This is a genomic window from Cohnella rhizoplanae (assembly GCF_948329515.1).
Classification (GTDB): domain Bacteria; phylum Bacillota; class Bacilli; order Paenibacillales; family Paenibacillaceae; genus Cohnella; species Cohnella rhizoplanae.
Map to the genome: position 1 here is coordinate 1 of NZ_CAOJCN010000018.1, position 57,671 is coordinate 57,671.

Sequence of the window (57,671 nt, forward strand, 5' to 3'; positions counted from 1 at the left end):
ACTCCTTCATATAATTCAGAAAAATACATTCAAAATACAATACAGTCGGTTATAAATCAATCCTATGAAAATTGGGAAATGATTATTGTAGACGATTGTTCAACGGATGAGACAATCAAAATCATTAAAGAGTATCAACAGATTGATAAACGGATAGTTTTAATAACAAAGTCAGTTAATGAGGGAGCGGCGGTTTCAAGGAATACTGCTATTAATGTAGCGAGGGGGAAGTATCTGGCTTTTCTTGATAGTGATGATATTTGGTACCCAAATAAGCTTGATGAACAAATCACGTTCATGAAAAATAGTAAGGTAACTTTTTCTTATTCTATGTACCGTGTAATGAATGAGAATGGGGAGGATCTCAACAGAGTAATTAAAGTTCCAAATAAGATAGATTATAATTATCTGTTAAAAAACACAATTATCGGTTGTTTAACAGTGATCCTAGATAGAGAATTAATTGGTGAAGTAAAAATGCCCAATATAAGAGCAAAGCAAGATACTGCATTATGGCTTGGAATTTTAAAAAAGGGTCAATACGCTTATGGTTATCAAAAGGAGCTAGCAAGTTATAGGCTCGTTAAAGGATCAATTTCTAGTAATAAATTTAAAGCAATAATGCATATGTGGAACTTGTATAGGAGAATTGAACGTATAGGAGTTGTTAAATCTGCTTGGTATTTAATGAATTATGGAGTTAATGCAATAAAAAAAAGATCTTAGTCATTTGGTTTTGTGGCAAGAAAATCCTTAACGAGCCAAACTGCAAAATTCAATTAAAAAAGAACTCATCAGGGAAGGTAAAAAGAAAAATGTTAAAACTTGCAGTCGCGGGAACAGGATATGTCGGTTTAGTAGCAGGAGTATGCTTTGCTGAAGTCGGCCATCAAGTGGCCTGCGTCGATATAAATTTAGAAAAAGTAGAGTTAATGAAATCCGGTTCCTCCCCAATTTATGAAGCGGGACTTGAAGACCTTATGCAGAAGAATTATGCTGCCGGAAAATTAAATTACACGACTGACTACCAAGCGGCATATAAAGATGCAGATGCAATATTCATAGGCGTAGGGACGCCAGAACAGCCTGACGGCTCAGCCAATCTCTCACATATTGCTACAGTCGCCCGGCAAATTGCCGAGTCAGTAGAAAAGGACTGCCTTGTAGTCGTCAAGTCTACAGTCCCTGTTGGAACGAATGATAAGGTCGAGCAGTTTATTCAGGACTTTCTCGTAAACGATGTTAAGGTAGAAGTGGCTTCTAATCCGGAATTTTTGGCACAAGGCTCAGCTGTTCAAAATACGCTCCACGCGGAACGAATCATTATTGGCACTGAGAGCAAATGGGCGGAAGAGATTCTCATGAAAATCTACGAACCGTTCAATATCCCCATAGTCTCCGTCAATCGACGATCGGCTGAAATGATTAAATACGCTTCTAATGACTTCCTAGCCCTCAAAATCTCCTACATGAATGACATTGCAAATCTGTGTGAACTCGTGGGTGCCGATATTCAGGATGTTGCTAAAGGCATGAGCTTCGATGAACGAATCGGCAGCAAGTTCTTGAACGCGGGGATCGGCTATGGAGGGTCTTGCTTCCCGAAGGATACCAAGGCGCTGGATTTTATAGCCCAGCAAAACGGTTACGAGCTCAAGACGGTTAAAGCGGCGATTGAAGTGAACAAAGAGCAGAAGACGATGTTATACAAAAAAGCGAGTAAAAGATTGATTACTTTTAACGGACTTAAGGTAGCCGTTTTGGGCCTGACTTTTAAGCCGGGGACAGACGATCTAAGGGAAGCAGCCTCGCTTGAGAATGTACCTTTATTGCTAGAGCAGGGGGCTCATATTTTTGCGTTTGATCCTGTAGGTTCACCTAACTTCGCCAAGGTACATCCGGAGGGCGGAAATGGCAGAGGCAGCATCACGTACGTATCCAGTGCGGAGCAAGCTTTATTAGAGGCGAATGTCTGCTTTATATTTACTGAATGGGGTGAAGTTAAAGCCGTTGCCCCTGAACAGTACAAGCAGTGGATGAGAACGCCTCTCGTGTTCGATGGCAGAAACTTGTATAGTGTCGAAGAGATGCAGGAAGCGGGAGTCGAGTATCACTCGATCGGTCGTAGGTCTGCGACTAGAGGAGTTATAAAGGAGCCGCATCATTTTGAGTTACAAAAGTCTTGAGACCAGCAAAACTTATCTAGTCACCGGAGCGGCAGGATTTATCGGGTATTTTTTATCGAGAAGGTTGTTGGAGCTTGGTTGTCGCGTGGTAGGCATCGATAATTTAAATGACTATTATGATCTGGGTTTAAAAAGAGCGCGTCTGGATCTTCTTCAGCCGTTTGAACAGTTTACATTTATTCAAAGCGATATTTCCGACAAAGATAAGCTCATGGATGTCTTTGAGTGCCATAAGCCCCACATCGTCGTGAATCTTGCTGCCCAAGCGGGAGTAAGATATTCCATCGACAATCCCGACATCTATATTCAAAGCAACATCATCGGTTTCTTCAACATACTGGAGGCTTGCAGGCACCATCCAGTAGAACATTTAGTGTATGCATCGTCCAGTTCGGTCTATGGATCCAATCGAAAGGTTCCGTTCGAAGAGACGGACTTCGTCGATCATCCGGTGTCTCTCTATGCGTCGACCAAGAAGTCGAATGAGCTAATGGCTCATACTTATAGTCACCTCTACGACATTCCAACTACGGGACTCCGCTTTTTTACCGTATACGGTCCGATGGGGCGGCCGGATATGGCTTACTTCGGGTTTGCTGATAGATACTTTAACGACGAACCTATTAAAATTTTCAATAACGGCGATTTTGAGAATGATCTTTACCGCGACTTTACATATATTGATGACATTGTAGAGGGAATTGAACGAATTTTAGGAAATCCGCCTCTGGACACCGTTCGACATAAAGTTTATAACATTGGAAACAACCGCCCGGAAAAACTGATGACATTTATAGAGACGATAGAGAATGCACTTGGCGCGGCAGTCGGTAGAACCGTTCGTTTTGAGAAAATTTTTGAACCTTTGAAGCCCGGCGATGTGCCGGCTACGTATGCGTCGACCGACAGATTGCAGCAAGCGGTGGGGTTTAAGCCGAAGACACCCATTGAAGTGGGGCTTCAAAAGTTTGCGGACTGGTATGTGACGTACTATAACAAAATGTAGTCGATGGGTTTAACGAAAGACACGAGGTGATTTTTAGCATGAAAAAGAAAAATAGATTAAAGAAATGGCTGATCGGGATCGGTTGTTTTCTCGTAATCTTACTGGCCGGTGCCTACTTCAGTATCAATTATGCAGCTGATAAGGTCATGGATAAGCTGTCGGACTCCATCCTGGAGAGTGCAAAGTCATCTCCTGGCCCCTCGGTGGTTGAAGGAGGGACATCTTCTCCATCGTCCTCCGAAGCCGCTTCTTCGTCCCCAGAGCCCGCGAAGGATGCCGAACCGGAAAGCAAAGATCAGCCCCCTTCCAGCAGCTCCAGCACTGCAGAACCGAGTGCCACAAGCCCTGCTTCTCCTGATACTGCGGGCGGCGGCAAGAATTCTTCCGAGAATGCCGGCGACGACTCCGAATTTTCTTATAGCGCTGAGGTTTCCGTCGATAAGGCGGAGACAGTCAAGGAAGGCATTACTTTTGCGGAGAAAACGAAGTTAATGACCATTATGCTTAAAAGATTAGATGCAAGCGACATCAAGACTTTGTCCGATCTGGCCGGCGGCGGTCTGAGCGTGGAGAAGAAAAAGGAAGCCAAGAAAATTATTCTTGAAAAGCTAAGCGAAAAGGAATATGACGAGTTGATCAAAATTGCCCAAAAGTACGGACTAAGTGAAGGCAAGAGCTATGAAGACTCTAAGAAGGAAAAAGGAATGCAGCAATGATGAATTTATTGCGACTTCGCGTTTCTTTGGTTTTAGGCGTAGTGGGTCTGACACTCGTCATCTTAGCTTCAGGATGCTCGAAGGGGAATGGCGAGGAGAATTTGAATCCTACTGCATCGCCATCCCCCGCTGCAACTTCGTCACTGCCGGCCAGCCCTAAGTCCAGCAGCGGCGAACCTAGCATTGTTCCCGCTCCTTCCCTTGCTCCAACCGATGGTGCGCCGGTGACAGCAGCGCCGACCGCTACTTCCGATGCAACCCCTCTGCCAAGCAAGGATGTTGAGCCGGAGCCTAGCGAAGAGCCGAAGACTCCGGTCATCTCGCCTGAACCCTCTCCTGCGGATACGCAGAAGATCGAGGCGATCGAGAACAAGTACGAGTTTAAGTTCTCCTCAATCCGCTCCTCCTGCCAAGCCAAGGTCAGCAACTTAACCGGAGAAGTGACGTCTTATATTGCAGGGGCCAAGTCGGGGGATGGCGAGGTATCGATCTCGGATCTGCAAAAGAAGTTCCTGGGCAAGGTCGCTGCGGCTGAAGGAAGCTGCGATCAGCTGTTTAACAGCACGCTGGCGCAAGCTGAGCAGGCTTATAAGGATGCCGGGGTCGTAGATACGAAGATCGCTGCGTGGAAGAGCGAGTATAATAGCGGTAAAGCACAGGCGAGGCTGGCAGCGATGTCGAAGATTCTGGCCGCTTGGCAGGCTGAGTAGCCAAAGGAGATGAGCAGTGACATGAAATGCAAGAGAACTATCATATCCGCCGCGTTGCTCGGCGCGACGTTGTTGTCGGTTCCGGTAGCGGCATCTGCCGCCACGACGACGATCGCGGTGGAATCGAAGCCGATCGCGATGGAGTTCGACGGCAAGAAGCTGGGTCTGCCGTCGGGGCAAGTGGCGTTCATGTATCAGTCTAAGGTGTACATACCGCTCCGCTTCGCATCCTATGCGCTGCAGAAGGAAGTGGGATACGACGCCAAGACTAAGACGGTATCGGTGGCCGAACCGACGTCCGCACAGAAGGTCGCATTGAAGGAGTATATGGCGAACGCAGCTGCTTCGGCGGGGAGAACGTCACAGGCTGTCACTAAGGTGAAGCTTGTGCCAACGGCCGTGAAGTTGGTATTCGATGGCGTGGAGAAAAAGCTGCCGACGGGGCAGCAGGCTTTTAACGTGAACGGCTCGATCTATGTGCCGGTCCGGTTTATCTCGGAGGCGGTCGGGACGACGGTGCTATGGGATGCGAAGACGGGGACGGTCGCGGGCGAGTCCAAGGCTTATCGCGAAGCGCAGGCGAATGGCGGTGCATCCGGCGGCACGAACGGAAGCGCGGGATCGACCGGGGGATCATCCAGCGGTGGCTCGCCGGGCAGCACAGGGAGCGGCAGCGGCGGCGGATCGACAGGCGGCGGCGTGACGGCCCCGAGCTATGAGTCCATCACTTCGAGCGCCTATAGCAAGCTGGACGCGCTGCGGACGAGCTGCAAGAGCAACCTGACGAACATCGGATTGAGCTATCTCTCGGCCACGACTGACGAGCAAAAAGCTACGCTGGTCACCCAAGCGAACGGCGCTATCAGCTCCTGCAAGGCGCAGTTCGAATCCATTCTCTCGGACACCGAGAGCCAGCTTAAGGCGAACGGGTATAGCACGGACGTGCTGAACGAGTACCGGACAACCTTCAACGCAGAGATGGATGCCGGGCAAGCGTTGGTCGACCAATATATGAAGTAAGGAACGACGAGCTATTTCCGCTCCGGGCGCAATCCCGGCTCTGGAGATAGCTTGTCTCGCAAGGAGGACTACTCTATCGCTACGCTCAAAAAGCTGCTGTACGCCTTGCCGTTGGTGCTATGGTTGCTGCTAATCTTCGACTTTTCGTCGCAGCCGTACTCAAAGCAGAGCATTATTCCGTTTATGCGAGAGCACATTGAGGAGCACCAGCTGCAGCAGGTCGTGCCGGACGTAACGATCCGCTACAACCATAGCGTCATCCATGCGAAGGAAAATCCGTACAAGTTCGTCGAGTTCTTGTTCCGCAAGGGCGCGCATCTGTTCATGTACTTCATGCTCGGCTTGCAGGCGCATCTCTTGTTGGTACCTTGGGTCCGCAGATTACTGCTACGCGTGCCGTGTGCGCTGTTGATCGTGGCCGCGTTCGCCAGTCTGGACGAGTGGAATCAGTCGTTCACCGGGGACCGGACGCCGACGCCGCTGGATGTGATGGTGGATCTGAGCGGAGCCGCGATCGGGCAGATCGCCTTGCTCCTTGTCGTCGGTGTCTATCGAGGCGTGAAGTACCGCAAAAGGATATAGAACATCCCATCGTAAAATGATCCCTCCGACTTCGCCGGCAGGGATCATTTTTATTTTCCATAGCGTCGAAATTTATATAAATCTCTTATCGCATGTAACTTTTTGTAGTTTACGGAGTCTACTAATAGAGGGGAATATCGGGAGTCGGTAGGATCATCCGTCCAACCGGCCCTCGCGCCAATCTATTACAACATGGGAGCGTATTGCATCTAATGTCTGAATCGAAGTTTAACATTCTGAGAGCCGCTAGAGTCGTATGTATACCAATGTTGGCGGGCACGCTTGTCGTCGCGTCGTTCGCCGGGACCGGCGGGTTCGCGCCGCTGGGTTCGCTGCAGCCTGGCGTGGCGTATGCCGCGACGGCCGCCGTTACTTACAAACTGGTCAAGTCGGACGAGGCGATCGTGACGTCGGGCGTGAAGCAGGTCAACTATAGGTGGGTGCCGTCTGACGCGAAGAAGAGCACGGATCTCGTGCACGTACTCCAGATCGACCTGTCGAATCCGTACGTGCAGATGAACGCGATGAGCGGTAAAGGCGGCAGCGTGACGACCGGTCAATCGGTCGGGGCGATGACGAAGGCAACCGGCGCGGTAGCGGGAGTCAACGGAGACGTGTTCAATACCGGGGCGGCGAGCGAGGGAGCGCCGCTCGGCGCCGAGCTGCGTTCGGGGCTGCTGCTGGTCGCGCCGACGAAGCTGCAGGGGATGTTCGCGTTCGCGCTGACGAAGGACAAGACGCCGATCATCGACCGGTTCGCGTTCACGGGTAGCGTGCAGGCGGCGGACGGGACGCAATTCGCGCTGTCGGGTCTCAACAATTCCTCCTACACGACTTACCCGGACAAGACGGCGAGCCATTCGAACGCGCTGTACATCTACACGAACGCATGGACGGCAGCCAGTCGTCCGGCCAACAGCGGCACGACGCCGTTGGAGGCGCTGGTGGTGGACGGCGTTGTGACGGAGATCGGCGACGGGGTGCAGATTCAGACGCCGATCCCGGCGAACGGTTACATACTCCGCGGGCACAAGGGCAAGGAATCGGGCAACTTCATCCTGAACAGCCTGCCGGTCGGCACGCAGGTGACGAGCACGTATAATCTGGTGTCGCAGACGAGCGGCAAGACGTACACCGAGAACGACTTCCAGATGATCGTGAGCGGGCACACGCTGCTGATGGACGGCGGCAAGGCTTCTGCGTTCAGCCGGGACGTGAGCGGCGTCAGCGGTTCGTCCAGCGCCGCCCGCACGGCTGTGGGCTATTCACAGGACGGCAAGACGGCTTATCTCGTGACGGTAGAAAAGTATGGCACCAGCAACGGTGCCACGCTCGCTGAGTTTCAGAAGGTCCTGACGGCGCTCGGCGTGTGGAAGGCGGTCAATCTCGACGGCGGCGGATCGACGACGATGATCACGCGTCCGCTCGGGGAGACGGCGACGACGCTGGCGCACCCGACGACGACAGGAACGACGCAGCGGGCGGTGGCCAACGGGATCGGCGTGTACACGACGGCGCCTGCGGGCGAGACCAAGGGAATCACCGCGAGCGGGTCGAAGACATTGTTCATCGGCCAGCAAGCGACATACTCGCTCAAGGCGTACGACACGTATTACAACCCGATTGACGCGGCCGGCTTGACGCCGTCCTGGAGCGTTAGCGGCGGGCTCGGCAGCTTCGCGGACGGCGTGTTGACCGCGTCCAAGGCGGGCAAGGGAGAGCTGACGGTGAAATCGGGCGCGGCGAGCGACAAGGTGAATCTCGAGGTCGTGGGCGGCGCGCAGATCAACCAGCTGAAGGTGAGCCCGAGCACGACCGTGCTCTCGCCCGGCGCGAAGATTACGGCCAAGCTGACGGCGACGCTGGCGGACGGCCGCACGCTTGAAGTGCCGGCGGACGCGGCGAAGTGGGAGTTCAAGGGCTTCACGGCTGCGGCGAGCGGGGGCGTCATCACGATCGGCGCGGTCGGCGAGCAGACGGAGACCGGCTACGCGATCGCCAGGTACGACGGGTTCTCGACGGCGTTCGCGCTGAGCGCGGGCGCGGAGAAGAGCTTCGAGACGTTCGAGAACGCAACGTACCCGGTGACATTCGACAAGCTCCCGGCAGAGACCTCCGGCACGGCCGCGATCGTGACGGGGCTGCCGGGCCGCGAGACGTCCAAGGCGCTGCAGCTGACCTATGACTTCTCGGTCGGCACCGGTAGCCGGTTCGCCTATGCCTTGCCGAACGGCAGCACTGGCCTGCCTATAACCGGCAGCCCAAGCGCGATTACATTGGACGCCTACGGCGACGGATCCTTTAACTGGCTGCGCGCCGAGATCAAGGGCGCGGACGGCAAGCTCGCATACTTGGATCTCGCCAAGATGGTCGACTGGACCGGTTGGAAGACGATCCGCGTGGATCTGACGGGCAAGGACATCGTTTATCCGGCGACGCTCACCAAGCTATACGTCGTCAATCTGGAGGAAGGCCAGGACGAGCGCGCGCTTACGGGCGCGGTGGCGTTCGACAACCTGTCGCTCCAGTATCCGGCTGCCGTCGGCGGCGATGCGCAGGCTAACATCGTGCTGCAGCTGGGTCAGAAGTCGGCGGCGGTCGACGGCAAGAGCGTGGCCCTCGACATCGCGCCGCTGCTGCTGAACAATACGACGTACCTGCCGCTGCGCTTCGTATCGGACGCGCTCGGCGCGGAGATCGGCTGGGATCAGGCGGCGCAGAAGGCAACCGTCATCGGCGGCGGCAAGCTCGTCGAGCTGTGGGTCGGCAAGCCGGATCTGCTCAACACGGGCGTCCGCGCGACCGCGGCGGCAACGCCGATTCTTCGCAATGGCAGAGTGCTCGTGCCGGTGCGCGTCGTTTCCACGGAGCTTGGCCGCAAGGTCGGTTGGGACCAGAAGACCAAGACGATTACAATTCGCTAATCTTGCGCTGCTAGACCTAGTCGCCCCGTCCACGTCGCGCGCAAATATGATATGATGGGTGCAATACCTTGTCTCCATTTAACCTGCCGATCGTGGCGGGGAGCGCGCGGCGAGACGGTCCGGGGTAGGGCGCGGAGGGGAGTTGCTCGATTGGACTATCGGGTAGAACAGATTGACCGGGTCATTCAGAACGCGATGCGCGTCATGGAAGACAGCAAGATGCAAGTTTTCGAGATTTGCGAGGCGGCGAGACGCGAGCTCGTGTCGCTCGGCAAGGAACTGGAGAACGTCCTGAAGGAAACCTCCTCCACGATCGACAAGGTCGATGCCCTCGAACGGGATTACAAGCTATCGCGCATCCGGCTCACCGAGGTGAGCAGGGATTTCGTACGGTTCACGGAGAGAGACATTAAATCCGCATACGAGAAGGCTACGCAGCTGCAGCTGGACCTCACGATTTATCGGGAGAAAGAGAACTATCTGAAGGCGCGGCGGGACGATCTGCAGAACCGCGTCCGCAACGTGGAGCTCTCCATCGAGCGGGCGGAGATGATCGGCTCCCAGATGAACGTCGTGCTGGATTACTTCTCCGGCGATCTGAATCAGGTGACGCGGATCCTCGAGTCGGCCAAGAACCGCCAGCTCATCGGCCTCAAGATCATCCTGGCCCAGGAAGAAGAGCGCAGGCGCATGGCCCGGGAGATCCATGACGGACCCGCGCAGTCGCTCGCCAACCTGGTTCTCCGGACCGAAATTGCCGAGAGAATGCTGGACACGAAGGATTTGGAGCTTGTCCGCAGCGAATTGGTTGATTTGAAAACGCAGATACGGTCGGGACTGGGGGAGATTCGCAAAATCATATTCAACCTCCGCCCCATGGCGCTTGACGATCTGGGTCTCGTGCCCACGCTCCGCAAATTCGTGCAGGACTTCGAGGAACGCACCTCGATTCGCTCGGTCTTCGAGACGAGCGGACGGGAGAAGCGGATCTCGCCCGCGCTGGAAGCCGCGATGTTCAGGCTTGTCCAGGAGTCGTTCAACAACGCCTTCAAGCACGCCGAGGCGTCGTATATGTCGCTGGATATCGCCTATCTGGAAGAGACGATCCGGATGGTCGTCAAGGACAACGGCAAGGGCTTCCACACGGATCTGGCCGAGGCGCACGCGAAGAAGACCGCCAAGTTCGGACTCATGGGCATGAAGGAGCGCGTGGATCTGCTGATGGGAGAGATCACGATCGATTCGGCCATCGGGCAGGGAACCACGATCACGATTATAGTACCGATTAAAGCTGAGATGCGGAAGGAGTTGGACATTAATGGAGAGTAAGAATTCGAACATCGCCTCGGGCCGCAAGATTCAAGTCCTCCTTGCCGACGACCACCAACTGTTCCGCGAGGGACTGAAGCGGATATTGAATATGGAGCCCGACCTGGAGGTCATCGGCGAGTGCGGGGACGGCATCCAGGTGCTGGAGTTCTGCAACCGGCAAAAGCCTGACGTCGTGCTGCTCGACATCAACATGCCGACAGAGAACGGCGTGATCGCGACCGAGAAGCTGCGCGACATCTTCCCGGAGATCAAGGTCATTATCCTGTCCATCCATGACGACGAGAGCTATGTTTTCGAGACGCTGCGCAAGGGAGCGACGGGCTATCTGCTCAAGGACATGGAGGCGGAAGCACTGGTGGACGCGATCCGCACGGTAGCGAACGGGCATGCGTACATTCATCCGAAGGTCACCGGTAAGCTCATCAACCAGCTGCGCCGCATGACTTATCTCGACGAGATCGGAGCCGCCTCCGGCGCCGCCGCGAGCCGCGAGACGATCACGAAGTTCGTGCCGCGGGGCAACAACCCGCTCACGCGCCGCGAAGCCGAGGTGCTGCGCCTCATGGCGGAAGGCAAGAGCAACAAGAACATCGGCGAGAGTCTGTTCATCAGCGAGAAGACGGTCAAGAACCATGTGAGCAGCATCCTGCAGAAGATGGAAGTCGATGATCGCACGCAGGCCGTCATCAACTCGATCAAGTTCGGCTGGGTGACGCTGTAGCGCCGCCTCGCAACGACGCAACAGCTAGAAATGGCATACATATGGCTCGAAGCCCGGGCGCCGTCCTCTAATCTTGAGATTAGAAGGCGGCGTCTTTGCGTTGGGGCGAAGTCCAAGTAAAAGCAGGCGGCGGGATTCATTGTGATTAATCGATAAAAAAGCGGGGCTGCAGGTCATATCCATTTTAAATACTAGTTGACAGGTCGGGATTATGGATATAATATGAATTCATTGTAAAGCTATGGCGATGCGGAATCGAAAAAGAACCTGAATCGACTGGACAGCCGGAGATTCAACGGGAGCGCTCAAGAGCGTTTCTGTTGGATCTTTTTTTGTTTCCGACAAGCTCATACATCATGGGGAGGATGATTTTAAAATGAAGAAACTCGCGCTTTCCAAGCTGGGAATCTCCGTAGTCGCAGCTGCCGTCGTATTCGGCGGACTGACCTACGCGGCCGTGTCGGCCAATCAAAAGACGGAGGCTGCGGCGTCCGCGCCCGAGCAGCAGGCTGCCGCGCCTCAAGCGACTGCGGCGCCCGAGCAGCAAGCCGCTGCGCCTGTATCCGAAGCCGCTGCGCCGGCCGCTAGCGAGCAAGCTGCGCCCGAAGCTGCTGCGGCGTCGGCTAAGGAAGCGGCTCCGGCTCCGGAAGCGTCCGGCCAAGTCGTAGAAGTCGCTGCCTCATCCAATGCCGGCGTCGTCGTCAAGGCGGCCGATCTGCCGAAAAACGAGCCGGCAGCCGCGGCAACGGCTAACGAGCCTAAGGCCGACAAAGCGGCCCCGGCCGAATCGAACGAAAAGACGGCTGCGGCCATCGTGAAGACCGCGTCCGTGCAAACCGAGAAGTCCGCGCAGCCGACAGCAGCGCCTAAGGCTACGCCGGCGCCGACCGCCAAGCCGACCGTCGCGGCAGCGCAGCAGACCAAGGCGCCGGAACCGACAGCCGCTCCGCAAACGTCCGCAGCAGTAGAAAAGCCTGCGGATGCCGCGCCTGCGAAGGCTACGACGTTCGTCAAAAAGGTAGATGCGCCTAAAGCGTCTGCAACGACCGCTGCCGCATCCTCCAGCTCCTCGTCGTCCTCCTCCTCGAGCGCGTCTTCCTCCTCCGAGGAGATCTGCCCGCCGGAAGAAGAGATTTGCCCGTAATAACGCTATCGCGCACGATTCGATCTCGATGAGTACCAGTAGATAAAGAAATGAGGCGTTCGGATTGATATTGAAAGTGAAAGCACAACGAATCCTGGCTCTGCTGCTCGCCGTCTTCGTGGCGATCCCGGCACTGGCGGCCCACGCGGCCGAGCAAGCGCCGGAGGGCGTAGTCACGTCGAACGGCGGCGGCGTCAGCCATTACGATTACTTCAGCGACGTCTACCCGTCTCTGAAGAACGAATCGCATGTGTTCCAGACGACGACTTATGAGGATATCGCGCAGATCTTCAAGACGCCGGGCACCTATGCCGTCGTATTCGGCGGCGCGGCCAACCCGTCGACCCAGGCGCAGATCGCGTATATCAACCAGGTGGCCAAGGAGAAGGGGATCGCGAAGGTCTACAACTTCGACACGCGCCTCGACGGCAAGGACGACCTGGACATTGCGAACAGCGCCAACGCTTTTGCCTACAAGTACACCGATCTCATTAATAAATACCTGACGAACGCGCCGGATGCGGCGAACGTGCAAAATCAAACTTATGTCTTCGTTTACAACAAGGACAACGGCAGCGGCCCGGTCGTCGCCGGCTTCAAGAGCGCCGCGGTCGCGGCGGACTTCCAGTCGAACGGGAATGCGGACGCGGCCAAGATCGATGCCTATAAGGGACAAATTCGCGGCGTGTTCAATGCAGCGAACGCCTATAGCACGATCAGCGCGTACGATCTGATCGCGCCGGGCTTTATCCACAACGGTCCGTTTTACGCGCCGAATGCGGCTCCGATCTTCGACGAATCCGACAAGGATCTTGTGCTGGAGCACGTAACTTACGACGAGCTGCTGGGCATTCTGCGCAGCGAGGGCGACTATGTGCTGCTGTTCGGCGGCTCCTGGTGCCCGAACACCCAAGCGGCGGTTAAGTACGTCAACGAGTATGCGAAAAAGTACGGCGTGGACAAAGTCTACTTCTTTGACCCGCGTATCGACGCAGGCTTGGACGTCACGAAGCCGGACGCCAACTATCACGATAACGACAAGCTGATGATTCGCGACAGCAAAAACGCGTACGCGTATCTGTATGTCGATCTGGCCAAGCAATACTTGACCAATCTGCGTGCGGAATACGAGACAAGAGCGACCTCCAACATCTTCTACACGGACGGCAGCGGCGCCAAGGTTGAGGCGATCCGCCTGCAAGTACCTTATTTCTTTACCTATAATAAGGACAATAAGGACGCCGATGGCAATGCGGCGCCGATCCTCGGACATATCGAACTGATGTATGGCTGGGCCGATACGTCCAAGAAGGACGCGGACGCCACGAAGTCCTATCAGAACTATGTCGAAGCGCTGAACAGCGTGCTGTCCCGCACGGAATCGCTGCCGAGCGGCCTGGTCGGCGTAGAGCCTTCCCAGTTCGGCGGCACGGACGGACGCATCGACGGCGTCGGCCAGAAGGCGCTGGAGTACAAGAAGGCATCCGATACGGAATATACGGCCGTTACCGGCACGTCCATCTGGCGCCTCGCGCCGGGCGAGTACGATGTCCGCTACAGATCGATCGTCGGCGCGCAAAAGAAAAACTCGACGACGAAGAGCTACGACAAGATCGTCTACAAGCCGGGCCAATCGGTTCGCATCGCGGTGCCGCAGAACACGACGCCGCTGCAGCTGGCCGCGCCGCAAGGCCTCAAAGGCATCGCGACGACGGTAGCTAACGACGTATACGGCGGTCAGATCGCCGGTACGACAGCCGGTCAAGAGTACAAGAAGGTCGGCGCAGATGCTTATCTGAACGCGACTACGCCGTCGATCACGGGACTCGTCTACGGCGACTATCTCGTGCGCAACAAAGCGAAGGACGGCGTTAACGCCAGTCCCGACACGCTCGTGACCGTGCCGAAGTTCGGCCAGCAATCCGCGCCGGCGGGTCTCGAAGGCATCGCGCCTAGCGGGCCGGATCTTAACGACGGCCAGATCGCGGGCATTACGGAAGGCCTCGAGTACAAGGATGCTTCCGTGGCCAATGCCGTCTACAGCAAGATTGAAGGCAACGGCTCGAACGGCAGCCTGACGGGTCTCGCGCCAGGCACCTACACTTTGCGATATGCGGCGACCGACAAGCTGACGGCCGGACCGTCCGTCGACGTCGTCGTCCCGTCCAAGCAGGCGCAAGCCGCGCCGACCGGACTGCAAGGGGTAGCGCCGACGAACTCGGCGAATAACGACGGCCAGATTACGGGCGTAACCGCGGATCTGGAGTACAAGGCGCACGGCGCGACCGCCTATACGCCGGTAACCGGATCCACGATCACGGGCCTCGCGGGTGGCAAGTACCACGTGCGCGTCGCGGCCAAGCCTGGCTTCTATGCCAGCGCGGACGTGGAAGTCACCGTGCCTGAGTATGCAGCGCCATATGTACCTCCATTCACCGCTACGCCGACGCCGACGCCTACGACGCCGCCGGAAGGCGCGGGCGTGGATGACGGCAAGACCGTCGTTTCGGTGAAGCTCGCTCCTAAGTTCGACGCGTCGACCGGCCTGACCTCCGCTTCCGTCACGGCGAGCGAGATCTCCGGACTGGTGGACAGCGCGAAGAAGGCGGAAGCCGAAGGCAAGGCAGCCGTCATCGAGCTAAACATCGAAGCGAGCGCGGACACCAAGTCGGGGCTGCTGACGCTGCCGCGCGAGGTGCTGAAGGCGCTCGCCGGCACGACCCAGGCCGAGATTAAGATCAATTATGCGGGCTTCGGTACGATCACGTTCGACGCGAAGGCGTTCGCGAGCATCGGCGCAACCGAAGGCACGGGCGACATCGGCGTCCAGATCACCAAGTCCGAGCTGACCGAGGAAGGCAAGCAGGTACTCGGCGATCGTCCGGTCTACGATCTGGCGGTAACCGCGGGCGAGGCGAACGTATCCGCCTTCGGCGGCGGCAAGGTCAATGTTAGCCTGCCCTACACGCTCAAGAGCGGAGAATCCGCGAACGCGATCATCGTCTACTATGTGAACGAGACGACGGGCGAGCTCGAGACGGTACGCGGGAAGTTCGACGCGGCCTCGGGCGAAGTGAAGTTCACGACCACGCACTTCTCGCAATATATCGTCGCTTACAATCCGGTGAGCTTCGCGGACGTCGCGGCTTCGTCCTGGTACGGCGACGCCGTCGGATTCCTGGCGGCGCGCGGCATCACGACCGGTACGGACGCCGAGCATTACAGCCCGAGCGCCACCGTGTCGAGAGGCCAGTTCGTGACGCTGCTGCTCAAGGCTTACGGCATCGCGCCTGAAGCCGACGCGGCCGACAACTTCGCGGATGCCGGCGATACTTATTACACCGGCTACCTGGCGGCAGCCAAGCGGCTTGGCATCGCGACGGGCGCAGGCGGCAGCTTCAAGCCGGATAGCCAGATCTCCAGGCAAGAGCTGTTCACGCTGCTCTACCGTACGCTAAACGTGCTCGGCGAGCTCCCGGCAGCCAAGACGGGCGCTAACGTGTCCGGATTCTCGGATGCGGGCCAGATCGCAGGCTATGCGCAGGACGCGTTCAAGGCGCTCGTCGAGAGCGGCGTCGTGTCGGGCAACGGCGGCAAGCTCGATCCTGCGGGCGTATCGACCCGCGCGCAGGTGGCCCAAGTCCTGTTCAATCTGCTCTCCAAGTAATCGGAACGCCTGAATAGCACGGAGCGGGAATGGGCGGCCTATGGCCGTCCATTCAGCCCGTATGGATACGGGCGTACGAGGAGCAACTTTACGATGAAAAATAAATGGGTCGTTCTCGGCGCCGCGCTCGTCCTCTTCGCGGTCGCCCTGTATGTGTCCGGCAGCTACGGCGAAGGCGACGGCGGCGGCTACGCGCAGGTCCTGCAGGAGCGTCAGTCGCGCCTGAGCGGACAGGGTAGCGCGCAGCCGGCGGCAGCCGAGGGGCGGCTGGAGGCTGCGCCCGATTTTACCCTGAAGGACCTGGACGGGAACGCCGTGTCGCTGCGGGATCTGCGGGGCAAGGCCGTCTATCTGAACTTCTGGACCACCTGGTGTAAATGGTGCAAAAAAGAAATGCCCGCCATGAAGCAGGTATACCGGTCGTTCGAAGGCGGGGATCTGGCGATCGTGGCCGTCGATATCGGCGAGGACCGCGACAAGGTCGCTTCGTACATCGCCCAGGGCGGTTACCCTTTCCAAGTGCTGCTCGATTCGGACAAAAGCGTGTCCAAGGCCTACCGCGTGACCTCCATCCCCGTCTCCGTGTTCGTGGACAAGGAAGGACGCGTCGCATACCGGAAGCTCGGCACGATGAAGGAAGACGAGATGCGGTCGGTCATCCAATCGCTCGTCGAATGATCATAATCGGGAAGAGATGATATCAACCTTATGAACAGCGTAGACAACAATCTGCTCTCCGCCATCGAGACGAACTGGTACAGCTTCGTCGTCGCGATTTTCGTATTCTTCATTCTGTACTTCATGGCCAGAAAGCGCGTCGGCTTCGGTCTCCGCGTCATCACGGGCCTGGTGCTGGGCCTGCTCGCGGGCATCCTCCTGCAGAATCTGGACCTCGACACCAAGGCGATCACCACGTTCGGCAGCATCTACGTCAGCTTGATCAAGATGCTCGTCATCCCGCTCGTGTTCGTCCTGGTGCTCAACAGCATCGCGTCGCTCACGAGTCTCGAGTATTTGCGCAAGATCGGCTTCAAGACGTTCGCCTGGTTCCTCGGCACGACCGGCGTAGCCTCCATCATCGGCCTGCTGATCGCGCTGCTGTTCAACCCGGGCAAGGGGATCCAGCAGGCGGTGCCGGAAGGCTTCGAGGCGCGCGAGATTCCGACGTTCTCGCAGGTTATCCTGGATCTCGTCCCGTCCAATCCGGTGCTTGAAGCGGCCAACGGCAAAGTCGTGCCCGTGCTCATCTTCGCGCTGTTCATCGCGGTCGCCATCATCAAGGTCGGCTCGCGGAACGCGGAGGCCGTCCGTCCGGTGCGCGAGCTGATCGCTTCGCTGACGCAGGTGCTGCACCAGGTCGTCAAGTTCATCATCCGGCTGACGCCCTACGGCGTATTCGCGCTCATCGCGGGCATCACGGCCAAGTACGGCTGGGAAACGCTGCAGGAGCTCGGAAGCGTCATCGTCACTTCCTACGCGGCGCTGATCATTCATTTCGTGCTCGTATTCGGCGGTCTCGTGCTGCTCGTGGCGAGGGTGAATCCGCTTCGTTTCTTCCGCAAGATCTATCCGACGATAGCCGTCGCCTTCACCACGCGCAGCAGCTTCGCCGTGCTGCCCGTGAACCTGGAGGTCATCACCAAGCGCCTCCACGTGTCGGAGAGAATCGCGAGCTTCGTGGCGCCGCTCGGCGCATCGGTTAACTTTAACGGCTGCGGCGGCATCTGGCCCGCGATCGTGGCCGTATTTACGGCGCAGGTGTACGGCATCGACCTGACGGGGACGGACTACGTCGTGCTCGTACTGGTCAGCATCATCTCCTCGATCGGCGTGGCAGGCGTGCCGGGACCGGCTGTCATCTCCACCACGGTCGTGCTGACCGCGCTCGGCCTGCCGCTCGAAGGCATCGGCATCGTCGCCGGCGTCGAGGCGCTGATCGACATGGGCCGCACCGCCGTCAACGCGACCGGCACGACCGTCACCTCGCTGCTCGTGGCGAACGCCGAAGGGGAATTTGACCGCGAAGCGTTTAACCGCGACGAGGACGAGGATCTGGTGCTGAATCCGGCGTAAGGCGGATGATAGGGGAGTTAAGAGGGTTAAGAGGCTTAGGGAGCTAGGGAGTTAGGGAGTTAGGGGAGGGTCTTCGCGCGCTGCGCTTGCCGCAGGCGTGAGGGCTCTCTTTGCTTTTGTTCCGCTTTGTATCGGCGCGAATCAGCGGCCGCCGCCGCCCTTGGAGCGCGCGGTCGCGGACGACGGAACCGCCGAGCGCCGCGCGGCATATAGTGTCGCATAGCGGCGCGGCCTTTTCGGAAGAAACTGCTTCTTCCATGATAATGAAGACAGGGCCGCCGAGTTCACGCGAAGGAGGTGGCTCTATGATCGGATTGCTGCTGTGGATCGCCGGTTGCTACGCGATCGCCGCGGCTTGCGCCTTCCGGCTGCTGCGTCATCGGCGCAAGGATGTCGGCAAGCGGCATTATGTCATCGTGGCGGGCAATTACGAGGATCAGATCGAGTGGGTGATCCGCTCGCTCCGTTATCAAGGCAGCCTGTCGGGGACGGATATCGGCATCACGGTGCTGCTCGAGCCGGAGGCGGCGGACGGCACCGCGCAGATCGTGGAGAAGCTCGTGCGCACGGAGTCGGGCGTGAGCCTGATTCGCCAGCTGCCCGAGGCGGACGAGGACGCTGAGGCGGGTCGCAGGCGCTGGGAAGAGGCCAAGGCGGCGTACGCGGAGGCGTGGAACGGCCCGGATACGGTGTGGATGGAGCTTCCGCGGAGCGGGAGCGTTGACGAGGCGAGGCGCTTCGGTGACGGTAGCGGAGGCGGAGGCCACGGCGGCACCGGGCGGAGGGCCAGTCAGGATGCGGGCTCTGTTGGTCAAGCGGGTCCTAGTGCCGGTCGTGGGGACGACGAGGGGCGGGCGGAATTGACATCCGTTACCGATCGATTACAATAGAGGGAATTCGATGGATTGGGACACGAGTGAAGCACACTCGCTTACGGCGCGGCAGGCCGGAGCGATGTGCTTCTTTTGCGTTCTGGCGCATATAGCGCGGCGACACGATGTTGCGTGGATATGACCGTGATGGGCTTGGTTGCGGGATACAGGTTGTTAAAGGAGATGAGTCAGTGAGGGTGACGGTTTATGCGGTGCGGCTGGCGGCAGCAGGCTGGCAGGCCAGGTTTACAGTGGATTGGGAAACGGACAAGGCTTACTGGCTCGATCGAGAATATCGGGATGGGGTAGCGCAGGCATGGGGGAAAGCGGGCGACGAGAGGGCGGACCTCCAGGCTGGAGATGGGGATGGGGATCTAGCTAGAGGGAGGGGGGGATCAGCGAGCGTTAGCAGAGGCGGCGTCGGCGTCGGCGTCCATGAGATGGCGAGCATGATCGTCAAGCTGAAGCGGCAGCTTCCTTTGGGTGAGGCTGAGGCCGGGTGCGGGGTGATGCGGTCGGGGCTGGAAAGGAAGGGCGATGCGCGGAATATGGACGCCGATGCGGTAGAGCGCTTGCTGCTGCGCACGTTCGGCGAGACCGGGGCGTCTCGTTCAATGTCGGGTCTGCCGCATGTAGAAGCTCGCTTGTCGCTTAGCGGTGACGAGGGATGCGAGCGGTTGGAGCCTGCTGCGGCTGCGGAAGGGCGGCGGCCGAGTGCCGAAGCGCGGCTCCAGGCGATGCGCGTGCAGGCCATCGTGCCGCTGCTCCAGGGGCGTTCGCTGCTGCAGGCGGAAGCGGCGGCGATGCTTGCCGAGCATGCCCCTGGCCTTGCGCTGGGCGCGGGTCTGCCGGGCCTGCTGCAGCTGGGCGCGCTGCTGGGAGTGCTGCGGCTCGGCGCGGCGGTCGCCGCCGACGCGGCGCCGCGTGGCCGGCGACTGCGCTGCCGGCGATGCGGCAGCGGCGAGGCCGCGATGAGGCGCACGGCGTGCGCCTCCTGCGGGAGCGGCGCCTGCGCCGTCTGCGAGGCGTGCCTCGCGCTCGGCCGCAGCCGCGCATGCGGGCTGCTCGTGCGGGGGCCGGCACCGGCGGCATCGCCGCTGCGGCCGTCCGCGGTTGTCCTCACGCGGGCGCCTGCGACAGGTGGCATGCCGCGAGGGGCCCTCACGCGGCCGACTGCCGCAGGCAGCCTGCCACCCGCGGCGCCCGCCCGGCCGTCCGCAGCGGACATCTGCGCGCGCTGGGGCCTCAGCCCCGCGCAGCGGGCCGCATCGGAGCAGGCGGTGCGCTTCCTGCTGGCGGAGCACGAGCCGGGCATGGCCGACGCACCCGGCCGGGCAGCACTTCGCCTGACCGCCGTAACTGCCTGGCGCCCCTTTTTCCGCTTCATGAGCTTGTTCCATCGCCGTTCCGCGGACCCCTCATTCCCAGAGCCGCCGACGCTCGGAGACCCCTTGGCCGTACAACCCCGATCCTTTCTGCTATGGGCCGTTACCGGCGCCGGCAAGACCGAGATGATCTTCCCGCTTCTGGACGCGGTGCTGAGCGCTAGCGGACGGGCCTTGCTGGCGACGCCGCGCCGGGACGTGGTCCTCGAGCTGGCGCCGCGGCTGGCCAAGGCGTTCCCGGGCCGCGGCATCGCCGTGCTCTACGGCGGCAGCGGGGAGCGCTGGCAGCAGGCCGACCTCACGCTGGCCACTACGCATCAGCTGATGCGATTCGGCCAGGCGTTCGATCTCGTGCTGATCGACGAGCTCGACGCCTTTCCGTACCACGGCGACCCTATGCTTCATCACGCGGCTGCGGCAGCCCGGAAGCCGGACGGCGCGACCGTGCTGCTGAGCGCGACACCGCCTCCGGCGCTGCGCCGGGCGGTCCGCTTCGGACGCCTGCCCTGCGCCAAGGTGCCGGTTCGCTACCACCGGCATCCGCTGCCCGTGCCGCGGGTCATGATCATGCCTCCGCTGCATCGCTGGACCAATGGAGGCGTTGCCTCCGCGCGCGCCCACAAGCAAAGACCTGGCATTCGGCAGCGCCTGGCCGACAGGCAGGCTGCCGCTTTATACGCATGCATCGCTTCGTCGCTGGCGAGGGGCGCCCAAGTATTTGTCTTTGTCCCGTATATCAAACAGATCGATACGCTGGTCGCGCTGTTCCGCAGCCAAGCCCATGCCTGGGGCGTATCGCCGATGTCCATCGACGGCACCTCGTCCCAGGACGAAGGGCGCAGGGACAAAGTCACGGCCTTCAGAGAGCGCGGACTCCGTCTCCTGCTGACGACGACCATTCTCGAACGCGGCGTCACCGTGCCCCGCAGCGACGTCTATATTCTGGACGCGCACGCCAAGCTATTCGACGAGGCCGCGCTCGTCCAGATGGCGGGCCGCGCCGGGCGCTCCGCGGACGACCCGGCCGGCCGGGTGTTCTTCTGCGCCGCGCATCGGACCCGGTCCCTGACCGGCGCGATCCGGCAGGTGACCGCGATGAATCGACTGGCTCGCCGGGGCGGCTATCTGCTGGAGCGGGGTGCTGGGAGATGATTTCTGCTTTTATAGAGCGCATCTATCGGCTTTTTCAGCCCGATCTAGAACGCTGTCTGCGCTGCGGCAGAGAGGGGCGCGGCACCGCATCCGCCGTCTCTATCATGCCTCTTCGCCACCCCGAAGCGCGGGCCGCGATAGACTTGCTGTGCGCTGCCTGCAGAGCCCGGATACCTTGGATCCTGGCGATCTCGTGCCCGGTCTGTGGAAGGCCCGAGCGATGCGGCGATTGTCCGCGTCGCGAACGGCGGTATTTTGCGTCGAACCGATCGTCCGTCCGTTACGAAGGCGAGATGAAGGAACTGCTCGCATCCTTTAAATATCAAGGCGCGGAGCGGCTCGCGCCCGTGGTCGCCGCCATGCTGGCATCGGCTCTGGAGAGATTCCATACGGCACGCGGCCTGCGATTCGACCTCGTCACGGCCGTTCCGCTCTCGGACGCGCGTTTGGCGGAGCGAGGCTTCAACCAAGCGGAGCGGGTGGCCGCGATAGTGGCCGCTTGGCACGGGATACCTTATGCGAATTTACTCGTTCGTACGCGCGATTCCGAGAAGCAGAGCCGCAAAGGCCGCGGCGCCCGCATCAGGGACATGCAGGGACTGTTTCGCGCGGCGGACATTCCGGATCCCTTAAGATCCATTCAGACCGGGAAGATACGAATTCTCCTCATCGACGACATCTATACGACGGGCAGCACGATGAACGAGTGCGCGCACGCGCTGCTGCAGGCTTATTCCTCGGCCGAGATCCATGGACTCGCGTGGGCGAGGGCATGACCGCAGACGGTTACAACTCTTTCCTATTCGTGCTAGAATAACAATATCTACAAGTAGGATCGGGAGGGCTCTCAAGTGGCTTTAGCCAACTGTCCGCGCTGCGGCAAGCTGTTCAACCGTCAATTCCGCACCATCTGCGACGAGTGCCATGCAGGGATCGAGCAGGATTACGAGACTTGCTTCAAGTTTCTTAAGGACCATAAAGGCGTGACGATAAACGAGTTGTCCGAAGCGACGGGCGTTACGGTGCAGCAGATCACCAAGTTCATCCAGGAGGGCCGGATCTCCAAGGCGGTGGCGCCGAATCTGACCTATCCCTGCGAGATGTGCGGCGCGGCGATCCGCGACGGCAAGGTCTGCTTTAATTGCCAGAACAAGCTGAAGAGAGGGATCGCAGGTTCCCAGATCGGCCGGTCCGAGTCCGATACCCGCAACGGATTCAGGATACTCGACAGAGATGATCGGTAAAATGAACTATTCATATTTTTCGCCGGACGGCCGATAATAGAGTTAAATCTATTTTCGGTCGTTTTTTTGTGGCGGAAGGGGTGCTTAATTTGAAAATCAACGAGACTCAGCGCATAGCGAATATAAGAAACGTATACGGCAGTGCAGGCGATAACGCCGTCAACAACAAGACTGCAGCGAAGAAAAAGGATAACGTATCCATCTCGCCGGAGGCGCTTGAATTGCTCCAATCGCAGCAATTGAACGATGCCGACAAGACCAAGAAGATCGAGGAACTCAAGAGCGCCGTGTCTTCCGGCACCTACCATGTCGACGCCGGCAAGATCGCCGACAAGCTGCTGCCCTTTATCCTCTAAGACCGACATATGGGAGTGAGCGCATTGGAATCTGCCTTCGAGGCGATATTGGAGCCGCTGCACGGACTGGCCGATATCTACGGCCAGCTGATCGGCCTGAGCCGGGACAAGCGCGAGGCGGTGCTGGAGAACCGGGTCGACGTCGTCGCCGCCGTCACCAACAAGGAAGCCAGGCTGCTGCCGCAGGTGGCGGACTTGGAGGCCAAGCGCGCCGCGGCCGTGCAGAGCTACCTCGCGGGGCTCGGACTCGGAGGCGCGCGGAATATCCGCATGGAGCAGCTGATCCGGCTCATTCCCAGCGCGGAGGCCAAGCGTGCGCTCGAGTCCGTGACGGACCGGCTCTCGCAGGCGACGGACGAGCTCCGTCGGCTTAACGATTTTAACCAGCAGATGATGCGTACGCATCTGGAATATATCCACTATTCGATCGATGTCATTGCGGGCCCGAGCGAGGACGAGGCGACGTATCACCGTTCCCTGCAGGAGCAAGGGTTCTCGAGACCCAGCCAATTCGACACGCGCGCATAAGAAAGAGGTGAATTGACGAATGAGATCCACGTTCCACGGCCTGGAGACCGCGCGGCGCTCGCTGTTCACGCAGACGGCTGCGCTGTATACCACAGGCCACAACATCGCCAATGCCAATACGACCGGCTACTCCCGCCAGATCGTGAACATGACCGCCGCGCAGTCCATGGAGGCCTACGGGCTGATCCGGTCCACCGTGCCCGGACAGATGGGCTCCGGCGTCGAGTTTACGTCCATCACGCGGGTTCGCGAGAAGTTCCTAGACGACCAGTACCGCAACGAGAACAAGTCGTTCGGAGACTATTCCATCCGTCAGGATACGCTGGAGAAGCTGGAGACGATCGTCAACGAGCCCAGCGAGAGCGGCGTCCGCACGGTCATCGCCAACTTCTTCAACGCCTGGTCCGAGCTCAGCAAGTCGCCGGAGAACGCGGACGGACGCAAGATCGTGCGCGAGCAGGCGCTGGCGCTTACGGATGCGCTTAACCACACGGCCAAGCAGCTCAGCGACCTGAAGAACGACCTGACCGAGAACGTGGAGATCCGCGCCGGCGAGATCAACTCGAGACTGCAGGGGATCGCCCAGCTTAACCGCAGCATCGCGAAGATCGAAGGACTTGGAGACAGCGCCAACGACCTGCGCGACCAGCGCGACCAGCTGGCTGACGAGCTGTCCAAGATGGTCAACATCACCGTTACCGAGCAAGCGGACGGCTACAAGATCGATATGGGCGGGACCGAGCTCGTGGCCGGATTCAACGAGCCGGAGCCGGTTACGGGAGCGACGCTGACGGATGCCGTGGCGTCCGGCGACCTGAGCAGCGGCGAAGTCTACGGCATGATCCTGTCCCGGGATACGTACGTGCAAGGCTACATCAACGACCTGGACCGGCTGGCCAATACGCTCGCCAACGGCGATATCGAGGTCACGCTGCCCAAGGGCTCCGTCATTCCCGAGGGAACGACGCTGACGGGCACGGACGGATCGACCACGCTCTATTCGGGCTCCGTGGCCGGCCGTACGCTGGCGGACGACACCAAGGTCGTGCTTAAGGGCCTCAACGCGCTGCACCAACTCGGGTACAATACGTCGTCAACGCCGACCGGCCTGCCTTTTTTCACCAATGCGGACGGCAGCACCGCGACGATCACCGCGGGCTCGATCACGCTGAACAAGCAGATCGCGGACAATCCGACCAAGATCTCCGCCTCCATGCGGGTGAACGACGACGGCACGCTGATCGAGGGCAACAACTCGCTCTCCGTCCTGTTCTCCCAGGCGAGAGACATGCGATTTAACTTCGGCTCCGCGGGGGATCCGAATCTCAATACGGTCGATGCCTACTTCCGCTCGATCGCCGGCCAGCTCGGCGTGCAATCGGAGGAGGCCATCCGCCAGATGAACAACTCCAAGGGTCTCGTCGACCAGATCGACGGCCGCAGGCAGTCCGTCAGCGGCGTGTCGCTGGACGAAGAGATGTCGAATATGATCAAGTTCCAGCACGCTTACAATGCGGCTGCTCGGAATATGACGATGATCGACGAGATGCTCGACAAGGTGATTAACGGCATGGGCGTCGTCGGCAGATAACGGGATGAGGTGATTCGCAGTGGGAATTAGAGTTACGCAATCGATGATGAACACGCAGCTGCTCCGCAACGTCTCGGGCAATCTGGGGCGGATGAACGACCTGCAGAACCAGCTGTCGACAGGCCGCCGCATCAACAAGCCTTCGGACGATCCCGTAGGGCTGACGTTCTCCATGCGCTATCGCAGCGAGATCGATGCCAACGATCAATATGTGAAAAACACGGATTCCGCCACGTCCATGCTGGACTTCACGGATACGACGCTGGGTCAAGCCGGCGACGTGCTGCAGCGCCTGCGCGAGCTCTCCGTAAAGGGAGCTACCGGCGCCCAGCCGCAGGAAGCTTACGATGCCATCAACCTGGAGGTCAAGGAGCTCTACAACCAGTTGGTGGAGATCGGCAATAGCAAGTTTAACGGTAAATTCGTGTTCAACGGGGAACAGACGCAGACTGCGCCTTATCCGGGGACCAAGATCGACGACGCGAGCGGTACGATGGCCTTCGAGGTGTCCACGGACCAAGGCCAGACGCAATACGAGCTCGGGCCAGGCGTTACGCTGGGCGCGAATCTTACGGGCAGCGAGATTTTCGGCAATCCTACGGACAAGGACAATGTCTTCCTGGTGGTCAAGCAAGTCAGCGACGCGCTCAAAGACGGTAATTATAGCAAGGTGTCCGACTTGATCGGCAATATCGATACCCGCTTGGGCACGCTGCTCGAGAAGCGGGCCGAAGTCGGCGCTCGTACCAACCGTCTCGCGCTCGTGAGCGATCGATTGACGCAGACGGGCGTTAACCTCAAGAGCATCCAGTCCAAGACAGAGGACGCGGATATGGCGGAGGTCATCACGAACCTCAAGACCGAGGAGAATGTCTATCAGGCCTCTCTCTCGGCTGGCGCCAAGCTCATCTCGCCGAGCCTGGTCGACTTCTTGAAGTAAAGGACGGTGGCTGACGGATGAGAGGCATCGTACCTGCGCCGCAGATTCAGATCCAGCAGACGTACGCGCAGCTCGGCATCGACGCGGACATCGGCACGCAGCATATCGAGCAGCCGCGTCCGACGTTCGAGATGCAGCAGCCGCGTGCGCAATTGGAGATCGAGTCCCCTGAGGGGCGTCTGGAGATCGATTCATCCAAAGCTTGGGATGCGCTAGGCCTAGGCGGCCATCTGAACGTGATGAATAACATCTATTCCATGGCGCCCCAAGTCGCACTCCAGGGCCTGGCTCGCATTGTAGACGAAGGCAACCGGATGGCCGACCTGACCAACCCGGGGAACCCGTTCGCGGAATTTGCGCAGGACTGGCGCCGCACGTTCGAGGAATTCGACTTCCGCGGTCCGGCAGCCTACAACAACGTCAGCGTGACCTTTACACCGGGGGATCTCTCGATCCGTGCATCCGCCAGCCCCGTGGAGATTCATAGCGAGGTCAATCCGCCGATCCTGTCGTACGACAGGGGCAAGCTGGATCTGTATATGCAGCAATACAACAGCGTCAAGTTCACGCCGCCGCCGCTTGTCAGTCTGCAGGGTTGATGCCTGTGAGCACTGTGCCGGCAGGATCGGCGATATGCGCGGCGAAGTTCTAAACCATAGCCCTTAGTCCGGCGTCTAACGCCGAAAAGGCGTTATGGTTTTTCTTTTGCACGGATGCGTTTAAATGTATCTTTCTTAGATAGGAGTTGTACGAATGATTATTCAATCTTCCGTACTGGGAGAAGTTGAGATTGAGGCGGAAAAGGCGGTTAAGTTCACGCAAGGAATGCCCGGGTTCGAGGATACAACATCGTTTGTGTTGCTGCAGCCGGACCCGAGTCTGCCTTTTACCTACATGCAGTCGCTGGATCAAGCCGAGGTCGTTTTTCTGCTCGCCGATCCTTTCGTTTTCTCGCCTGAGTATGACCTGAGGTTGTCTGAAGACACGGTCGAGGAGCTCCAAATTAAAGGTGAACAGGACGTACAGGTGTGGTCAGTCGTCACGTTGCGGGAGAGCATCGAGACGGCCACGATGAATTTGCTGGCGCCGGTCGTCATCAACGTGCGCGAGAAGCTGGGCAGGCAGGTCGTGCTGACCAGTTCAAACTATTCTACAAGGCAGTTACTGTCGCCGGCAGCTTCGCGCGAGGAAACGAAATCTACTGGGGACGGAGCGTGAGACGATGCTGGTATTATCGCGAAAAAAGGGCGAATCTATCATAATCGGTCACGATATCGAGATCGTCGTCCTCGGGACCGAGGGAGAGACGGTGCGTCTCGGGATCAAGGCGCCGCGCAGCGTCGAAGTGAACCGCAAGGAGATCTATGATGCGATCCAGGAATCGAACCGCGAAGCGGTAAACGCTCAGGTACCGCTGGCAGATTTGCGCAAGTTGATGGGCGGCCAAAAGGCAGACAAGGAAAACGATCAATAATTTTCTATTTTTTTAATTTTGCTATTCACTAGGATTCGACCGCATTCGATATATAAGTTAGGAGTTGAAGGACGGGGCGGCCGACCCTGACTTCAACTAACTAATCCCCCACATGGACGTGGGAACCGAACCTTCAAGGAGGAAGAAATCAATGCGTATTAACCACAATATCGCAGCGCTCAACACGCACCGTCAACTGACGGGCAACACGGCTGCTGCCAGCAAGTCCCTGGAAAAGCTGTCTTCCGGTCTTCGTATCAACCGTGCAGGCGACGACGCTGCCGGCCTCGCGATCTCCGAAAAAATGCGCGCTCAAATCCGCGGCCTGGACATGGCTTCGAAGAACGCGCAAGACGGCATCTCCCTGATCCAAACGGCTGAAGGCGCTCTTAGCGAGACGCACTCCATCCTGCAACGTATGCGCGAACTGGCCGACCAATCGGCTAACGGCACCAACACTGGTGACGACCGCGCTGCGATCCAAGAAGAAGTGAAGCAACTGAAGGACGAAATCGACCGCATCGGCAACACCACCGAGTTCAACACGCAAAAGCTGCTGAACGGCGCGTTGAAGTCCGCAGGCGCGGTTAATGTTGCTGTCGACACGACGACGGGCGCTCAAGTTGCGAAGCTCACGGGCGGCAAGGTGACCGGTACCGATACCATGGATACATCTGCAATCGTAGACGCGGACTTCAAGTCCGAGACGGTTACGATCGATGGCAACGATATTACGGTTGACTGGGGTTCGCTGACGACGGATCAGAAGAACACGCTCAAATCGATCGGCTCCGATTCCACGTCTCGCAATAATGCTAAGGACCTTATCCTTCAAACGATTAACGATGCAATCGATAAGTCCGGCAAGAACACGGCTCACGTTACAGGGTATGTAGATTCCAACGGCAAGCTGGTTATTGAAAGTGGTTCTAAAGGAATCAATTCTACGATTTCTACGAATACGGGTGCTGTGCTTGATAGAGTGTTTGGTAGCGCAGTTACTGCATCTGACGGTCTCGCTACCTATAACGGCACTACTGTCGCTGCAAACACGAAAGCCGACCTCACAGTCGCCGGCATCCGGATGGAAGTCACGATTAGTGCTGTCATCTCGGCAGGCTCTACTGCAATGTCTGCTGCGGCTAACACGTTGCAAACTGCTATTAGCGCTGCAATCTCGGACTACAATACGCTTCAAGGCAAGACTTCCGGCGAAGATGGCTTCCTTACCAGCGTGAAAGTCAATGTCAGCTCGGATGGACGTTTTACCATCACGAACGAGAACGGACCGGTTACGCTTAAGGATAAAGTCGGCAACACGGCAATCAGCGATCTTGGACTTTCTAACGCCCAAACCGAAGCATCCGGCAACGGCGGCGTAACGTTCCAAATCGGCGCAAACCGCGGCCAGACGATCAGCTTCGGCATTAGCGATATGCGGACAGCGGCTCTGGGCCTTTCGGCGGTAGACGTTACTACTGCTACTAGCGCTTCGCAAGCGCTGGACAGCCTGGATAGCGCCATCAAGAACGTTTCCTCGCAGCGTTCCAAGATGGGTGCCGTTCAAAACCGTCTTGAGCATACGATCAACAACTTGCAGACTGCTTCCGAGAACCTGACGGCTGCCGAGTCCCGTATCCGCGACGTCGACATGGCGAAGGAAATGATGGACTTCACGAAGTCCAACATCCTCTCGCAAGCGGCGCAAGCGATGCTGGCCCAAGCGAACCAACAACCGCAAGGCGTTCTGCAACTGCTGCGTTAAGCGTACTCCTTTTAAAGAACCGTCGATTCGACGGTTCTTTTTTCATTTTATTGCCATTTATAATTATGTCGAATCTGCCGATAATAGGGACATACCCTAGGTAGAGGTGTGAGTGTATGAATTTTAAATTCAGAGATCAAAGTCACTATTTTGAGCCGACGCAACAAACGAATGCGGAAGTTATTCGTCAAGTCCAACAAATTGCTTTGAATAATCAACTTGATATTCATCATATTCTTGTCGATTCCATGCCGTATTATGGAGATTTGAGAGAAGCCCTTGAACAAGCCGGTCCTTCCAGCGAAGTTCGTGTAGTAGAGCGTGGTTCCTCGGAGTGGCTGGATGATCTTCTCCAAAGCGCATCGCATTATTTGTCCGCAGCGCTGGAACAGTTGCCGGCCATAGCGGCATCCTTCCAGCAGGGAGAAGAAGCGATTCAATGGGGATTATTTAAAGAATTAATAGAGGGAATCGGTTGGCTCGAAGAGGTTTCGTCACTTATTATTAATAGTTCTTTTCAAAAGGCAAGCGCTTCTTTTGCCGGACAAAGCGTCGAATTAAACCGTGTCATTAAAGAACTGCTCGCTTCTATAGAAGATCATGATCGTACATTAACCGGCGACATTATCAATTACGAGCTTGCTGAGCTGTACCAACAGTTGCGAGATAACATCGCTACATTGCAAACCGAGGGGATCCAATGAAATCTAAAAATTTTGAGTGGCTGCAATCCAGATTTCAGAGTGTTATGGGTCTATTAGAGCGTAAGCAAGAGCAATTTGAAAGCATGAACTATACAATAGTAACTGCACGCTCGGGTGACTCAACGATCATGTCGGAGGATGAGGACGGTAAAAAAGTATATTGGCATAGTCAATATAATCCTGTGCAAGAAGCCAACAACTTTGTAAGCCAGTTCAATCATATTGAGGAAAATACGCATATTTTGTTTTATGGCTGTGGGATGGGGTATCATGTAGAAGCATTCGCGGAGAAGTTTCCGAATTTAAAAATATCTTTGTATGAGACGGAAGCGCCCTTGTTCTTCTATTGGATGAGGGAACGGGTAATCAATAACCGCTTGACAAACAGTGTTCAAAATATATGCCTGGAAACAGATCCGGCACAAATGGACTTCTATTTGGATTATTTGCTTCAATTTACGACTGGTCAGACCATGCTGGTCATAAATCCCGTGTATGAGCGCTTAGTTGCCGAGAAAGTTAAAAGATTTACCGCAAGATTTAGAGAGCATCTGCATCATCGCCGTTATAATTTGCAAGCGAATCAAGCGTTCCAACAGTACTGGGTATTTAACAGTGCTTTAAACTTTCACTATACGTTCCGTACGCCAGGCTTTCTGCAATTCAAAGATGTATTGAAGGGCAAGCCTGTGTTAATTGTCTCTGCAGGCCCCTCTCTACAAGATGAAATTGAAAATTTGGCGCTCATTCGCCGACAAAATTCGGCTTATATATTTGCGGTCGGCTCTGCAAACAAAGTTTTATTGGCGAATCAGATCATGCCGCATGCCGTGTTTGCATATGACGCGAGCGATCTGCAAACGACTGTTTTTCAAGAGATTATTGAAAATAAGTATGATCAAATTCCGCTTGTATATGGTACTTATGTAGGGGCCAGACTGCTGGACGAGTATCCTGGGGCCAAGATGCACTTCGTAATGTCTCACGATACGGTAACCTTAGATCTACTCAAGCATGAGGATTTAAAACAAAACGATCAGATCGCAAGGGTGTCTCCTTCGATCGCCGGCGTTACTCTAGATCTGTTGTGCAAGCTTGAGTGTGAGATTTATTTTGTGGGACAAAACTTGGCCTCGAGAAGCGATAAATATTATGCTGAGGGGATTAGCTACGATAACCGTTCGGAAGAAGTTACGGAAGAGGATCAACAAAGGGCGGTCATTGTAAAGGACGTTTTCGGCAATGATATTCAAACCTTTGAAGAACTTGATTTGATGCGGCAAAGCATTGAATCTATTCGTAGGAATTATCCAGATGTGCGCGTGCATAACACGACCAATGGCGGTGCAGCCATTGACCAGGTACCATATATTCCTTTGGCTGAAGTAATGACGCAATTCAATGAGTTTACCGCAGACGATGATTGGTATAAGGCGCATCAGTCAAACATGTACAACCGATCGGAAATCGTTAATCATATTGGAAAGCTTAAGGCTAGTTATGACATGCTAAAGACGGATCTGGACCAAGTAACGGATCTATTAAAGAAGATTCATCTTAACAAAGAACAGCGTAAAGCAAACAAGTTATACGGCTTCTTCCCTAAGCTGGATGCCGCAATTAAAAAAATATTAAACAACGAAACATACAAAATAATGATACAACCTATGAATATAACCGGTCACGACTTGCTTCTTCAAAAAATAAACAATATCAAGTTTGAGACCAATGTATTCGAGAAGGCCTCCCAAATTGTACAAAGCTTCGGGACCTATATCTATGAATGTCAAAAAGCTTATAGCCAAACCTACGGTTTAATGCTTCGTCTCCTTGATGTTAAGGCAGCGGAGCAAGCGCAATCCATGGAGCAGGAGACAGTCGGCCATGAATCTATCTGAAAAGTTCATACTCGTTACCGGTGCCGACGGCTTCATCGGCTCGCATTTGACCGAGACACTGCTCAAGCAAGGATACAAGGTTCGTGCCTTTGTTCTCTACAACTCCTTTAACTCCTGGGGTTGGCTAGATACACTGGAGCCGGAGCTCAAGAGCAGGCTCGAGGTATTCTCCGGAGACATTCGCGATCCAAACGGCGTACGGAAGGCCTTGGAGGGCATCCAGGTTATCTTCCACCTGGCGGCACTCATCGCGATTCCTTACTCGTATCATTCGCCGGACACTTACGTGGACACGAATATCAAGGGTACGCTGAACTTGCTGCAAGCGGCCCGGGATGCAGGAGTCGAGAAGTTCGTGCACACATCTACGAGCGAGGTTTATGGGACGGCACGGTTCGTCCCGATTACGGAGGAGCATCCGCTTCAGGGGCAATCTCCATACTCGGCGAGCAAGATCGGTGCGGACCAGATGGCGATGTCGTTCTACTCCTCGTTTGGTACGCCCGTGTCGATTATCCGTCCATTCAACACGTACGGCCCTCGTCAGTCCGCTCGCGCGATCATTCCGACCGTTATTACGCAGATTGCAAGCGGGAAGCGTGAGATCAAGCTGGGCGCCCTGCATCCGACGCGGGACTTTAACTATGTAGCGGACACGGTGAGAGGTTTTATTGCGGTGGCGGAATCGGAGCAATCGGTCGGCGAGGTCATCAATATCGGCAGCAACTATGAAGTGAGCATGGGCGACACGGTATCGCTCATCGCACGAATCATGGAGGCAGATATCGAGATCGTGACGGACGAAGCCAGGCTCCGGCCGGAGAAGAGCGAAGTCGAGCGGCTCTGGGCGGACAATGCCAAGGCTGAGAGACTTACAGGCTGGAAGCCGCAATACGGTGGACTCGAGGGGCTGGAGAGGGGGCTAAGGGAGACGGTCGCGTGGTTTTCCAAGCGAGAAAACCTGGCAAGCTACAAGGCCGACTTCTACAATATATGATCGAGAAAAACCAACTATTAGACCAAACGATTGCCTTGTTAAGGGACTGTCTGCCTGCGGACAGTTCCTTCATTGGTTTACACGAGCCTCTATTCGAAGGCCGCGAATGGGAGTATGTGCGGGATTGTCTGGACACGGGATGGGTATCGACAGCCGGTCAGTACGTGGGGAAGTTCGAGTCTGCCCTGCAAGAATATACGGGTGCCCGCAGGGCGATCGCGGTCGTGAACGGTACGGCTGCGCTTCATGTCTGCTTGCTGCTGGCCGGCGTAGAGGCCGGCGAAGAAGTTCTGATGCCTTCGCTGACCTTCGTAGCCACGGCCAATGCAGTCCGGTACTGCGGAGCCGTGCCGCACTTCGTGGAGATTGAGAACATCTCGCTGGGCGTAGATGCCGCCAAGCTCTCCAATTATTTAGAAACGATTGCGGAGTTGAAGGACGACGGTCTCTTCAACAGATTGACCGGCAGGCGCATTCGCGCATTGGTGCCGATGCATGTATTCGGACATCCTGCCGATCTCGATGCATTGGCTGACGTGGCCGACCGATATAAGTTAGTTTTGATCGAAGACGCTGCCGAGTCGTTGGGGAGCTTTTATAAGGGGAAGCACACGGGCACGACTGGCAAGTTATCCGCGTTAAGCTTTAACGGCAATAAAATCATCACCACTGGCGGCGGCGGTGCCATATTAACCGACGACGACGCGCTGGCGGATCGGGCCAAGCACCTGACGACGACGGCCAAGCTGCCGCATCGTTGGGCGTTTGTGCACGACGAGGCCGGGTACAACTACAGGATGCCCAATCTCAACGCCGCGCTTGGTTGTGCACAGTTGGAGCGACTGTCTTCCTACGTAGAAAGAAAACGCCGTTTAGCGAAGCATTACGAAGAGCGATTCCGAGATCATCCACACATGTCCTTTATCGCAGAACCTTCCTATGCCCAAAGTAATTATTGGCTTAATGCCATCATCTTGAGCCAGGAAGCCGCGGTATATCGGGACGATCTGCTAGAAGCGACTAATGATGCCGGCATCATGACGCGTCCGATCTGGACACCGATGCATCTGCTGCCTCCCTATCAAGACTGTCCGGCGATGGATCTTGGAGTCACGGAGGATTATTATGGCAGGGTGATCAATATTCCGAGCAGCGTGAAGTTAGGTGAGACGCATGAAGAGTAAGCGTAAAATAGGCGTTGTTACAGGAACGCGAGCGGATTATGGGATCCTATATTGCCTGCTGAAAGAGATGGCGGCAGATGACCAATTTGAGCTGCAGTTGATGGTCACGGGCATGCATCTCTCTTCGGAATTCGGGCTCACCTATCGTCAAATTGAAGAGGACGGATTTCGCATCGATGCGAAGGTCGAAATGTTATTGTCGAGCGATAGTCCTGCCGGCATCGCCAAGTCGATGGGGCTGGGCATGATCGGCTTCGGGGATGCCTTGGCCACCTTGAAACCCGATCTCCTGGTCGTTCTCGGGGATCGCTACGAGATGTTCGCGGCTGCCCAAGCGGCGATGGTTGCAGGTATTCCGCTCGCGCATATCGCGGGCGGAGATACGACGGAAGGCGCCTACGACGAAGCGATCCGGCATAGCTTGACCAAGATGGCGCACCTCCACTTCGTGACGAACGAAGTCGCAGCAAGGCGAGTGAGACAGATGGGCGAAGATCCTAAACATGTCTACAATGTCGGAAGTCCAGGCATTGATTATATTAAGCGTATGCGCTTGCTGACTCGGCAGGAGATCGAGGAACAGCTCGGCTTCAAGCTGCGTCAGCGCAATCTATTGATAACGTTCCATCCTGTCACATTGGAGTCGGATAGCGCGGGCCGACAGCTCGAAGCGCTTTTTGAAGCATGCGAGCGGCTCGGTCCGGATGTCGGACTGATTTTTACCAAGGCGAATGCGGACAACGACGGGCGAATGATCAACGAAGCCCTCGAACGGTTTGCGCAAGACAAGCCGTCTGCGGCCGTCTATGCTTCGTTGGGTCAGCAGAGATACCTGAGCGTCATGGCGATCGCATCGGCCGTGGTGGGCAATTCGTCCAGCGGTCTATATGAAGCGCCATCCTTTGGCGTGCCGACGGTCAATATCGGCGATCGGCAGCGAGGCCGTCTGCAAGCCTCCTCGGTTCTGTCCTGTCCACCCGAAGCAGATGCAATCGAGCGGGCGATCAGAGACGCATTTACACGGGATTGCAGCGATGCGGTCAACCCGTATGGGGACGGGCATGCAGCTGCAAGAATTCATCGCGTCATCGGCGAGTTCGGAGAATATCGTTCGCTGCTCAAAAAGACGTTCCGGGACATGGGGGAAACGAAATGACGAAGGAAAATCAAGCCTACATCATCGCGGAAGCGGGGGTTAATCATAACGGGTCGCTCGAGCTCGCGATGGACCTGATTCGTGCGGCAGCTGATGCCGGCGCTGATGCCGTCAAGTTCCAGACGTTCAAGGCGGACCTGCTGGTCACGCGCACGGCGGATCGAGCCGCCTATCAGGACCGCAATACGGGAGACGCGGACACGCAGTATGAAATGATCCGGAAGCTCGAGCTGAGCGAAGCGGATCATCTGTCCTTAAAGGCGGAATGCGCGGTGCGCGGCATCGCCTTTCTATCGTCTCCCTTTGACCTTGCAAGTCTGCGTTTGCTGGTAGAAGACGTCGGGGTCGACCGGCTCAAGATTCCTTCCGGGGAAATTACGAATGCCCCCCTGCTATTAAACGCTGCCAGGAGCGGGCTGCCCATCATTCTATCCAGCGGCGTGTGTACGATGGCTGATATCGAATCGGCACTGGCATGGATCGCCTTCGGATACCGGAATGAGGACGGCATACCGACGGAAGGCGCGGTTATGGAGGCTTACGCCTCTCCTGAAGGCCAACGGCTGCTTCGCGAGAAGGTGACGCTGCTGCATTGTACGACGGAATACCCCGCCCCTTTTGACGAGGTGAATCTACGCGTTATGGACACGTTTGCTACAGCGTTCGGTTTATCCGTCGGATACTCGGATCATACGCAGGGGATCGCGATCCCGATCGCTGCGGTGGCGAGGGGAGCGACGGTCATCGAAAAGCATTTTACGCTGAGTCGTGGTTTGCCGGGACCGGATCACCAAGCATCATTGGAGCCGAATGAGCTTCAAGCGATGGTCGCTGCCATCCGGCAAGTAGAGCAAGCTCTAGGTTCTGCGGTGAAGAAGCCTTCACGTTCGGAGAGCCTCAACCGCAACGTCATTCGTAAAAGCCTGGTTGCGGCGACCGACATCCGAAAGGGAGAAAGGTTTACGGTCGACAATATCGGAATTAAGCGCCCAGGAGGCGGTCTGGCGCCAAATAGATACTGGGATCTGCTCGGACGTAAAGCGCTTCGCGATTATGCTGCGGACGAGGGTTTATTCGATGAATAAGCCGGTCGTCGTGCTTGGCGGCGGGGGGCATGCCAAGGTCGTAGCGGAGACGCTTCGGCTGCAGGGTGCGAAAATTGTCGGAATGACAGCGCCGACTTCGACAGACATCGCGGCCAGCTTGCAAATTTATCCATGGCTTGGCAACGATGCAGCTATTCAGCAGAACTATTCGACAGCCGATATAATACTCATCAACGGCATCGGTCAGGTCCCGCAATCCCGGCTTAGATGCCGGTTATACGTCGATTTTAAACAAAAAGGCTATACGTTTAGATCGGTAATCCATCCCTCGGCGATTCTGGCATCCGACATTCTGCTGGGCGAGGGCGCGCAGTTGATGGCCGGCTGTATCGTCCAGCCCTCAGCCGAGATCGGCGACAATACGTTGCTGAACACCCGGTGCTCGGTCGATCACGACTGTCGAATCGGCAGTCATGTGCACATCGCGCCGGGAGCCGTGCTTGCGGGCGGCGTAATCGTAGAAGAAGAGGCATTCATCGGCGCAGGCGCCATCGTCATCGAAGGCCGCAGGATCGGGAAAGGGGCCGTCATCGGGGCGGGCGCGGTCGTCGTTCGCGACGTTCCGGCGGGCGCCCGGTATGCAGGAGTACCAGCGAAGGAGATGCATCCATGACCGACTGGCAGAGTACGATAGTTCCGATGGACATGACGATCGAGCAAGCGGTGAAGACGATCGATTCCAGCTCCATGCAGATCGCGCTCGTTACCGACGAGGCCGGCAGGCTGGTCGGTACGATAACCGACGGCGATATCCGGCGAGGCATTCTGAGAGGCATTGGCTTGCAGGAGCCGGTCGTTCTGATTATGAACGCCAATCCTACGATTTTGCCGGAGCAGACCGAAGCGGGCGTGATCCTGTCTCTGATGCGCATCAAGCAAATCCGGCATATTCCGCTTGTCGATCATGAGGGTCGTTTGACCGATCTCAAGTGCTTTGATGATCTGGTGCGGCCTGCACGCAAAGACAACTGGGTCGTCATTATGGCAGGAGGGCTGGGCACTCGGCTTAGCCCGTTGACGGATTCCACGCCTAAGCCCCTGCTCCATGTAGGCGGCAAGCCTTTGCTGGAGACGATTCTGGAGAATTTCATCGCGAGCGGGTTCGTCAATTTTTACTTATCCGTTAATTATAAATCGGAGATGGTCGAAAGCTACTTCCAGGACGGATCCAGATGGGGCGTACAGATTCGCTATATTCGCGAGAACCAACGTATGGGCACGGCGGGAGCCTTGAGTCTTCTGGAAGAGCTGCCGACGGAGCCGCTGCTCGTCATGAACGGCGATTTGCTGACGAAGGTCAGCTTCAATCAACTGCTCGAGTTTCACCAATCGCATAAAGCGCTGGCTACCATGTGCGTGCGAAACTATGAATATCAGGTTCCCTACGGCGTCGTCAACGTGGACAAGCACCATCTTGTGGGATTAGTCGAAAAGCCGAAGCAGCACTATTTCGTGAATGCAGGCATTTACGTGCTGAACCCGGAGGTGATCCGGCAGATTCCCAGAGACATCTTCTACGATATGACGACGCTTTTTGAAGCGCTGATGGCTGACAAGCAGGAGACGTGCGTATTTCCGTTGCGCGAGTATTGGCTGGATATCGGGCGGATGGACGATTATGAGCGGGCGAATGGCGAGTACGCGGAGATTTTCGCTTGATAAAAACGAGGTGGTCAGAATGAAACGTCTATGCTCCATTTGTGCGAGGGGCGGCTCTAAGGGTGTCCCAAACAAAAATATAAGATTGCTTAACGGGCGTCCGCTCATTTCTTATAGTATAGAACACGCAAAGGAGACTGGGCTTTTTGAAGCCATCGCGGTAAGCAGCGATTCGGAAGAAATCCTAGAAGTGGCTAGAGCTTCCGGAGCTGACATTCTGGTAAAGCGACCGCCCGAGATGGCTAGCGATCAGGCGCCGAAGGTTCCAGCGATCCGTCACTGCTTTACCGAAGCGGAGAACATGCTGGGGATCGTTTTCGATACGTCGGTTGACCTTGATGCAACGTCGCCGCTCCGCCATGCAAGCGACATCGTCCGAGCTGTGCGTCTGCTTGAAGACACCGGCGTCTCGAATGTAATCACGGGCATGCCGGCTCGCCGATCTCCTTATTTTAACTTGGTCGAGATCAATGAGCGCGGCGTTGCCGAATTATCGAAGCGCTTGCCCGCTCCCGTCGTGCGAAGGCAGGACAGCCCGCTCTGCTATGATATGAACGGCTCGATTTATGTCTGGACGCGTTCTGCGCTTTTGGAGAATGATACGCTTTTTCTGTCGGATACTCGACTCTACGAGATGCCGGAGGAGCGCTCCATCGACATCGACCATGAACTAGAATGGGAATGGGTTTCTTTTCTCATGAATAAAAGATCCGAGTCTCAATAAAAATCGATTTTAATTAATAAATGAGGTGCTTCGTTAATGTCCCGTTTCCCGGCCCAAAGAACGATTAGCGATTTTGAACAGGCGGACGACCAAGCGGAAATCAAGTACGGTCTTCCGCGCGAGATCAAGTTCTGCAAACGCTGCGTTATATCGAACCAGCGTCCCAATTCGGCGGTCGAGTATGCGCATACGAAAGAGAGCAAAAAAGCGACGATCCATTTCGACGAAGACGGCATCTGCGACGCTTGCCGCCTCGCCGAGCAAAAGCAAAAGACTATCGATTGGGACGCTCGCGAAAAAGAGCTTCGCGAGCTCTGCGACCGTTATCGCAAAAACGACGGCTCTTATGACTGCCTCGTGCCCGGTTCGGGCGGCAAGGACAGCTTCTATGCGGCGCATATTCTCCGTACTAAGTACAACATGCACCCGTTGACCGTAACTTGGGCGCCTCATGTGTACACCGAATGGGGCTGGCGCAATTTCCAATCCTGGATTCATGCCGGCTTCGACAATTACCTGTGCACGCCGAACGGCAAGATTCACAGACTGTTGACGAGATTGGCGGTAGAGAACCTGTTCCATCCGTTCCAGCCGTTTATTTTCGGGCAGAAGGCGCTCGCTCCGAAAATGGCTCTGCTGCATAATATCCAACTGGTCTTCTACGGTGAGAACGAGGCGGAGTATGGCAATCCGATCGGCGATACGACTTCCGCCAAGCGCGACTGGTCTTACTTTACCGCATCCGACAAGTCCAAGATCTTTCTTGGGGGGACGTCGCTGGCCGAGCTCAAAGAGGATTACGGCGTCGAGGATTACGAATTGAATCCTTACCTGCCGGCCAACCCGGACGAGATCGACAAAAAAGAAGTTAACGTTCACTATCTCGGATATTATCTCAAATGGCATCCCCAAAGCTGCTACTACTACTCCGTGGAGCACGGCGGATTCGAAGCCTCGCCGGAGCGGACGCCTGGAACATACAGCAAGTACAACAGCATCGACGACCGGATCGACGATTTCCATTACTACACGACCTTCATCAAGTTCGGCATCGGCCGTGCGACCTACGACGCCGCGCAGGAGATCCGCTCGGGCGACATTACGCGCGAAGAGGGCGTGGCGCTGGTCAAGCGCTTCGACGGCGAGTTTCCGGATCGTTTTGCAGACGAGATCTTTGCTTATCTCAGCATGAACGAGAAGCAGTTCCCGGAAGCGTCCCGTATGTTCGAGCAACCGATCATGGACCGCGATTACTTCATGAACCTGGCCGACCATTTCCGCTCGCCGCATCTGTGGCGCCGGGAAGACGGCGCTTGGAAACTCAAAAAAACCGTCTGGGAAGCATAGAGGAGCGGATCGAGATGAATGTCCGATTAATCGCCAGACTCGACATCAAGGGCCCTAACCTGATCAAGGGCATTCATCTGGAAGGTCTACGGGTCGTCGGGGATCCTCAGCAGTTCGCCAGAAAGTACTACGAAGGCGGGATCGACGAGCTGATCTATATGGACACCGTCGCCAGTCTCTACGGGCGCAACAACCTTTCTGAAATTGTAAAATATACGGCGGAGAACGTATTTATACCGCTTACGGTAGGCGGCGGCATACGGAGTGCGGACGACGTAACCCATATGCTCAGAATGGGAGCGGACAAGGTGGCGATAAATACCGCTGCGGTCAATCGACCCGAACTGATCCGCGAGGTGTCCCAAAAATTTGGATCCCAATGCATGGTCTTATCCATTGAAGCCAAGCGTGTCGGTCCCGACCGATGGGAGGTCTATACGGACAACGGGCGCGAGAAAACGGGGCTCGACGTCGTTGAATGGGCGATCAAGGGACAGGAGCTGGGAGCCGGAGAAATCCTGCTGACTTCCGTAGACCAAGAAGGAACGCGAAAAGGATATGATAATCGGCTCGTGCGCGCGGTTAGCGAGGCAGTGTCGATCCCGGTCATCGCCAGCGGAGGATTGGGCGAACCCGCGCATCTCTCCGATGTCATCCGGCAAGGCAAGGCGGATGCGGTAGCCGTCGCGGATGCGCTGCATTACGATCGCTTGAGCATCGAACGGTTGAGGCAGGCCGTGGATGAAACGGCAATGGCGGTGAAGCATGTCTAGCGCGATAACCTTAATCGATTACGGCATCGGCAATCTGCTCAGCGTGTCCAGAGCGCTGGAGCATTGCGGCGCGGATGTAGAACTTGCGCAAACGGCGGAGCAGATCGAGGCTGCAGATAAGCTTGTACTGCCTGGCGTCGGCGCGTTTGCCGACGGGATGAACGGCCTGCGCGAGCGCGGTCTCGTCGATGCGATACGCAAGCACGCGGAGCAGGACAAGCCGCTGTTAGGAATCTGTCTGGGCATGCAGATGCTGCTTGGAACGAGCGAGGAGTTCGGCCAGCATGAAGGGCTGGGCATCATTCCTGGCAGAGTATGCGCTATCCCAGGCACGACAGACGCAGGGCAGCCTCACAAGATCCCGCATATCGGATGGACGGAGCTGCGGCGGCCGCAACCGGACACAGAGTGGAATGGAACGGTTCTGGAGGGCATACCTGCGGATAGCCGGACCTATTTTGTCCATTCCTATACGGCAATTCCCGATGATCCGAAGCATCGCCTCTCGGATGCCGGCTATAACGGTCGCACGATCGCTGCGGTTATTCGCAAAGGCTCCGTATACGGAACGCAATTTCACCCGGAGAAAAGCAGAAATGTGGGATTGCAAATCTTATCCAACTTTATTGGTTTAAAACGGTAAAATTCTCTCAATTGTAGCTCTCTATATTCCGATATAGGAGATAAAGGCTACGTTTCTGGGGGGATATGGATGGATTCTATCACATTGGGCTCGACGTCCGGTTTCGCGGGTGGCGCGGAGCGGATTCAGCCGGCCCAGGCACCGGAGCAGGCGGCCCGTTCGGAAGCGGCCAACTCGGCGCCGGACTTGCCTTCGGCAGGAGAGCTTCCGAGCTTTTCCACGCTCAAGCAAGCGGAGCAATCCGGCGATCAGATCGGCATCAGCGACGAGCAGGTGCTCAAGGCGATTGAAAAGGCACTGAAAACGCTGGCGGGCAAGACGACAAGCCTGCAGTTTTCGATTCATGAGAAAACGAAGCAGGTTATGGTCAAAGTCGTTAACTCCGATAACGGTGAGATTATCCGGGAGATACCGCCGGAAAAGAATTTAGACTTTTTGGCTAGTCTTTGGGAAAAGGCCGGCATTCTGGTAGATGAACGGCGATAATCACGCCGCGGACGGAAGGAAGGTGAGCGATTTTGGTTAACCGGATTACAGGCTTGGCTTCCGGCATGGACATCGATTCGATGGTTACCAAGCTGATGGACGCCAATCGGATTCCGCTGAATAAACTGAATCAACAAAAAACGGTCCTGACCTGGCAAAGAGATGCCTATCGTGCCGTTAACACCAAAATTTCCGATTTCCGGAACGTGGTGTTCGACATGAAGCTCAGCAGCAACTTTGCGAGCCGCAAGGCCACATCTGACTCTGACGACTCCATCTCGGTATCCGGGACGTCTACGGCGAACGAGGGCACATACAAGATCAAGGTCACGCAAGTCGCCGAGACCGCGAAGTTAACCTCTACTGGTGCCATAGGCGCGAAGGCGCTCAGCGGGCTAGATACGAAGTTGAGCGATCTGGGACTGGCTTCGGATACGACGCTGACGGTCGGCGGAGAAAAAGGGACGGCGACGATTGTCGTCAAAAAGACGGATACCCTAGATACGTTGATCAAGGCTATCAACAACAAAGCCAACACAACGGGGGCTAAGGTCAGCTACGATGCGACGCTCGACCATTTCTTTTTTGCTTCGACGGGTACTGGATCGGGGGCCAAGGTAGACCTCCAGAGCGAAGATGCAAGTCTCATCTCCAGCGTTCTTAAATTAACGCCTGGCAGTCCTGTCCCCGGCAGCACGGTGACGGGTACGCAGACTTTCGTCGACGGTGCAACCACGAGAGTAAACAAGGACTTGACGACCGCGCAAACGATTCGCATCGGCTATGACGGCAAGACGGTCGACTTCACGGTGGACGCAACGACCCAGATCGGCAATCTGATCGATCAAATCAATAACTCCGATATCGGCAAAAAAGGCGTCACCGCTTATCTGGACGCCAACAATAAACTGGCGTTCACGAATCCGACGGATCAAGCCGTCAAGCCGATCTTGATTACCGATCAAACTTCGGATTCCAAAGATGTGGTGTCCAATCTCGGATTTTCGGCTCCTGTAACCGCGGCTAGAACCACTTCCGGTCTCGCGAGTGCCGGCAAAGACGCGATAATCGAATACAATGGCGTTACGGGGACGTATGCCACCAACACGTTTTCGATTAACGGTCTAAACTTCACGGCGAAGAAAGTCATGACGACAGAAGCTAACATTACGGTCAGTCAGGATACGGACGCCATCTACGACAAGATTAAAAATTTCGTCGATAAGTACAACGAGATGATCGGTTCGATTAACTCGACGCTGAATGAAAAGCAGTATCGCGACTTCACTCCGCTGACCGACGAGCAACGGTCCACCATGAAAGAAGACGATATTAAAGCCTGGGAAGCAAAGGCGAAAAGCGGTCTGATCCGCAATGATCAGATGATCTCATCCGCGCTTAACGGCTTCCGTCTGTCGTTGTCTTCTGTGGTATCCGGTCTCCCAAGCGGCGATATCAAGCAACTCTCGCAGATTGGAATCACGAGCGGCACCTACGCGGAGAAAGGCAAGCTCTATATCGATCCGACCGCGCTGAAAAAGGCTATCGCTGAGCATCCGGACGAGGTGTCTGCGCTGTTTACGACAACGGACGGCGGCAATAAAACGTCCAATACGGGTGACGGATTGGCTTCTCGCTTGGCCGAACAGGCGGACAACCTCATGGCGAGCCTCAAGACCAAGGCAGGGACGGCTTCCAGCGTCGATTCCACGTATACCATGGGCAAGCGACTCGGGGAGTTTGACAAGCGAATCTCCGCTATGGCTTCGAGGCTGGACGACATGGAGACCAAATATTACAACCAATTTACGGCCATGGAAACATACATCAATCAGATGAACGCTCAAAGCGCCTACTTGTCCCAACAATTCGGTACGAGCTAGGAAGCGGTCGAGCTAGGTCATCTGTAGCTAAGGCAACTTGAGGAGGATGCGGCTATGATGCCTGCAGCAACCCGCAATAAATACATGGAGACCGCGGTCCAGACGGCGACTCCGCAGCAATTGCTGATTATGCTGATCGACGGCGCCATTCGCTTCTGCCGGGCTGGCATTGAAGGGATTAAGAATGGCCAGTATGAGGATGCAAATACGCAGTTGGTCAAAGCGCAAAATATCATCAGCGAATTTACGATCACGCTCAACCGCGATCAGCCCATTGCCGCCAATCTGCTTCAGCTGTACGAGTACTTCAACTACAGGCTCGTGCAGGCGAATATTCACAAAAAGACCGAGCCAGCCGAAGAAGTCGTGCAACACTTGTTGGAGCTAAAAGAAACTTGGATCCAGGCAGCAAAGTTGGCCGCGACGCCGCAGCCTCAAAGTTCGCATGGATGAGTTGTTTAACGAGCTTCTGAGGATTACCGAGGAAGCGGCCGCGAGTCGAGAGCAGTTGACGGACGAGCAGTGGAAAGCATTTATGCGGCAGCGTACGGATCTGATGATCCGGATCCGGCGCATGGACGCCGAACTTCCGGAAGGGGCGGAAGTGAGGCGGGCGTTTAAGCCGATCGTGGAACGGCTAGCGATGCTGGATGCGCAGCTGATCGGGCAGATGCATGAGGTTAAAGAAGAGGCTGCCAGACAACTGCGAGGCATCCACGCCGGACGCCGTCAGAAGCAAGCGTATGAACTCGAAGAAATCATGGAAGAAGGCTTTTTTGTCGATAAACGACGATAGCCTTTTTCTTTTTTCGTAAATAATGTTATCGCTTACATTTCTCCCATTGACACAAAACTTTCCATGATGGTATATTCTCGTTGTGGGCTAGGCCAAATCGCCTATGGTAGTGCAATTATGGATGCCATTGAATTGAAGATGAAGGGAATGTTATGCACATGCAAGGTAAAGTGAAATGGTTCAACGCAGAAAAAGGTTATGGCTTCATCGAGGCAGAGCAAGGCGGCGATGTTTTCGTTCACTTCTCCGCGATTCAAATGGACGGCTACAAGGCGCTTGAAGAAGGCCAGCCGGTTGAGTTTGACATCGTGCAAGGTGCACGCGGCCCGCAAGCAGCAAACGTTATCAAAATCTAATTAAAGAGCGCCTCAGAGCGTTCGGTACCTATAGATAGAACATCGGTCCTACATTCGATTGATGGCCACCCCGCCTCGGAGTAATCCGAGGTTTTTCTCTTTTGTTAACCGTTTTCATAGCTGCTTTCAAAGTTAACAGAAAATTCAAAACAATTAGCGCAATGTTTTGAAATCAGCCTCCGTGGTATGTTAAAATGAAGGCAGCAAAGGAGGCAACAGCATATGAAATATACGATTCGCGGTCAGCGCATGGAAGTCACGGCAGCCCTACGGGATTATGTCGAAAAGAAGCTTACCAGGCTCGAACGGTATTTTGAAGCGCCTCCCGAAACCGATGTACAAGTAACGCTGAGCGTGACGAAAGGCAGCAGCGCAGTCGAAGTAACGCTGCCGCTCCCCGGGATGTTCCTCAGGGCGGAAGAGAAGAGCAACGACATGTATGCTTCGATCGACCTCGTAGTGGACAAACTGGAACGTCAGATTCGTAAACACAAGACGAAGCTGAATCGTAGGATGAAGCAGGACAATCAAGCTCGTATATTTAAAGAGCAAGTGCTGGGCGCGACTTCTTCCGCCACGGCCGTCATGCTGGACGAGGAAGAGGATTACGAGCTGGTGCGGACGAAGCGATTCAAGTTCAGGCCGATGGAGGTCGAGGACGCGATCCTGCAGATGAATCTGGTGGGGCACAGCTTCTATGTTTTCGCCAATTCCGCGACGAAGGAAATGAATGTCGTCTATCGTCGGAACGACGGGACGTACGGTTTAATCGAAGCCGAATAATAAAATGGACAATAAGTTTAAACCCTGGCTTTTAGCCAGGGTTTATTTTATGAGCGGTTAAACCGATATATCGTGCATACTGAGCAATCGAGGTGCGTTATGGCTAAGGATTATGAGTTTAGCATGCCGGGACATCCGAATGTGTACGGTGGAGACCGTTCCCACGATTTAAACGTTTATTTTTCCGAACCCGACACAGGCATAACCCCTGACACGGGAATCGTGCTATTTATTGCTGGATTCGGTGGGCACGCTAACTCAAATGTTTACAAAAAGATGAGATCATCCTTTGCGGATCAATATAACTTAGTAACAATACAATGCGATTATTTTGGATGGGAGTTTATGCAGGCGGAGCGCTTGACGGAATCCCCTTCTAACTTTAACGATATGGGGATCATGCAAGCCTTGGATAATATAACTGCAATAATGGCCGTTGCAGAGATCATTAAAGATAATGGCTTTGTGTTTAACGCCAAAAAAATAATAGCCTATGGGCATTCGCATGGCGCTTACCTTGGTTGGCTGATCAACCGATTTGCACCCGGTTTATTTTCTTTAGTAATTGACAATTCAGCTTGGATTTACCCTGTTTATTTAGATCGGAGCCGACAGCTCTTTTTTAGCGATGGTGCCAAAGTTAGTTTTGAGTATATCGGCAAGCAGCTGGTGAAAGATAGAAAAATCTTGACTTTAAATGAACTCTATAAAACAAGCACGAAGCATTGTCCTATTCATTCCTTTCATGCGTTAGATGACCGTTTAATCACATTTGTTGATAAAAGAAGCTTCTGTAACTCCGTTCGCAATTGTTACTTGCACGAAATTTCGGAGAGCAAGGAGTACCAAAAAATTTTCAAGCCTAGTATGCATGGTCTTGAAGTAGACTTTCTTCAGCTGTTTGATTATGTGATGACGGAAATGGAAGTTCGATTTAATAAAGGTGCCGAAATTCTAGTATCAAATCATACGATAAAAACGTCGCTTCACGAATATAACTTTGATTACTCTAATCAAATCCCGATTCTGACAATCCATCAAAGGCAGACATAGGCAGGGCGCAAGGCGGTACCAAGCTGATAAAGCCCGCTTTCCTTGCCCCCCCACCATCAAACTGCTAAAATAAATAGATACGGTCATCCCGCATAAGGGGAAGGGGTATCATATGCTCGGAATTGTGAAGAAGATATTCGGAGACGCCAATGAGCGCGAAGTGAAGCGGCTGTCCAAGACGGTCGAAGAGATCAACGAGCTGGAGTCTACGATTAAAGGGCTGAGCGACGAACAGCTCCGTGCCAAGACGGACGAGTTCCGCGCGCGCCTGGATAAAGAAAATTTTGAGTTGGACGATATTCTGCCGGAGGCGTTCGCAGTCGTGCGCGAGGCAGCATTTCGTGTATTGAAGCAGCGCCACTACGACGTCCAGTTGATGGGCGGCATGGTGCTGCACAGCGGTAAGATCGCGGAGATGAAGACCGGCGAAGGCAAGACGCTCGTCGGCACGCTCGCGGTCTATCTCAACGCGCTCGCCGGTAAAGGCGTGCACGTCGTTACGGTCAACGATTACCTGGCGCAGCGGGACAGCCAGATGATGGGCCAAGTTTACAACTTCCTGGGCATGACGGTAGGTTGCAACCTGCACGGTCTTTCCCATGAGGAAAAGCAAGCCGCCTATGCCTGCGATATTACGTACGGCACGAACAATGAGTTCGGCTTCGACTACCTGCGCGACAACATGGTGCTGTACAAGGAGCAGATGGTTCAGCGTCCGCTCTATTACGCCATCATCGACGAAGTTGACTCGATCCTGATCGACGAGGCGCGTACGCCGCTGATCATCTCCGGCCAAGCGCAGAAGTCGACGCAAATGTACTATCAGGCGGACCGGGTGGCGAGCAGGCTAACGGATACCGAGGACTTTACGATCGACGTGAAAATGCGCAGCATCGCGCTGACGGAAGCCGGCGTGACGAAGGTGGAGCAGGCTTTCGACATCGAGAACCTGTTCGCGCATGAGCACGTGCTCATCAACCACCACGTGAACCAGGCGCTTCGCGCGCGCTTCATCATGAAGCGCGACGTCGACTACGTCGTGCAGGACGAGGAAGTCGTCATCGTCGACGAGTTCACGGGCCGCCTCATGGCGGGCCGCCGCTATAGCGACGGTCTGCACCAGGCGATCGAGGCGAAGGAAGGCCTGAACGTGCAGAACGAGAGCATGACGCTCGCGACGATCACGTTCCAGAACTATTTCCGGATGTACCGCAAGCTGGCCGGCATGACCGGTACGGCGAAGACGGAGGAAGAGGAGTTCAAGCGGATCTACGGTCTCGAGGTCGTGCAGATCCCGACGAACCGCCAGAACATCCGCAAGGATATCCCGGACGTCGTCTACAAGACGGAGAACAGCAAGTTCCGCGCCGTCGTCGAGGAGATCGTGAAGCGCCACCAGACGGGCCAGCCGGTGCTGGTCGGTACGGTATCGATCGAGAACTCGGAACGCGTATCGGAGATGCTCAAGAAGAAGGGCATCAAGCATCAGGTACTGAATGCCAAGTACCATGCCGAGGAAGCGGAGATCATCTCGAGCGCGGGCCAGCGCGGTACGGTCACGATCGCGACGAACATGGCCGGACGCGGTACGGACATCCTGCTGGGCGAAGGCGTGCCGGACATCGGCGGCCTCCACATCATCGGCACGGAGCGGCATGAGAGCCGCCGGATCGACAACCAGCTGCGCGGCCGCGCAGGCCGTCAGGGCGACCCGGGCTCCTCGCAGTTCTACCTGTCGATGGAGGACGAGCTCATGCGCCGCTTCGGCGCGGACAACATCATGGGCATGATGGAGCGCCTCGGCTTCGACGAGGACTCTCCGATCGAGAGCCGCCTGATCACGCGCGCGATCGAGTCGGCGCAGAAGCGCGTCGAGGGCAGCAACTTCGACGCCCGCCGCGTCGTCCTGCAGTACGACGACGTCATCAACCTGCAGCGCGAGAAGATCTACGGCGACCGCCGCCAGATCCTCGGCTCCGAGAAGATCCGCGACGTCGTCATGCCGATGATCAAGTCGGTCGTCGAGCGCGCGGTAGACAAGCACTGCCCGGGCGACGACGTGCCGGAGGATTGGGATCTCGAGGGACTCGCAGGTTACGCCCATGCGAACTTCCTGCCGGAAGACCGCGTGAACAAGGATGATCTGTGGGGCAAGGAGAAGGAAGAGATCGTCGAGCTCCTCATGGAGCGGATCGAGCAGCTGTACGGCGAGCGCGAGCAGATGATCGGCGAAGAGACGATGCGCGAGTTCGAGAAGGTCGTCGTCCTCCGCGCCGTCGACAGCAAGTGGATGGACCACATCGACGCGATGGATCAGCTGCGTCAGGGCATCCACCTTCGCGCCTACGGCGGCAACGACCCGCTGCGCGAATATCAATTCGAGGGACATAATATGTTCCTCTCCATGATCGAGCGGATCGAGGAAGAAGTGACGCTCTACATCATGAAGGCGCAGGTCGAGAGCAACGTGAAGCGCGAAGCCGTCGCCGAGGGCCAGGCCGTCGACACGAAGGCCGAAGCCGGGCCGAAGCGCCCTGCCCGCTCGCCGGAGCAGCGCGTCGGACGCAATGACCCTTGCCCATGCGGCAGCGGCAAGAAATACAAAATGTGCCACGGTCGCATAGACTGATTCTGGCACGGGAGCGGTGCTCCGCCGGGCGGCCTAACCGGACCGCGACGGGGAGCATCGCTCTTGCATGTCGAGCGGCTTAAAAAGACGCAAGGAAACTTCGGACCGCGAGCCGGGCCGCATTCTACCATGAGGTGATTTTACATGTCGGTTAACGACTACACAGCCAAGCAAGACCTTCGCGAATCCGCGAAGCGACTCAGATTCCTTAGGGGGTCTCTTTGACTTAGATCTTAAGCAAGAGATGATCTCGAATTTCGAAGAGAAGATGAGCGCGCCGGACTTCTGGGACGACAACGAGAAGGCGCAGGGCGTCATCTCCGAGCTTAACGCCGTCAAAGGCGCCGTCGAGCAATATACGTCGCTTGCGGCCGAGCAAGAGGATCTCGAGGCGATGCAAGAGATGCTCGAGGAAGAGTCGGACGCCGATCTGGAGGCCGAGTGGGTGGGCAGCGTCAGGGCGCTGGCCAAGAAGGTCGACGACTTCGAGCTGCAGCTGCTGCTCAACCAGCCGTACGACAAGTCCCATGCCATCCTCGAGCTGCATCCGGGCGCGGGCGGCACGGAGTCGCAGGACTGGGCTTCGATGCTGTACCGGATGTACACGCGCTGGGCGGAAAAGAGAGGCTTCAAGGTGGAGCTGCTCGACTATCTGCCTGGCGACGAAGCGGGCATCAAGAGCGTGACCATCATGGTGCGCGGCTACAACGCCTACGGCTACCTCAAGGCCGAGAAGGGCGTGCACCGGCTCGTGCGGATCTCGCCGTTCGACGCTTCGGGCAGACGCCATACGTCCTTCGTTTCCTGCGACGTCGTGCCGGAGATTCCGGACGACATCACGATCGAGATCCGTCCCGAGGATCTGCGCGTCGATACGTACCGGGCGAGCGGCGCCGGCGGCCAGCACATCAACAAGACCGATTCGGCCATCCGGCTGACGCACTTGCCGACCGGCATCGTCGTCGCCTGTCAGACCGAGCGTTCGCAGATCTCCAACCGCGACCGCGCGATGAAGATGCTGCAATCCAAGCTATACGAGAAGAAAATCCAGGAACAGCAAGCCGAGCTGGCCGCCATCCGCGGCGAGCAGCTGGACATCGCCTGGGGCAGCCAGATCCGCTCGTACGTCTTCCACCCGTACAGCATGGTGAAGGATCACCGTACGAGCGTCGAGACGGGCAACGTGCAGGCGGTCATGGACGGCGATCTCGATCCGTTCATCGACGGTTACCTGCGCAGCCAGATCAAGACGGATCCGGCGGCAGCGGCCGAGTAATCGGCGGCGGTCCCGATCGAATAATGCATGCGGCAAGTTCAGACACTAATGGCAACGCGAGGAAACGTTTCTTCCGATTGCCGGCGCGGTTCACTTCATCGTGAACCCCGACGCCGGCATCCGTCCGGATTGAACCCGTCGCGCCGCCCAGGTGGAGGAACTTGCCTTTTTTTGCATAGAAAGCGCGCTGTAAAATACAAGAAAGTAGGCTTCAAACGATGGAAATGACAAATGAAACAAGTCGCGCAGGCCTTCAATCTGAGCCGAGGCCGAACAAGCGCCGCCGCAAGCCGCGCTCGCCGCTCTATCGCAATGTCGTGTCGATGGCGCTGCTGCTCGCAGGCTCCTTTCTCATCGCGGTCAGCTTCAACCTGTTCTTCCTGCCCAACAACATCGCCTCCGGCGGCGTATCCGGCATCTCGGTCATCGTTAACTTCCTGACCGGCATCACGCCCGCCTACACCCAGTGGACGCTCAATATCCCGCTCTTCATCGCGGGCCTCGTCGTCTTCGGCGGCCGCTTCGGCATCAAGACCGCCGTAGGCTCCGTCGTGCTGCCGCTATTCGTGCTGCTCACCGCGCACTGGATGCCGCCCACGCATAACCCGCTGCTCGCCGCTATCTACGGCGGGCTCGGCGTCGGGCTCGGCCTCGGCCTCGTCTTCCGCGGCCAAGCGTCCACCGGCGGCCTCGACACGGCCGCGCAGATCCTGCACCGCTACACCGGCCTGCGGCTCGGCCTTGCGGTCGCCACGCTCGACGGCCTCGTCATCCTCTCGGCCGGCATCCTCATCGCGCCCGAGAATGCGCTCTACGCTCTCATCGGCCTGTTCGTCACGAGCAAGACGATCGACGTCGTGCAGACCGGCCTCCAGACGTCCAAAGCCGCCTTCATCGTGACGACGCAGCCGGACAAGGTGTCGCAGGCCGTGCTCATCGACCTGGACCGCGGCCTCACCAAGCTGCAGGGCGAGGGCGGCTTCACCGGCGAGCAGCGGCCCGTGCTCATGACCGTCGTCGGCCAGAACGAAGTGACGCGCCTCAAGCTACTCGTGCAGGACGCCGACCCCGGCGCCTTCGTCATAATCACGAACGCCGCGGAGGTGCTGGGCGAGGGATTCCACGAACCGCATACGCCGAGCGGGAAGAAAACGTCATAAGCCATCTGCAGTCAAACGAAACCATCGAAGCCGATATATTCATGAAAAACATCGATATACACATCAAAAACACGCCTGGTATTGACTCGATTCTTTCATTGAATAAATACTCATTCGAATGTATAATGATACACATCGACAACCGGACCCCGCGAGCCGAAGAGACGCCGTCTACCGCGTTCCGCAGCACCTTATGGGCGGCAAGATCATACATAGCGAGGGCGCGGCGACGGGGCTTAATTGTTTAGACATCACAACGGCGATCCGGTACAATGGGAATAGTTTGCCAAGAACGGCGAGCGCGTGCCGACCTGGGGCAGCGTTCCATTCCTTTATACAGCAGGGAGTGTATGTAAAATGCCATCATCTTCATCGTCATCCGCATCCGCAACGCCATCGTCGTCCGTACCTCACGTGCGCGCCGCGATCGTCGGATCGACCGGCTACGGCGGCGTCGAGCTGATCCGGCTCCTGGCCGCCCATCCATACGTGACGGTCACGTCAGTCATTTCATCGTCCAACGCGGGCGAGCCCTTCGCGGCCGGTTACCCGCATCTGACGGAGATCCGCACGGACATCCTGGACGCCGTCGATCCCGCACTCATCGCAGGCAAGGCCGACGTCGTATTCTTCGCCACGCCGCATGGCGTCAGCACGAAGCTGGCGAGCCAGTTTCTCGCGGCGGGACTCAAGGTCATCGACCTGTCCGGCGACTTCCGCCTGAAGGACAGGGAGAGCTACGCGCAGTGGTACAAAAAAGAAGCGCCGCAACAGGACGAACTGGAAAAAGCCGTGTTCGGCATGAGCGAGCTGTTCGGCGACGAGGTGCGCGGGGCGGACTTCGTCACCAATCCCGGCTGCTTCCCCACAGCGACGACGCTCGGTCTGTATCCGGCGGTCAAGGCCGGCTGGATCGACCCCGACAGCATCATCGTCGACGCCAAGACCGGCGTGTCCGGCTCGGGCCGCGGCCTCAATATGAGCGCTCACTTTTCCGAAGTCAACGAGAACTTCAAGGCCTACAAGGTCCACCAGCACCAGCACACGCCGGAGGTCGAGCAGACGCTCGCCCGAGCCGCGGGCGCACCGGTGACCGTGTCGTTCACGACGCATCTCGTGCCGATGACGCGCGGGATCATGAGCACGATGTACGCGAGCCTGACGGACAAGAGCCGCACGACGGCCGATTTCCGCGAGCTGTACCAGCAGTTCTACGAGGGCCGCCCCTTCGTGCGCGTGCGCCCCGAGGGGACGTATCCGTCGACCAAGGAAGTGTACGGCTCGAACTACTGCGACATCGGCGTGCTCGTCGACGAGCGGACCAAGCGTCTGACGGTAATCTCCGTCATCGACAACCTCGTCAAGGGCGCGTCGGGCCAGGCGATACAGAACTTGAACTTGATGATGGGCTGGGACGAGACGACGGGTCTGACGTTCCTGCCGGTCTATCCATAACGGACGGGGGAACGGGAGCGACATGGGGAAGAGCTATCTCATCGTGCCGGACGGCGGCGTGACGACGCCCAAGGGCTTTAAGGCGGGCGGACTGCACTGCGGTCTGAAGAAAACGGAGCGCCACGATCTCGGCGTGATCGTCAGCGAGGTGCCGGCAGCTTCTGCGGCGGTGTATACGACCAATTTATTTCAGGCGGCACCGCTCCAGGTGACGCGCGAGAGCCTGGCGGAAGAAGGCCTGCTGACCGCTGTGCTCGTCAACAGCGGCAACGCCAACGCCTGCACCGGCGCCCAGGGCGAAGCCGACGCCTACGCGATGCGCGCGCAGATCGCCGAAGCGCTCGGCATCGCGAAGAATCAGGTCGCCGTCGCCTCGACCGGCGTCATCGGCGAGCCGCTCAAGATGGACCGCGTTAGCGCGGGCATCGAGCGACTGCCGGCGCGGCTGAAGGCCGACGCGGCAGGCTCCGACGACTTCTGCCAGGCGATCCTGACGACCGACCTGGTCAAGAAAACCGCCTGCGTGCGCGTCGTCATCGACGGCGCCGAGGTCACCATCGCCGGCGCGGCCAAGGGCTCGGGCATGATTCACCCGAACATGGCGACGATGCTCGGCTTCGTCACGACGGACGCCGCCATCGGCTCCGCGGCGCTGCAGACGCTGCTGCGCGACATCACGAACCTGACGTTTAACATGATCACCGTCGACGGCGACACCAGCACCAACGACATGCTCGTCGCGATGGCGAACGGCCTTGCGGGCAACGCCGAGCTGACGCCGGCGCATCCGGACTGGACGGCGTTCGCCGAAGGGCTGCGCTACGTATGCGAGGAGCTGGCTAAGGCCATCGCCCGCGACGGCGAAGGCGCGACCAAGCTGATCGAGACGACAGTCTCAGGCGCGGCTAGCGACGCCGACGCCCAGGCGATCGCCAAGACGATCATCGGCTCGAGCCTGGTGAAGTCGGCGGCGTTCGGCGCGGACGCCAACTGGGGCCGCATCATCGCGGCCGCGGGCCGCGCGGGCGTCCCGCTTAACGTTAACACGGTCGACGTGCGGCTCGGCGACATCCTCGTGCTGGAGCAGTCCCGTCCGATCGCGTTCGACGAGGACGCGGCTCTGGCGTACCTCAAGGGCGACACGGTGGCGATTCGCGTCGACCTGCATATGGGCAGCGGCCAGGCGCTCGCCTGGGGTTGCGACCTGACCTATGATTACGTGCGGATCAACGCCGCTTACCGGACTTAAGGGAGGCGGGCGACAACTATGGCATTCGTAATGAAATGCGGCGGCAGCACGCTCGCCGCGCTGCCGGACGCGTTCTTCGAGGATCTGCGCGACCTGCAGGAGAGCGGTGCGCAGCCGGTCATCGTGCATGGCGGGGGTCCGGCGATCAACGAGACGCTCGCGCAGCTCGGCATCGAGAGCCGCTTCGAAGGCGGCCTGCGCGTGACCGACGAGCCGACGCTCGAGGTCGTCGAGATGGTGCTCGCCGGCCGCATCAACAAGCAGATCGTGCGGCGGCTCCAGCAGAGCGGTGCGCGCGCGCTCGGCCTGTCGGGTACCGACGGGCGGCTCATCGAGGCGAAGCCCGTGGCGAACGCGGACTTCGTCGGCCTTGTCGGCGACGTGACCGGCGTCAACGCCGAGCTCATCCAGGGCATCGTGGCGCTCGGCTACCTGCCCGTCATCGCGCCGATCGGCATCGATGCGGCGGGCCAGCGCTACAACATCAACGCGGACACCGCCGCGGGCGCGGTCGCTTCGCATCTGGGCGTCGCCACGATGATCGTCGTGACCGACGTGCCGGGCATCATGCGGACGGTAGACGGAGAGAAGCAGGTGCTGACGCAGGTCACCTTCGCGCAGATCGAAGAGATGATCGCGAGCGGCGAGATCTACGGCGGCATGATCCCGAAGGTGCGGGCCGCGATGGCCTGCCTGACCGGCGACGTGCGCGAGGTACTGATCGTCGACGGCGCGGCGCCGCGCGTGCTGAGCCGGGCCGTCAACGAAGGGAACCTGGGTACCCGCATCGTACGCGAATAATTTAACTCACGAAGGAGTGGAAAACATGAGCAGCTTGTTCCCGACCTACGCGCGCTATCCGATCTCGATCGTCAAGGGCAAAGGCAGCCGCCTGTGGGACGATCAAGGCAAGGAATATCTCGACTTCATGGGCGGCCTGGCCGTCACCAGCCTGGGCCATGTGCCGGACGAGGTGAAGGATGCGCTCGTAGCGCAGCTCGGGGAGCTGTGGCATGCGTCCAATCTCTTCGGGAACCCGTTCCAGGAAAAGGCGGCTAAGCTGCTGACGGACAACAGCTGCGCCGACGCCGTGTTCTTCTGCAACAGCGGCGCCGAGGCGAACGAGGCCGCGATCAAGCTGGCCCGCCGCTATCACCAGAAGGTGCTGGGCACCGGCCGCTATGAGGTCATCACGTTTACGCAATCGTTCCACGGCCGTACGCTCGCCACGCTGACAGCGACCGGCCAGGACAAAGTCAAGGAAGGCTTCCTGCCGCTGCCCGAGGGCTTCGTTCATGTGCCGCTGCACGATCTGCCGGCGCTCGAGGCCGCGATCACGGACCGTACGGCCGCGATTATGCTGGAGCTCGTGCAGGCGGAGGGCGGCGTGATCGTCGTCGAGCCGGAATTCCTGCGCGGCGTCCGCGAGCTGTGCGACCGTCACGGCCTGCTGCTCATCCTGGACGAAGTCCAGACGGGCATGGGCCGCACGGGCAAGCTGTTCGCGCACCAGCATTATGACGTGGAGCCTGATATCTTCACGCTGGCCAAAGGCATCGGCAGCGGCTTCCCGGTCGGCGCGATGCTCGGCAAGGAAAAGCTGATCCCGGCCTTCACGGCGGGCGCGCACGCGACGACGTTCGGCGGCACGCCGATCGCCTCGACGGTCGTGGCCGCCACGATCGAGTCGATGCTGAAGCAGGACGCGCCGGATCGCGCGGCAGCCTCCGGGGAGTACCTGGTCGCTCAGCTGAGCGACAGGCTGCTGGATCTGCCGATCGTCACCGAGATCCGCGGCCGCGGCCTCCTCATCGGCATCCAGTGCACCGAGCCGGTCGCCGATTGGATCGGCGAGCTGCACAAGCGCGGCCTGCTCGTCGTCACGGCGGGACCGACGGTCATCCGCCTGCTGCCGAGCCTGCTCGTGTCCCGCGAGGACATGGATCGCGCGGTCGAGCTCATCGCCGCCGTGCTGACCGAGGCCGCAGCGGCCAAGGCCGCTTCGAACTGACCGGCCATTCATCGTTTATTTCAACACGCATGCGGGCTTAAGCGCCCGTTCACATACCAAGGAGGTATCGCCATGCCTAACCCGGCCGCTAACGCCGAAGAACTCGCCCAAAGTCTCAAAGGGCGGGATTTCCTGGGGCTCGTCGATTACCAGCCTGACGAGATCCGTTACCTGCTCGACCTCGCCGTCGAGCTCAAGCGCAAGCAGAAGAGCGGAGAGGTTTACCAGCCGCTGAAGGGCAAGACGCTCGGGATGATCTTCGAGAAGTCTTCCACCCGCACGCGCGTATCGTTCGAGGTCGGCATGTTCCAGCTCGGCGGCCACGGCCTGTTCCTGAGCAAGAACGACATTCAGATGGGCCGCGGCGAGACGATCCGCGATACCGCGCAGACGCTGTCGCGCTATCTGGACGGCATCATCATCCGCACCTTCGGCCACCGCAACGTGGTCGAGCTGGCCCGCGGCGCGACGATCCCGGTTATCAACGCGCTGTCCGATCAGTCCCACCCTTGCCAGGCGCTCGCCGACTATCAGACGATTCTGGAGCACAAGGGCAAGCTGGAGGGCCTCAAGGTCGCCTACGTCGGCGACGGCAACAACATGGTGCATTCCCTCATGATCGGCGCGAGCAAGCTGGGCATCCACTTCGCCAGCGCGTCGCCGGAAGGGTACGAGCCGGATGCGGATCAGGTCAAGCTGGCGCGCGAGTTCGCTGACCAGTCCGGCTCCCGGGTCGACATCGTTCGCGATGCGCGCGAGGCGGTCGAAGGCGCCGATATCATCTACACCGACGTGTGGGCGAGCATGGGCTTCGAGGCCGAGCAGCAGGAGCGCGAGCGCGCCTTCAAGAACTATCAGGTCAACGAGGAACTGGCGAAGCACGCCAAGTCCGACTACCTGTTCATGCACTGCCTGCCGGCGCACCGCGGCGAGGAAGTGAGCGAGGGCGTCATCG

The 57,671-nt window shown here is 57.3% G+C and carries 53 protein-coding genes (1 of these 53 running past the window's edge); all 53 read left to right on the top strand.

Features of this window, described 5'->3' with window-relative positions; genetic code table 11:
* On the top strand, positions 1-726 hold a 726-nt coding region (locus PQG80_RS21440; RefSeq protein ID WP_271753628.1), incomplete at its 5' end, for a glycosyltransferase family 2 protein.
* An 89-nt stretch (positions 727-815) separates the two neighbouring features.
* Positions 816-2,186: a UDP-glucose dehydrogenase family protein gene (locus PQG80_RS21445; protein WP_271753631.1), complete on the top strand. Its 1,371-nt coding sequence runs from the start codon at positions 816-818 to the stop codon at positions 2,184-2,186.
* Positions 2,167-3,192, top strand: a complete 1,026-nt coding sequence (locus PQG80_RS21450) for an NAD-dependent epimerase/dehydratase family protein (protein ID WP_271753633.1) — start codon at positions 2,167-2,169, stop codon at positions 3,190-3,192. Before PQG80_RS21445 ends, PQG80_RS21450 begins: the two co-directional genes overlap by 20 nt.
* Before the next feature lie 38 nt (positions 3,193-3,230).
* Positions 3,231-3,908, top strand: coding sequence for a hypothetical protein (locus PQG80_RS21455; RefSeq protein ID WP_271753635.1), 678 nt, complete (start codon positions 3,231-3,233; stop codon positions 3,906-3,908).
* Entirely contained in the window at positions 3,905-4,618 is a 714-nt protein-coding gene (locus tag PQG80_RS21460) for a hypothetical protein (protein WP_271753636.1), read from the top strand. The genes PQG80_RS21455 and PQG80_RS21460 overlap by 4 nt, the downstream gene beginning before the upstream one ends.
* Positions 4,619-4,639: 21 nt before the next feature.
* Positions 4,640-5,638 carry a copper amine oxidase N-terminal domain-containing protein gene (locus PQG80_RS21465; protein ID WP_271753637.1) on the top strand — a complete coding sequence of 333 codons (999 nt, stop codon included), beginning with the start codon at positions 4,640-4,642 and terminating at the stop codon, positions 5,636-5,638.
* Between the two features lie 51 nt (positions 5,639-5,689).
* Positions 5,690-6,220 carry a VanZ family protein gene (locus PQG80_RS21470; RefSeq protein WP_271753638.1) on the top strand — a complete coding sequence of 177 codons (531 nt, stop codon included), beginning with the start codon at positions 5,690-5,692 and terminating at the stop codon, positions 6,218-6,220.
* A 212-nt stretch (positions 6,221-6,432) separates the two neighbouring features.
* Positions 6,433-9,144, top strand: a complete 2,712-nt coding sequence (locus PQG80_RS21475; protein WP_271753639.1) for a phosphodiester glycosidase family protein — start codon at positions 6,433-6,435, stop codon at positions 9,142-9,144.
* 150 nt (positions 9,145-9,294) lie between these two features.
* A complete protein-coding gene (locus tag PQG80_RS21480; RefSeq protein WP_271753640.1) occupies positions 9,295-10,473 on the top strand; it encodes a sensor histidine kinase in 1,179 nt (392 codons plus the stop codon).
* Positions 10,463-11,197 carry a response regulator gene (locus PQG80_RS21485; RefSeq protein WP_271753641.1) on the top strand — a complete coding sequence of 245 codons (735 nt, stop codon included), beginning with the start codon at positions 10,463-10,465 and terminating at the stop codon, positions 11,195-11,197. Before PQG80_RS21480 ends, PQG80_RS21485 begins: the two co-directional genes overlap by 11 nt.
* Positions 11,198-11,573: 376 nt before the next feature.
* The gene (locus PQG80_RS21490; RefSeq protein WP_271753642.1) at positions 11,574-12,341 is read left to right on the top strand and encodes a hypothetical protein; all 768 of its coding nucleotides are present in this window, start codon (positions 11,574-11,576) and stop codon (positions 12,339-12,341) included.
* A 76-nt stretch (positions 12,342-12,417) separates the two neighbouring features.
* Positions 12,418-16,008: an S-layer homology domain-containing protein gene (locus tag PQG80_RS21495; protein ID WP_271753643.1), complete on the top strand. Its 3,591-nt coding sequence runs from the start codon at positions 12,418-12,420 to the stop codon at positions 16,006-16,008.
* A 93-nt stretch (positions 16,009-16,101) separates the two neighbouring features.
* Complete coding sequence (locus tag PQG80_RS21500; RefSeq protein WP_271753644.1) at positions 16,102-16,686, top strand: TlpA family protein disulfide reductase; 585 nt, start codon at positions 16,102-16,104, stop codon at positions 16,684-16,686.
* Between the two features lie 30 nt (positions 16,687-16,716).
* A complete protein-coding gene (locus tag PQG80_RS21505; protein WP_271753645.1) occupies positions 16,717-18,081 on the top strand; it encodes a dicarboxylate/amino acid:cation symporter in 1,365 nt (454 codons plus the stop codon).
* Between the two features lie 305 nt (positions 18,082-18,386).
* Positions 18,387-18,971: a hypothetical protein gene (locus tag PQG80_RS21510; protein WP_271753646.1), complete on the top strand. Its 585-nt coding sequence runs from the start codon at positions 18,387-18,389 to the stop codon at positions 18,969-18,971.
* Positions 18,972-19,144: 173 nt separating this feature from the next.
* On the top strand, positions 19,145-21,490 hold the full coding sequence (locus PQG80_RS21515; protein WP_271753647.1) for a helicase-related protein: 2,346 nt from the start codon (positions 19,145-19,147) through the stop codon (positions 21,488-21,490).
* Positions 21,491-21,783: 293 nt separating this feature from the next.
* A complete protein-coding gene (locus PQG80_RS21520) occupies positions 21,784-22,266 on the top strand; it encodes a ComF family protein (protein WP_271753648.1) in 483 nt (160 codons plus the stop codon).
* A 75-nt stretch (positions 22,267-22,341) separates the two neighbouring features.
* A complete protein-coding gene (locus tag PQG80_RS21525) occupies positions 22,342-22,734 on the top strand; it encodes a flagellar protein (protein WP_271753649.1) in 393 nt (130 codons plus the stop codon).
* An 80-nt stretch (positions 22,735-22,814) separates the two neighbouring features.
* On the top strand, positions 22,815-23,090 hold the full coding sequence (gene flgM, locus PQG80_RS21530) for a flagellar biosynthesis anti-sigma factor FlgM (RefSeq protein ID WP_271753650.1): 276 nt from the start codon (positions 22,815-22,817) through the stop codon (positions 23,088-23,090).
* Between the two features lie 24 nt (positions 23,091-23,114).
* Entirely contained in the window at positions 23,115-23,618 is a 504-nt protein-coding gene (locus PQG80_RS21535) for a flagellar protein FlgN (RefSeq protein WP_271753652.1), read from the top strand.
* 19 nt (positions 23,619-23,637) lie between these two features.
* Positions 23,638-25,209, top strand: coding sequence for a flagellar hook-associated protein FlgK (gene flgK / locus PQG80_RS21540; protein ID WP_271753653.1), 1,572 nt, complete (start codon positions 23,638-23,640; stop codon positions 25,207-25,209).
* 19 nt (positions 25,210-25,228) lie between these two features.
* Entirely contained in the window at positions 25,229-26,149 is a 921-nt protein-coding gene (flgL, locus tag PQG80_RS21545) for a flagellar hook-associated protein FlgL (RefSeq protein ID WP_271753654.1), read from the top strand.
* A gap of 17 nt (positions 26,150-26,166) precedes the next feature.
* Positions 26,167-26,748: a DUF6470 family protein gene (locus tag PQG80_RS21550; RefSeq protein ID WP_271753655.1), complete on the top strand. Its 582-nt coding sequence runs from the start codon at positions 26,167-26,169 to the stop codon at positions 26,746-26,748.
* Between the two features lie 154 nt (positions 26,749-26,902).
* Positions 26,903-27,367, top strand: a complete 465-nt coding sequence (gene fliW / locus PQG80_RS21555) for a flagellar assembly protein FliW (RefSeq protein ID WP_271753656.1) — start codon at positions 26,903-26,905, stop codon at positions 27,365-27,367.
* A 4-nt stretch (positions 27,368-27,371) separates the two neighbouring features.
* Positions 27,372-27,623 carry a carbon storage regulator CsrA gene (csrA, locus tag PQG80_RS21560; RefSeq protein WP_271753657.1) on the top strand — a complete coding sequence of 84 codons (252 nt, stop codon included), beginning with the start codon at positions 27,372-27,374 and terminating at the stop codon, positions 27,621-27,623.
* A 151-nt stretch (positions 27,624-27,774) separates the two neighbouring features.
* Entirely contained in the window at positions 27,775-29,388 is a 1,614-nt protein-coding gene (locus PQG80_RS21565; RefSeq protein WP_271753659.1) for a flagellin N-terminal helical domain-containing protein, read from the top strand.
* A 116-nt stretch (positions 29,389-29,504) separates the two neighbouring features.
* Positions 29,505-30,092 carry a DUF8042 domain-containing protein gene (locus PQG80_RS21570; RefSeq protein ID WP_271753661.1) on the top strand — a complete coding sequence of 196 codons (588 nt, stop codon included), beginning with the start codon at positions 29,505-29,507 and terminating at the stop codon, positions 30,090-30,092.
* Positions 30,089-31,990 (top strand): motility associated factor glycosyltransferase family protein, encoded by a 1,902-nt coding sequence (locus PQG80_RS21575; protein ID WP_271753662.1) that lies wholly within the window; start codon positions 30,089-30,091, stop codon positions 31,988-31,990. Before PQG80_RS21570 ends, PQG80_RS21575 begins: the two co-directional genes overlap by 4 nt.
* On the top strand, positions 31,977-32,987 hold the full coding sequence (locus PQG80_RS21580; RefSeq protein ID WP_271753663.1) for an NAD-dependent 4,6-dehydratase LegB: 1,011 nt from the start codon (positions 31,977-31,979) through the stop codon (positions 32,985-32,987). The genes PQG80_RS21575 and PQG80_RS21580 overlap by 14 nt, the downstream gene beginning before the upstream one ends.
* On the top strand, positions 32,984-34,171 hold the full coding sequence (locus PQG80_RS21585; RefSeq protein WP_271753770.1) for a LegC family aminotransferase: 1,188 nt from the start codon (positions 32,984-32,986) through the stop codon (positions 34,169-34,171). The genes PQG80_RS21580 and PQG80_RS21585 overlap by 4 nt, the downstream gene beginning before the upstream one ends.
* Complete coding sequence (gene neuC / locus PQG80_RS21590) at positions 34,161-35,327, top strand: UDP-N-acetylglucosamine 2-epimerase (RefSeq protein WP_271753664.1); 1,167 nt, start codon at positions 34,161-34,163, stop codon at positions 35,325-35,327. The genes PQG80_RS21585 and neuC overlap by 11 nt, the downstream gene beginning before the upstream one ends.
* Positions 35,324-36,412: an N-acetylneuraminate synthase gene (neuB, locus tag PQG80_RS21595; RefSeq protein WP_271753666.1), complete on the top strand. Its 1,089-nt coding sequence runs from the start codon at positions 35,324-35,326 to the stop codon at positions 36,410-36,412. The genes neuC and neuB overlap by 4 nt, the downstream gene beginning before the upstream one ends.
* On the top strand, positions 36,405-37,046 hold the full coding sequence (locus tag PQG80_RS21600) for an acetyltransferase (protein WP_271753668.1): 642 nt from the start codon (positions 36,405-36,407) through the stop codon (positions 37,044-37,046). Before neuB ends, PQG80_RS21600 begins: the two co-directional genes overlap by 8 nt.
* Positions 37,043-38,092 carry a nucleotidyltransferase family protein gene (locus PQG80_RS21605; RefSeq protein WP_271753670.1) on the top strand — a complete coding sequence of 350 codons (1,050 nt, stop codon included), beginning with the start codon at positions 37,043-37,045 and terminating at the stop codon, positions 38,090-38,092. Before PQG80_RS21600 ends, PQG80_RS21605 begins: the two co-directional genes overlap by 4 nt.
* Positions 38,093-38,111: 19 nt before the next feature.
* A complete protein-coding gene (locus PQG80_RS21610) occupies positions 38,112-38,816 on the top strand; it encodes an acylneuraminate cytidylyltransferase family protein (protein WP_271753672.1) in 705 nt (234 codons plus the stop codon).
* 36 nt (positions 38,817-38,852) lie between these two features.
* Positions 38,853-40,163, top strand: a complete 1,311-nt coding sequence (locus PQG80_RS21615; protein ID WP_271753673.1) for an N-acetyl sugar amidotransferase — start codon at positions 38,853-38,855, stop codon at positions 40,161-40,163.
* A gap of 14 nt (positions 40,164-40,177) precedes the next feature.
* Complete coding sequence (gene hisF / locus PQG80_RS21620) at positions 40,178-40,936, top strand: imidazole glycerol phosphate synthase subunit HisF (protein ID WP_271753675.1); 759 nt, start codon at positions 40,178-40,180, stop codon at positions 40,934-40,936.
* Positions 40,929-41,579: an imidazole glycerol phosphate synthase subunit HisH gene (gene hisH / locus PQG80_RS21625; RefSeq protein WP_271753676.1), complete on the top strand. Its 651-nt coding sequence runs from the start codon at positions 40,929-40,931 to the stop codon at positions 41,577-41,579. The genes hisF and hisH overlap by 8 nt, the downstream gene beginning before the upstream one ends.
* A gap of 69 nt (positions 41,580-41,648) precedes the next feature.
* A complete protein-coding gene (locus PQG80_RS21630) occupies positions 41,649-42,065 on the top strand; it encodes a flagellar protein FlaG (RefSeq protein ID WP_271753677.1) in 417 nt (138 codons plus the stop codon).
* A 32-nt stretch (positions 42,066-42,097) separates the two neighbouring features.
* A complete protein-coding gene (gene fliD, locus PQG80_RS21635) occupies positions 42,098-43,948 on the top strand; it encodes a flagellar filament capping protein FliD (protein ID WP_271753678.1) in 1,851 nt (616 codons plus the stop codon).
* Between the two features lie 57 nt (positions 43,949-44,005).
* Positions 44,006-44,401, top strand: coding sequence for a flagellar export chaperone FliS (gene fliS / locus PQG80_RS21640; RefSeq protein ID WP_271753772.1), 396 nt, complete (start codon positions 44,006-44,008; stop codon positions 44,399-44,401).
* Complete coding sequence (locus PQG80_RS21645; RefSeq protein WP_271753679.1) at positions 44,394-44,744, top strand: hypothetical protein; 351 nt, start codon at positions 44,394-44,396, stop codon at positions 44,742-44,744. The genes fliS and PQG80_RS21645 overlap by 8 nt, the downstream gene beginning before the upstream one ends.
* A gap of 158 nt (positions 44,745-44,902) precedes the next feature.
* On the top strand, positions 44,903-45,100 hold the full coding sequence (locus PQG80_RS21650; RefSeq protein ID WP_143106717.1) for a cold shock domain-containing protein: 198 nt from the start codon (positions 44,903-44,905) through the stop codon (positions 45,098-45,100).
* 222 nt (positions 45,101-45,322) lie between these two features.
* Positions 45,323-45,883 carry a ribosome hibernation-promoting factor, HPF/YfiA family gene (gene hpf, locus PQG80_RS21655; protein WP_271753680.1) on the top strand — a complete coding sequence of 187 codons (561 nt, stop codon included), beginning with the start codon at positions 45,323-45,325 and terminating at the stop codon, positions 45,881-45,883.
* 99 nt (positions 45,884-45,982) lie between these two features.
* Positions 45,983-46,936, top strand: a complete 954-nt coding sequence (locus PQG80_RS21660; protein WP_271753683.1) for a DUF2920 family protein — start codon at positions 45,983-45,985, stop codon at positions 46,934-46,936.
* A 112-nt stretch (positions 46,937-47,048) separates the two neighbouring features.
* Positions 47,049-49,565: a preprotein translocase subunit SecA gene (gene secA, locus PQG80_RS21665; protein WP_271753685.1), complete on the top strand. Its 2,517-nt coding sequence runs from the start codon at positions 47,049-47,051 to the stop codon at positions 49,563-49,565.
* A gap of 144 nt (positions 49,566-49,709) precedes the next feature.
* Positions 49,710-50,841 (top strand): peptide chain release factor 2 gene (gene prfB / locus PQG80_RS21670; RefSeq protein ID WP_271753688.1). Its coding sequence is split into 2 segments (ribosomal slippage): positions 49,710-49,787 and positions 49,789-50,841, totalling 1,131 coding nucleotides; the frame shifts between segments, so codons are not numbered across the junction.
* A 218-nt stretch (positions 50,842-51,059) separates the two neighbouring features.
* A complete protein-coding gene (locus PQG80_RS21675; RefSeq protein ID WP_271753691.1) occupies positions 51,060-52,001 on the top strand; it encodes a YitT family protein in 942 nt (313 codons plus the stop codon).
* A 357-nt stretch (positions 52,002-52,358) separates the two neighbouring features.
* Positions 52,359-53,456, top strand: coding sequence for an N-acetyl-gamma-glutamyl-phosphate reductase (gene argC, locus PQG80_RS21680; protein ID WP_271753693.1), 1,098 nt, complete (start codon positions 52,359-52,361; stop codon positions 53,454-53,456).
* Positions 53,457-53,478: 22 nt separating this feature from the next.
* Positions 53,479-54,705, top strand: coding sequence for a bifunctional ornithine acetyltransferase/N-acetylglutamate synthase (argJ, locus tag PQG80_RS21685; RefSeq protein ID WP_271753696.1), 1,227 nt, complete (start codon positions 53,479-53,481; stop codon positions 54,703-54,705).
* An 18-nt stretch (positions 54,706-54,723) separates the two neighbouring features.
* Positions 54,724-55,506: an acetylglutamate kinase gene (argB, locus tag PQG80_RS21690; protein ID WP_271753699.1), complete on the top strand. Its 783-nt coding sequence runs from the start codon at positions 54,724-54,726 to the stop codon at positions 55,504-55,506.
* Positions 55,507-55,531: 25 nt separating this feature from the next.
* Positions 55,532-56,716 (top strand): acetylornithine transaminase, encoded by a 1,185-nt coding sequence (gene argD, locus PQG80_RS21695; RefSeq protein ID WP_271753701.1) that lies wholly within the window; start codon positions 55,532-55,534, stop codon positions 56,714-56,716.
* A gap of 72 nt (positions 56,717-56,788) precedes the next feature.
* On the top strand, positions 56,789-57,671 hold the 5' portion of the coding sequence (argF, locus tag PQG80_RS21700) for an ornithine carbamoyltransferase (RefSeq protein ID WP_271753704.1). 80 nt of this gene lie beyond the right edge of the window; the window shows 883 of its 963 coding nt (coding positions 1-883); it begins with the start codon at positions 56,789-56,791; its stop codon lies beyond the right edge, outside the window.

What these genes read in the sequence shown, in the direction of transcription:
- PQG80_RS21445 (WP_271753631.1), top strand. Translation starts at nt 816, where the DNA reads ATGTTAAAACTTGCAGTCGCGGGAACAGGATATGTCGGTTTAGTAGCA.
- PQG80_RS21455 (WP_271753635.1), top strand. Translation starts at nt 3,231, where the DNA reads ATGAAAAAGAAAAATAGATTAAAGAAATGGCTGATCGGGATCGGTTGT.
- PQG80_RS21460 (WP_271753636.1), top strand. Translation starts at nt 3,905, where the DNA reads ATGATGAATTTATTGCGACTTCGCGTTTCTTTGGTTTTAGGCGTAGTG.
- PQG80_RS21465 (WP_271753637.1), top strand. Translation starts at nt 4,640, where the DNA reads ATGAAATGCAAGAGAACTATCATATCCGCCGCGTTGCTCGGCGCGACG.
- PQG80_RS21475 (WP_271753639.1), top strand. Translation starts at nt 6,433, where the DNA reads ATGTCTGAATCGAAGTTTAACATTCTGAGAGCCGCTAGAGTCGTATGT.
- PQG80_RS21485 (WP_271753641.1), top strand. Translation starts at nt 10,463, where the DNA reads ATGGAGAGTAAGAATTCGAACATCGCCTCGGGCCGCAAGATTCAAGTC.
- PQG80_RS21490 (WP_271753642.1), top strand. Translation starts at nt 11,574, where the DNA reads ATGAAGAAACTCGCGCTTTCCAAGCTGGGAATCTCCGTAGTCGCAGCT.
- PQG80_RS21500 (WP_271753644.1), top strand. Translation starts at nt 16,102, where the DNA reads ATGAAAAATAAATGGGTCGTTCTCGGCGCCGCGCTCGTCCTCTTCGCG.
- PQG80_RS21505 (WP_271753645.1), top strand. Translation starts at nt 16,717, where the DNA reads ATGAACAGCGTAGACAACAATCTGCTCTCCGCCATCGAGACGAACTGG.
- PQG80_RS21510 (WP_271753646.1), top strand. Translation starts at nt 18,387, where the DNA reads ATGATCGGATTGCTGCTGTGGATCGCCGGTTGCTACGCGATCGCCGCG.
- PQG80_RS21520 (WP_271753648.1), top strand. Translation starts at nt 21,784, where the DNA reads ATGAAGGAACTGCTCGCATCCTTTAAATATCAAGGCGCGGAGCGGCTC.
- flgK (WP_271753653.1), top strand. Translation starts at nt 23,638, where the DNA reads ATGAGATCCACGTTCCACGGCCTGGAGACCGCGCGGCGCTCGCTGTTC.
- PQG80_RS21550 (WP_271753655.1), top strand. Translation starts at nt 26,167, where the DNA reads ATGAGAGGCATCGTACCTGCGCCGCAGATTCAGATCCAGCAGACGTAC.
- fliW (WP_271753656.1), top strand. Translation starts at nt 26,903, where the DNA reads ATGATTATTCAATCTTCCGTACTGGGAGAAGTTGAGATTGAGGCGGAA.
- csrA (WP_271753657.1), top strand. Translation starts at nt 27,372, where the DNA reads ATGCTGGTATTATCGCGAAAAAAGGGCGAATCTATCATAATCGGTCAC.
- PQG80_RS21565 (WP_271753659.1), top strand. Translation starts at nt 27,775, where the DNA reads ATGCGTATTAACCACAATATCGCAGCGCTCAACACGCACCGTCAACTG.
- PQG80_RS21570 (WP_271753661.1), top strand. Translation starts at nt 29,505, where the DNA reads ATGAATTTTAAATTCAGAGATCAAAGTCACTATTTTGAGCCGACGCAA.
- PQG80_RS21575 (WP_271753662.1), top strand. Translation starts at nt 30,089, where the DNA reads ATGAAATCTAAAAATTTTGAGTGGCTGCAATCCAGATTTCAGAGTGTT.
- PQG80_RS21580 (WP_271753663.1), top strand. Translation starts at nt 31,977, where the DNA reads ATGAATCTATCTGAAAAGTTCATACTCGTTACCGGTGCCGACGGCTTC.
- PQG80_RS21585 (WP_271753770.1), top strand. Translation starts at nt 32,984, where the DNA reads ATGATCGAGAAAAACCAACTATTAGACCAAACGATTGCCTTGTTAAGG.
- neuC (WP_271753664.1), top strand. Translation starts at nt 34,161, where the DNA reads ATGAAGAGTAAGCGTAAAATAGGCGTTGTTACAGGAACGCGAGCGGAT.
- neuB (WP_271753666.1), top strand. Translation starts at nt 35,324, where the DNA reads ATGACGAAGGAAAATCAAGCCTACATCATCGCGGAAGCGGGGGTTAAT.
- PQG80_RS21600 (WP_271753668.1), top strand. Translation starts at nt 36,405, where the DNA reads ATGAATAAGCCGGTCGTCGTGCTTGGCGGCGGGGGGCATGCCAAGGTC.
- PQG80_RS21605 (WP_271753670.1), top strand. Translation starts at nt 37,043, where the DNA reads ATGACCGACTGGCAGAGTACGATAGTTCCGATGGACATGACGATCGAG.
- PQG80_RS21610 (WP_271753672.1), top strand. Translation starts at nt 38,112, where the DNA reads ATGAAACGTCTATGCTCCATTTGTGCGAGGGGCGGCTCTAAGGGTGTC.
- PQG80_RS21615 (WP_271753673.1), top strand. Translation starts at nt 38,853, where the DNA reads ATGTCCCGTTTCCCGGCCCAAAGAACGATTAGCGATTTTGAACAGGCG.
- hisF (WP_271753675.1), top strand. Translation starts at nt 40,178, where the DNA reads ATGAATGTCCGATTAATCGCCAGACTCGACATCAAGGGCCCTAACCTG.
- hisH (WP_271753676.1), top strand. Translation starts at nt 40,929, where the DNA reads ATGTCTAGCGCGATAACCTTAATCGATTACGGCATCGGCAATCTGCTC.
- PQG80_RS21630 (WP_271753677.1), top strand. Translation starts at nt 41,649, where the DNA reads ATGGATTCTATCACATTGGGCTCGACGTCCGGTTTCGCGGGTGGCGCG.
- fliS (WP_271753772.1), top strand. Translation starts at nt 44,006, where the DNA reads ATGCCTGCAGCAACCCGCAATAAATACATGGAGACCGCGGTCCAGACG.
- PQG80_RS21645 (WP_271753679.1), top strand. Translation starts at nt 44,394, where the DNA reads ATGGATGAGTTGTTTAACGAGCTTCTGAGGATTACCGAGGAAGCGGCC.
- PQG80_RS21650 (WP_143106717.1), top strand. Translation starts at nt 44,903, where the DNA reads ATGCAAGGTAAAGTGAAATGGTTCAACGCAGAAAAAGGTTATGGCTTC.
- hpf (WP_271753680.1), top strand. Translation starts at nt 45,323, where the DNA reads ATGAAATATACGATTCGCGGTCAGCGCATGGAAGTCACGGCAGCCCTA.
- PQG80_RS21660 (WP_271753683.1), top strand. Translation starts at nt 45,983, where the DNA reads ATGGCTAAGGATTATGAGTTTAGCATGCCGGGACATCCGAATGTGTAC.
- secA (WP_271753685.1), top strand. Translation starts at nt 47,049, where the DNA reads ATGCTCGGAATTGTGAAGAAGATATTCGGAGACGCCAATGAGCGCGAA.
- PQG80_RS21675 (WP_271753691.1), top strand. Translation starts at nt 51,060, where the DNA reads ATGGAAATGACAAATGAAACAAGTCGCGCAGGCCTTCAATCTGAGCCG.
- argC (WP_271753693.1), top strand. Translation starts at nt 52,359, where the DNA reads ATGCCATCATCTTCATCGTCATCCGCATCCGCAACGCCATCGTCGTCC.
- argJ (WP_271753696.1), top strand. Translation starts at nt 53,479, where the DNA reads ATGGGGAAGAGCTATCTCATCGTGCCGGACGGCGGCGTGACGACGCCC.
- argB (WP_271753699.1), top strand. Translation starts at nt 54,724, where the DNA reads ATGGCATTCGTAATGAAATGCGGCGGCAGCACGCTCGCCGCGCTGCCG.
- argD (WP_271753701.1), top strand. Translation starts at nt 55,532, where the DNA reads ATGAGCAGCTTGTTCCCGACCTACGCGCGCTATCCGATCTCGATCGTC.